General features: G+C 38.8%; 46 protein-coding genes and 8 pseudogenes. 50 read left to right on the top strand and 4 right to left on the bottom strand.

Annotation, left to right across the window (positions count from 1 at the left end; genetic code table 11):
- Window positions 1-101 precede the first annotated feature (101 nt).
- The 5 genes and pseudogenes from MAQA_RS07535 to MAQA_RS07515 all read left to right on the top strand — a co-directional run bounded on the left by MAQA_RS07535 (window position 102) and on the right by MAQA_RS07515 (window position 7,485).
- Window positions 102-377: an Fpa/YlaN family protein gene (locus MAQA_RS07535; RefSeq protein ID WP_036072738.1), complete on the top strand. Its 276-nt coding sequence runs from the start codon at window positions 102-104 to the stop codon at window positions 375-377.
- A gap of 147 nt (window positions 378-524) precedes the next feature.
- A pseudogene (locus tag MAQA_RS07530) lies at window positions 525-1,695 on the top strand (FtsW/RodA/SpoVE family cell cycle protein).
- Between the two features lie 302 nt (window positions 1,696-1,997).
- Window positions 1,998-5,438, top strand: coding sequence for a pyruvate carboxylase (pyc, locus tag MAQA_RS07525; RefSeq protein ID WP_036072736.1), 3,441 nt, complete (start codon window positions 1,998-2,000; stop codon window positions 5,436-5,438).
- Between the two features lie 283 nt (window positions 5,439-5,721).
- A complete protein-coding gene (locus MAQA_RS07520; protein ID WP_036072733.1) occupies window positions 5,722-6,531 on the top strand; it encodes an ABC transporter permease in 810 nt (269 codons plus the stop codon).
- Between the two features lie 15 nt (window positions 6,532-6,546).
- The gene (locus MAQA_RS07515; RefSeq protein WP_036072730.1) at window positions 6,547-7,485 is read left to right on the top strand and encodes an ABC transporter ATP-binding protein; all 939 of its coding nucleotides are present in this window, start codon (window positions 6,547-6,549) and stop codon (window positions 7,483-7,485) included.
- A gap of 33 nt (window positions 7,486-7,518) precedes the next feature.
- On the opposite strand, the gene MAQA_RS07510 is transcribed toward MAQA_RS07515, so the two are convergent.
- On the bottom strand, window positions 7,519-9,552 hold the full coding sequence (locus MAQA_RS07510) for a DUF6270 domain-containing protein (protein WP_036072728.1): 2,034 nt from the start codon (window positions 9,550-9,552) through the stop codon (window positions 7,519-7,521).
- Between the two features lie 287 nt (window positions 9,553-9,839).
- Here MAQA_RS07510 and MAQA_RS14455 point away from each other — a divergent pair, with 287 nt between their 5' ends.
- The 5 genes and pseudogenes from MAQA_RS14455 to MAQA_RS07495 all read left to right on the top strand — a co-directional run bounded on the left by MAQA_RS14455 (window position 9,840) and on the right by MAQA_RS07495 (window position 13,108).
- Window positions 9,840-10,085 carry a glucosaminidase domain-containing protein gene (locus MAQA_RS14455; protein WP_149023335.1) on the top strand — a complete coding sequence of 82 codons (246 nt, stop codon included), beginning with the start codon at window positions 9,840-9,842 and terminating at the stop codon, window positions 10,083-10,085.
- Between the two features lie 10 nt (window positions 10,086-10,095).
- Window positions 10,096-10,785, top strand: a complete 690-nt coding sequence (locus tag MAQA_RS14180) for a GW domain-containing glycosaminoglycan-binding protein (protein WP_149023334.1) — start codon at window positions 10,096-10,098, stop codon at window positions 10,783-10,785.
- Window positions 10,782-10,841: pseudogene (locus tag MAQA_RS16760) on the top strand (hypothetical protein); the annotation flags it as partial. The gene MAQA_RS14180 and the pseudogene MAQA_RS16760, both read left to right, overlap by 4 nt.
- A 90-nt stretch (window positions 10,842-10,931) precedes the next feature.
- Window positions 10,932-11,879, top strand: a complete 948-nt coding sequence (locus tag MAQA_RS14175; protein WP_036072726.1) for a GW domain-containing glycosaminoglycan-binding protein — start codon at window positions 10,932-10,934, stop codon at window positions 11,877-11,879.
- Window positions 11,880-12,142: 263 nt separating this feature from the next.
- On the top strand, window positions 12,143-13,108 hold the full coding sequence (locus MAQA_RS07495) for a glycosyltransferase family 2 protein (RefSeq protein WP_036072720.1): 966 nt from the start codon (window positions 12,143-12,145) through the stop codon (window positions 13,106-13,108).
- Between the two features lie 61 nt (window positions 13,109-13,169).
- On the opposite strand, the gene galU is transcribed toward MAQA_RS07495, so the two are convergent.
- On the bottom strand, window positions 13,170-14,063 hold the full coding sequence (galU, locus tag MAQA_RS07490; RefSeq protein ID WP_036072717.1) for a UTP--glucose-1-phosphate uridylyltransferase GalU: 894 nt from the start codon (window positions 14,061-14,063) through the stop codon (window positions 13,170-13,172).
- 205 nt (window positions 14,064-14,268) lie between these two features.
- Here galU and MAQA_RS14650 point away from each other — a divergent pair, with 205 nt between their 5' ends.
- The 20 genes and pseudogenes from MAQA_RS14650 to MAQA_RS07410 all read left to right on the top strand — a co-directional run bounded on the left by MAQA_RS14650 (window position 14,269) and on the right by MAQA_RS07410 (window position 31,199).
- A complete protein-coding gene (locus tag MAQA_RS14650; RefSeq protein WP_036072714.1) occupies window positions 14,269-15,147 on the top strand; it encodes a glycosyltransferase family 2 protein in 879 nt (292 codons plus the stop codon).
- Window position 15,148: 1 nt separating this feature from the next.
- Window positions 15,149-16,141, top strand: a complete 993-nt coding sequence (locus MAQA_RS16130) for a CDP-glycerol glycerophosphotransferase family protein (protein WP_173400312.1) — start codon at window positions 15,149-15,151, stop codon at window positions 16,139-16,141.
- The gene (locus MAQA_RS16125; protein ID WP_173400311.1) at window positions 16,119-16,568 is read left to right on the top strand and encodes a CDP-glycerol glycerophosphotransferase family protein; all 450 of its coding nucleotides are present in this window, start codon (window positions 16,119-16,121) and stop codon (window positions 16,566-16,568) included. Before MAQA_RS16130 ends, MAQA_RS16125 begins: the two co-directional genes overlap by 23 nt.
- A complete protein-coding gene (locus MAQA_RS07475; protein WP_036072711.1) occupies window positions 16,565-17,560 on the top strand; it encodes a hypothetical protein in 996 nt (331 codons plus the stop codon). Before MAQA_RS16125 ends, MAQA_RS07475 begins: the two co-directional genes overlap by 4 nt.
- A gap of 117 nt (window positions 17,561-17,677) precedes the next feature.
- Window positions 17,678-18,391: an IspD/TarI family cytidylyltransferase gene (locus MAQA_RS07470; protein ID WP_036072709.1), complete on the top strand. Its 714-nt coding sequence runs from the start codon at window positions 17,678-17,680 to the stop codon at window positions 18,389-18,391.
- Window positions 18,384-19,410: pseudogene (locus tag MAQA_RS07465) on the top strand (ribitol-5-phosphate dehydrogenase). Before MAQA_RS07470 ends, MAQA_RS07465 begins: the two are co-directional and overlap by 8 nt.
- Window positions 19,411-19,485: 75 nt before the next feature.
- Window positions 19,486-20,148, top strand: coding sequence for a CDP-glycerol glycerophosphotransferase family protein (locus MAQA_RS16120; protein WP_159099966.1), 663 nt, complete (start codon window positions 19,486-19,488; stop codon window positions 20,146-20,148).
- Complete coding sequence (locus tag MAQA_RS16115; protein WP_159099965.1) at window positions 20,126-20,626, top strand: CDP-glycerol glycerophosphotransferase family protein; 501 nt, start codon at window positions 20,126-20,128, stop codon at window positions 20,624-20,626. The genes MAQA_RS16120 and MAQA_RS16115 overlap by 23 nt, the downstream gene beginning before the upstream one ends.
- A 14-nt stretch (window positions 20,627-20,640) precedes the next feature.
- A complete protein-coding gene (tagD, locus tag MAQA_RS07455) occupies window positions 20,641-21,024 on the top strand; it encodes a glycerol-3-phosphate cytidylyltransferase (protein ID WP_036072707.1) in 384 nt (127 codons plus the stop codon).
- A gap of 111 nt (window positions 21,025-21,135) precedes the next feature.
- Complete coding sequence (pncB, locus tag MAQA_RS16405; protein WP_338151625.1) at window positions 21,136-21,849, top strand: nicotinate phosphoribosyltransferase; 714 nt, start codon at window positions 21,136-21,138, stop codon at window positions 21,847-21,849.
- Window positions 21,828-22,133 carry a beta/alpha barrel domain-containing protein gene (locus MAQA_RS16400; protein WP_338151624.1) on the top strand — a complete coding sequence of 102 codons (306 nt, stop codon included), beginning with the start codon at window positions 21,828-21,830 and terminating at the stop codon, window positions 22,131-22,133. The genes pncB and MAQA_RS16400 overlap by 22 nt, the downstream gene beginning before the upstream one ends.
- Before the next feature lies 1 nt (window position 22,134).
- The gene (locus tag MAQA_RS16395; protein WP_338151623.1) at window positions 22,135-22,626 is read left to right on the top strand and encodes a beta/alpha barrel domain-containing protein; all 492 of its coding nucleotides are present in this window, start codon (window positions 22,135-22,137) and stop codon (window positions 22,624-22,626) included.
- 41 nt (window positions 22,627-22,667) lie between these two features.
- Entirely contained in the window at window positions 22,668-23,489 is an 822-nt protein-coding gene (nadE, locus tag MAQA_RS07445; RefSeq protein ID WP_036072703.1) for an ammonia-dependent NAD(+) synthetase, read from the top strand.
- Between the two features lie 12 nt (window positions 23,490-23,501).
- The gene (locus tag MAQA_RS07440) at window positions 23,502-23,810 is read left to right on the top strand and encodes a putative quinol monooxygenase (protein WP_036072701.1); all 309 of its coding nucleotides are present in this window, start codon (window positions 23,502-23,504) and stop codon (window positions 23,808-23,810) included.
- Window positions 23,811-23,955: 145 nt separating this feature from the next.
- A pseudogene (guaA, locus tag MAQA_RS07435) lies at window positions 23,956-25,513 on the top strand (glutamine-hydrolyzing GMP synthase).
- Between the two features lie 611 nt (window positions 25,514-26,124).
- Window positions 26,125-26,742 carry an AIPR family protein gene (locus MAQA_RS16110; RefSeq protein WP_206537541.1) on the top strand — a complete coding sequence of 206 codons (618 nt, stop codon included), beginning with the start codon at window positions 26,125-26,127 and terminating at the stop codon, window positions 26,740-26,742.
- A complete protein-coding gene (locus tag MAQA_RS16105; RefSeq protein ID WP_277619950.1) occupies window positions 26,726-27,178 on the top strand; it encodes an AIPR family protein in 453 nt (150 codons plus the stop codon). Before MAQA_RS16110 ends, MAQA_RS16105 begins: the two co-directional genes overlap by 17 nt.
- A gap of 717 nt (window positions 27,179-27,895) precedes the next feature.
- The gene (locus MAQA_RS07420) at window positions 27,896-29,023 is read left to right on the top strand and encodes a phosphoenolpyruvate hydrolase family protein (protein ID WP_241463155.1); all 1,128 of its coding nucleotides are present in this window, start codon (window positions 27,896-27,898) and stop codon (window positions 29,021-29,023) included.
- A 120-nt stretch (window positions 29,024-29,143) separates the two neighbouring features.
- The gene (locus tag MAQA_RS07415; protein WP_036072697.1) at window positions 29,144-30,373 is read left to right on the top strand and encodes a Tm-1-like ATP-binding domain-containing protein; all 1,230 of its coding nucleotides are present in this window, start codon (window positions 29,144-29,146) and stop codon (window positions 30,371-30,373) included.
- On the top strand, window positions 30,366-31,199 hold the full coding sequence (locus MAQA_RS07410) for a phosphoenolpyruvate hydrolase family protein (RefSeq protein ID WP_036072693.1): 834 nt from the start codon (window positions 30,366-30,368) through the stop codon (window positions 31,197-31,199). Before MAQA_RS07415 ends, MAQA_RS07410 begins: the two co-directional genes overlap by 8 nt.
- An 803-nt stretch (window positions 31,200-32,002) precedes the next feature.
- Here MAQA_RS07410 and MAQA_RS07405 read toward each other — a convergent pair.
- A complete protein-coding gene (locus tag MAQA_RS07405) occupies window positions 32,003-32,644 on the bottom strand; it encodes an MFS transporter (RefSeq protein WP_277619951.1) in 642 nt (213 codons plus the stop codon).
- A 387-nt stretch (window positions 32,645-33,031) separates the two neighbouring features.
- Here MAQA_RS07405 and MAQA_RS16100 point away from each other — a divergent pair, with 387 nt between their 5' ends.
- The 6 genes and pseudogenes from MAQA_RS16100 (at window position 33,032) to MAQA_RS16095 (ending at window position 39,541) form a co-directional block, all read left to right on the top strand.
- The gene (locus MAQA_RS16100; protein WP_277619948.1) at window positions 33,032-33,160 is read left to right on the top strand and encodes a hypothetical protein; all 129 of its coding nucleotides are present in this window, start codon (window positions 33,032-33,034) and stop codon (window positions 33,158-33,160) included.
- A 106-nt stretch (window positions 33,161-33,266) separates the two neighbouring features.
- Complete coding sequence (locus MAQA_RS07400; protein WP_036072688.1) at window positions 33,267-33,683, top strand: DUF6157 family protein; 417 nt, start codon at window positions 33,267-33,269, stop codon at window positions 33,681-33,683.
- A 195-nt stretch (window positions 33,684-33,878) separates the two neighbouring features.
- Window positions 33,879-35,467, top strand: a pseudogene (locus MAQA_RS07395) (PucR family transcriptional regulator ligand-binding domain-containing protein).
- A 130-nt stretch (window positions 35,468-35,597) separates the two neighbouring features.
- Complete coding sequence (locus MAQA_RS07390; protein ID WP_420911939.1) at window positions 35,598-36,863, top strand: cytosine permease; 1,266 nt, start codon at window positions 35,598-35,600, stop codon at window positions 36,861-36,863.
- A gap of 33 nt (window positions 36,864-36,896) precedes the next feature.
- Window positions 36,897-37,997: a DUF917 domain-containing protein gene (locus tag MAQA_RS07385; protein ID WP_036072686.1), complete on the top strand. Its 1,101-nt coding sequence runs from the start codon at window positions 36,897-36,899 to the stop codon at window positions 37,995-37,997.
- Window positions 37,990-39,541: pseudogene (locus MAQA_RS16095) on the top strand (hydantoinase/oxoprolinase N-terminal domain-containing protein). The gene MAQA_RS07385 and the pseudogene MAQA_RS16095 overlap by 8 nt, the downstream one beginning before the upstream one ends.
- Window positions 39,542-39,586: 45 nt before the next feature.
- Here the strand turns inward: MAQA_RS16095 and MAQA_RS07375 are convergent.
- Window positions 39,587-40,190: pseudogene (locus MAQA_RS07375) on the bottom strand (YdeI/OmpD-associated family protein).
- A gap of 157 nt (window positions 40,191-40,347) precedes the next feature.
- Here MAQA_RS07375 and MAQA_RS07370 point away from each other — a divergent pair.
- The 14 genes and pseudogenes from MAQA_RS07370 (at window position 40,348) to MAQA_RS16385 (ending at window position 47,983) form a co-directional block, all read left to right on the top strand.
- A complete protein-coding gene (locus MAQA_RS07370) occupies window positions 40,348-41,109 on the top strand; it encodes a threonine/serine exporter family protein (RefSeq protein WP_036072683.1) in 762 nt (253 codons plus the stop codon).
- Window positions 41,110-41,126: 17 nt separating this feature from the next.
- Window positions 41,127-41,552 (top strand): threonine/serine exporter family protein, encoded by a 426-nt coding sequence (locus tag MAQA_RS07365; protein WP_036072680.1) that lies wholly within the window; start codon window positions 41,127-41,129, stop codon window positions 41,550-41,552.
- 198 nt (window positions 41,553-41,750) lie between these two features.
- A complete protein-coding gene (locus MAQA_RS13725; protein ID WP_052008531.1) occupies window positions 41,751-41,999 on the top strand; it encodes a MerR family transcriptional regulator in 249 nt (82 codons plus the stop codon).
- Window positions 41,989-42,168, top strand: a complete 180-nt coding sequence (locus MAQA_RS14445) for a hypothetical protein (RefSeq protein WP_159099964.1) — start codon at window positions 41,989-41,991, stop codon at window positions 42,166-42,168. The genes MAQA_RS13725 and MAQA_RS14445 overlap by 11 nt, the downstream gene beginning before the upstream one ends.
- A 107-nt stretch (window positions 42,169-42,275) precedes the next feature.
- A complete protein-coding gene (locus MAQA_RS13715) occupies window positions 42,276-42,560 on the top strand; it encodes a GyrI-like domain-containing protein (RefSeq protein WP_159099963.1) in 285 nt (94 codons plus the stop codon).
- Window positions 42,561-43,181 (top strand): GyrI-like domain-containing protein, encoded by a 621-nt coding sequence (locus MAQA_RS07355; RefSeq protein ID WP_036072677.1) that lies wholly within the window; start codon window positions 42,561-42,563, stop codon window positions 43,179-43,181. It abuts the gene before it with no gap.
- Window positions 43,182-43,251: 70 nt separating this feature from the next.
- A complete protein-coding gene (locus tag MAQA_RS07350; protein ID WP_036072674.1) occupies window positions 43,252-43,662 on the top strand; it encodes an Hsp20/alpha crystallin family protein in 411 nt (136 codons plus the stop codon).
- A 120-nt stretch (window positions 43,663-43,782) separates the two neighbouring features.
- The gene (locus MAQA_RS07345; protein ID WP_036072672.1) at window positions 43,783-44,769 is read left to right on the top strand and encodes a glycosyltransferase family 2 protein; all 987 of its coding nucleotides are present in this window, start codon (window positions 43,783-43,785) and stop codon (window positions 44,767-44,769) included.
- A gap of 11 nt (window positions 44,770-44,780) precedes the next feature.
- Window positions 44,781-45,539, top strand: coding sequence for a glycosyltransferase family 2 protein (locus tag MAQA_RS07340; protein WP_241463154.1), 759 nt, complete (start codon window positions 44,781-44,783; stop codon window positions 45,537-45,539).
- 25 nt (window positions 45,540-45,564) lie between these two features.
- Window positions 45,565-45,801 (top strand): hypothetical protein, encoded by a 237-nt coding sequence (locus tag MAQA_RS15560; RefSeq protein WP_241463153.1) that lies wholly within the window; start codon window positions 45,565-45,567, stop codon window positions 45,799-45,801.
- Between the two features lie 50 nt (window positions 45,802-45,851).
- A pseudogene (locus MAQA_RS07335) lies at window positions 45,852-46,275 on the top strand (Rrf2 family transcriptional regulator).
- 64 nt (window positions 46,276-46,339) lie between these two features.
- Window positions 46,340-46,975, top strand: coding sequence for an NAD(P)-dependent oxidoreductase (locus tag MAQA_RS07330; protein ID WP_036072670.1), 636 nt, complete (start codon window positions 46,340-46,342; stop codon window positions 46,973-46,975).
- A gap of 152 nt (window positions 46,976-47,127) precedes the next feature.
- Window positions 47,128-47,841, top strand: coding sequence for a glycoside hydrolase family 73 protein (locus MAQA_RS07325; RefSeq protein ID WP_338151621.1), 714 nt, complete (start codon window positions 47,128-47,130; stop codon window positions 47,839-47,841).
- On the top strand, window positions 47,813-47,983 hold the full coding sequence (locus MAQA_RS16385; protein ID WP_338151620.1) for a GW domain-containing glycosaminoglycan-binding protein: 171 nt from the start codon (window positions 47,813-47,815) through the stop codon (window positions 47,981-47,983). Before MAQA_RS07325 ends, MAQA_RS16385 begins: the two co-directional genes overlap by 29 nt.
- Window positions 47,984-48,118: the final 135 nt, after the last annotated feature.

Here is a 48,118-nt window from a genome sequence, read left to right as displayed (position 1 = left end):
TGAATAGAAAGCATTTGCAGACTGTTTTTTTTATGCTTATACTTTTAGGTATAGAAAGAGTAGATTAAGCGTTTATCGCGTACGACAGGGGGTCATCTGTGATGGATCAAACGGATCATCGGAATCAGGCGGTGGAGTTACTAAAAGAAGATGCGAAGCGAATACTACAGCTCATTAAAGTTCAGATGGATAACTTAACATTGCCGCAGTGCCCAGCGTATGAAGAAGTATTGGATACGCAAATGTACGGTTTGTCACGGGAAATTAATTTTGCTATTCGTTTAGGACTTCTTGAAGCTGAAGAAGGCAAGAAACTTTTAGCAACGCTTGAAAAAGAGTTATCAACTTTGCATGAGCTCTCGATGAATAAACAATAACCAAAAAAAGGGTCTGCGTTTTTTGCGGACGCTTTTTTATTATTAAAATTCTTTGCTTTTGAGAGGCGATTACTTTTCACGAGGCATTTTTTTCATTATAATAGAAAAAATGGGCTTTCGAGGAACAACTAGGATTGGAAGAGGGATATGTTAAAAAGAATTTTAAAGTCATATGACTATTCACTAATTGTTGTCTATATTTTACTTTGTTTGTTCGGTCTAGTTATGGTCTATAGTGCAAGCTGGTCGCTTGCCTATCGTCATGAATTACCGGCTGATTTTTATTATGTTCGTCAGGTGAAAAACTTGTGCATTAGCCTCGTCTTTTTTTATTGGATTTGCTCTTTTTCCGTATCATGTTTTTTCAAAAAAAATAAGTTTTTGATTCCAATGATGTTTGGTTCGGTATTACTGTTACTGATGATCTTTTTTGTTGGACATGCCGCAAATAATGCGCAAAGCTGGTTTCGTCTAGGAGCTGCTTCTCTTCAACCAGGGGAGTTTGTAAAAATTTCCGTCATCATTTATTTGGCTGCTATCTATGCGAAAAAGCAAAGTTACATAGATGATTTTAACAGAGGGGTATTACCTCCTGTGTTTTTCCTAGCTTTTTGTTTGCTTTTTAATTGCTATACAGCCTGATCTTGGTACAGCAATGATTATTTTTCTTACGGGTTGTTGTATTATTTTGTGTTCAGGCATGCGTCTTAAAAGCATGCTAAAACTTATCGGGCTTGGTATTGGAATTTTAGTTGTGCTCACGCTTATTGTTTTGCTTTTACCGGATCATATCCAGTCCCAAATCATTTCACCGACGCGTCTCGGACGATTTACTGGCTTTATGAATCCGTTTCGTGACCAAGGAACGACCGGGCATCAATTAGTTAACTCTTATTATGCGATCGGTTCTGGTGGCTTTTTCGGCCAAGGACTTGGGCAAAGCGTACAAAAGTTAGGCTATTTGCCTGAAGCTCATACAGATTTCATTATTGCTGTAATCTCAGAAGAATTAGGCGTTTTCGGAGTGCTTTTTGTGCTCTTTGGACTGTTTTTTATCATCTTTAAAACGATTGTGACAGGACTTCGTACAGACAATCCATTCGGCTCTTTGATTTGTTATGGGACCGCTGGATTGATTGGTATTCAAGCGTTTATCAACTTGGGCGGAGCATCTGGAACGATTCCGATTACAGGGGTGACACTTCCTTTTATTAGTTACGGAGGTTCGTCTCTCATGGTGCTTTCGATTTTGATGGGCATTGTGCTTAATATTGGGATGTTTTCCAACTATAAACGAAAATATGGCAAACAAGAATAGCGAAAGAAAACACTTTGCTTGGAAAAAGTGTTTTCTTTTTTTACGAATGTTTAGTGGGTGGATAAACGAAAATGTATGTGTTTTTTTGAATAGTTTTTCAATGTCAGGAGAAAACAATTTACTTTTGGTACCTTTTAATACTATAATTAGGGGTATATCTTGCATCCTATTGCTGACGTTTTTCCAGAGAACGAAATAAGCAGAAGATACACAAAATTAAAAAAAGCAAAGCCGTTTAAACCTCTTTCGAGTGTTTTGGCTGATACGCTTAAAAAGGCGGAGTGTTGGTTAGGAGGAAAATTATGAATCAAATTAAAAAAGTGCTTGTTGCAAACCGCGGTGAGATTGCGATTCGGGTATTGCGTGCCTGCACTGAACTCAAAATCAAGACAGTAGCGATTTACTCACAAGAAGATACCGCAGCTTTCCACAGATATAAAGCGGATGAAGCTTATTTAGTTGGGGAAGGGAAAAAACCGATTGATGCTTATTTGGATATTGAAAATATAATTGAGATTGCCAAAGAAGCTTCCGTTGACGCTATTCATCCTGGATATGGATTCCTTTCGGAGAATATTGAATTTGCAAAGCGATGTGAAGAAGAGGGCATCATTTTTGTTGGTCCAAAATCGAAACACTTAGATATGTTCGGCGATAAAATTAAAGCTAAAGAACAAGCGCTTTTAGCGGGGATTCCAGTTATTCCAGGTAGTGATGGACCAGTTTCTGGAATTGAAGAGGTTATTCAATTTGGGAAAGAGAATGGCTATCCTCTTATGATTAAGGCTTCTCTTGGCGGTGGCGGACGTGGAATGCGTGTTGTTGAAGCTGAAGAAAATGTGGAAGAAGCTTTTAACCGAGCTGCCTCAGAAGCAAAAGCTGCTTTTGGGAACGATGAAGTTTATGTGGAAAAATGTGTGATGAATCCGAAGCATATTGAAGTGCAAATCTTAGGAGATTCACATGGCAACATTGTCCACTTGTTTGAACGGGATTGTTCTGTTCAGCGTCGCCATCAAAAAGTAGTGGAAGTGGCACCATGTAATGCTATTACAACGGAACTTCGCAGCAGAATTTGTGATGCTGCTGTTAAATTAATGAAAAATGTTTCTTACTTAAATGCCGGTACGGTTGAATTTCTTGTTGAAGGAGAAGATTTCTATTTCATTGAAGTGAATCCACGTGTTCAAGTTGAACACACGATTACAGAAATGATCACAGGAATCGATATTGTACAAAGTCAGCTTTATATTGCTGATGGCTACTCGATGCACGACCAACTTGTTGCAATTCCAAAACAAGAAGAAATCCGAATCAATGGTTCGGCGATTCAGTGCCGGATCACAACGGAAGATCCACTTAATAATTTTATGCCAGATACAGGGAGAATCAATACTTACCGTTCAACAGGTGGATTCGGTGTGCGTCTAGATGCTGGAAATGGTTTCCAAGGAACAGTTGTTACGCCATTTTATGATTCGCTTCTTGTTAAGCTTTCTACTTGGGGAATGACTTTTGAACAATCTGTTCGTAAAATGGTGCGGAATCTTATTGAGTTTCGAATTCGTGGCGTGAAAACGAATGTGCCGTTCTTATTAAACGTAGTTCGCCATCCTGACTTTATCAGTGGAAACTACAATACATCATTTATTGACTCAACGCCTGAACTTTTTAAATTCCCGCATGTACGGGACCGAGGAACGAAAACGTTGCGCTACATAAGTAACGTAACTGTAAATGGGTTTCCAGGGATTAAGCAAGAAGAAAAGCCGGTTTCTGATGAACCTCGCGTGCCGAAAATTCCATATGATGAGCCGATTCCAAATGGGACGAAACAAATTCTGGATGAAAAGGGACCACTTGGTGTGGCAGATTGGGTTAAACAGCAAAATGAAGTGTTACTGACAGATACAACACTCCGGGATGCTCACCAGTCCTTACTTGCAACGCGGGTGCGTTCAAAGGATATTTTCCGAATTGCCGATGCGATGGCACACTTGCTTCCAAATATGTTTTCATTTGAAATGTGGGGCGGGGCGACATTTGATGTTGCTTATCGTTTCTTAAATGAAGATCCATGGGTTCGACTTGAAACCCTTCGGAAACAAATTCCAAATGTTATGTTCCAGATGCTTCTTCGCGGGGCCAATGCAGTGGGTTACAAAAACTACCCAGATAATGTGATTCGCGAATTCGTGAAGCTTTCAGCAGATTCTGGTATCGATGTTTTCCGTGTGTTTGATAGTTTGAACTGGATTAAAGGCATGGAAGTGTCCATTGAAGCAGTTCGTGACTCAGGCAAAATGGTGGAAGCAGCGATTTGCTATACAGGTGATATTGATGACGAAACGCGGACGAAATACACCATTGATTATTATAAAAACATGGCGAAAGAATTAGTGGCGCAAGGAACACATATTCTTGGGATTAAGGATATGGCCGGATTACTCAAGCCTCAGGCAGCTTATCGCTTAATTAATGAACTGAAAGATACTGTTGATGTGCCTATCCATTTGCATACCCATGATACAAGCGGAAATGGTATTTACACATATGCAGCTGCTGTTAGTGCGGGTGTGGATATCGTTGATGTGGCGTCCAGTGCAATGAGTGGGGCAACGAGTCAACCAAGCATGACCGGACTTTACTACGGGCTTCAAAACGGAAAACGTCAGACGAATTTAGATGCACATAACTCGCAGATCATTAACCACTACTGGGAAGATGTTCGGAAATATTACAAGGATTTTGATAATGCTCTTAATTCACCGCAAACAGAAGTTTATATTCATGAAATGCCAGGCGGACAATATACCAACTTGCAGCAACAAGCAAAAGCAGTGGGTCTTGGTGATCGTTGGGATGAAGTGAAACAAATGTATACGACTGTTAACCAAATGTTCGGAGACATCGTCAAAGTGACACCTTCTTCCAAAGTAGTAGGAGATATGGCGCTCTTTATGGTTCAAAATGATTTGACTGAAGAATTGGTTTACGAAAAAGGTGAGTCGCTTGACTTCCCTGATTCTGTCATCGAATTTTTCAAAGGTGAAATTGGACAGCCGTATGGTGGTTTCCCTGAAAAACTCCAAAAAATTATTTTAAAAGGACAAAAACCGCTAAGTGATCGCCCAGGAGCTAATATGGACCCTGTTGACTTTGTGGCAGTGAAGAAAGAATTACAGGAGAAGATTGGCTACGAACCTTCTGAGAAAGACGTTCTTGCATATATTCTTTATCCAAAAGTATTCCTTGACTATCAAGAAATGATCAACAAGTACGGGGATGTTACGGTGCTTGACACACCTACTTTCTACAAAGGAATGCGACTTGGAGAAACAACGCAAGTAGAGCTTGAAAAAGGAAAAATTTTACTAATCAAGCTGAATTCCATCGGAGAACCGATTGCGGACGGAACACGTGTGATCTACTTTGAATTAAATGGACAACCACGTGAAATTAATATCCAAGATTTCAACGTTCAATCAACTGTGATCGCAAGACGTAAGATTGATTCAACGAACCCAGAACACGTTGGGGCAACTCTTACTGGATCTGTTATCCAAGTAGTGGCGAAGAAAGGTCAACGTGTGAAAAAAGGCGATTCTCTTCTGATTACAGAAGCAATGAAGATGGAAACAACGATTCAAGCGCCGTTCGACGGAGAAGTTAATACGATTTATGTTTCTGACGGAGATACGATTGAATCAGGTGATCTATTGATGGAAGTAAGCCGAATTTAAATGAGTGACACAGGCAGGTGCGAGGGGTTCCTCGCACCTGTTTTTTTAGTTGAAAGTTTGGAATAACGCTTTACAAAATCGTGTTTTTAGGGTAACTTTACATAGGGTAGTGTTTCAAATGAAAAAGCACTACCCAAAATCTTGTAACTTGCACGAAATGGAAGAATTGACATACGTCATAGTAAGCAAAAGCATCGGAAACGGGTAAGTTCGGTTAGGAGAGATGCTTATAGCAATGAAATAAAAATCTTTGTTTTGACTAATCTGAGAAAGAAGTGTTTTTGTGAAACAAGTGTTTGAAGTTTTAAAAGAACAAGTGAAACATACGCCTATGATGTTCCGAATTGCTCGTTATGAAGATCGAGCAAGCTACCAAAGTCACTATCTCGGGATTTTGTGGGAAGTTTTAAATCCACTGATACAAGTTGCTATTTACTTTCTTGTGTTCGGCTACGGATTCCGTGGTTCACAAATGATTGCAGGAAATGTCAGCTTCCTCGAATGGATGCTTGCCGGAATCGTACCATGGTTTTTTATTAACAGTGTCGTACTCCAAGGAACAAATAGTATTTTTAATAAAATTAATATGGTTTCAAAAATGAATTTCCCAATGAGCATTTTGCCAAGTATTACAATTGTGTCTAACTTAATGAGCTTTGTCGTTATGCTTGTTATCATGCTCGGCATTTTCTTATTAAAAGGGACTCCAATTACCATCTACTGGTTCCAGTTTATCTATTATTTTATAGCGATGATTTTCTTTTTATTCGCGTTTTCACTTTTTAATGCGACTGTTATGATTTTAATTCGCGACTATAATTTAGCTTTACAAAGTGTTATGCGTGTACTCTTTTACTTAACGGGGATCGTTTGGAATATTCCATCGCTTCTTCCTCACTGGGCAGCAAATCTCTTACAGCTAAACCCATTCATGTATCTTGTAAATGGCTTTAGAGACTCATTTCTTATGAATAAATGGTTTTTTGAAATGCCATCCTATACGCTTTATTTTTGGTGTCTGACAGCATTTTTCTTAGTTGTCGGCTCCACATTATACATGAAATTCCGTGAAAGATTTGTAGACTTTATTTAAAAGGAGACGTATCTGATGAGTAAAAAAGTAAAAATCGCTTTCAATCATGTTTCCAAGCAATTTGATTTATTCCAAAATAAATCGGATCATATCAAAGCTCTGTTTCAGCCGAAGAAGTCTTTTGATTCGTTTTGGGCACTGAAAGATGTTAACTTTAAAATTTATGAAGGGGAATCTGTCGGACTGATTGGGATTAATGGTTCGGGAAAGTCGACCATTTCTAATTTGATTTCTGGCGTCATTCCAGCGACTGATGGTGAAGTAGAAGTGAACGGAGAAGCTTCTCTCATTGCCATCAATGTAGGTTTTAAAGCTCCGCTAACAGGGATTGAAAATATTCGTTTGAAATGCTTGATGCATGGACTTAAAAATAGTGAAATTGAACGGTTGATTCCAGATATTATTGATTTTGCGGATATTGGTGATTTTATCAATCAACCTGTGAAAAATTATTCGAGTGGGATGCGTTCTCGACTTGGTTTTGCTGTTTCAGCACATATTGACCCTGATATTCTTGTGATTGATGAAGCTCTATCAGTAGGGGACCAAACTTTTTATCAAAAATGTGTGGATAAAATTGAAGAATTTAAAGCGCGAGGAAAAACGATTGTTTTCGTTAGTCACTCACTTGGACAAGTGAAAAGCTTGTGTGATCGAATTGTTTGGATGCACTACGGAGAAGTTCGAGAAGTAGGGCCATCTGCTGACGTGGCTGTTTTATATGATGAATTTGTTAAATGGTTTAACAATCAGCCAAGGTCTTTTAAGAAGGAATATCAATTGGAAAAAAAGGCGAAACAGAAGAATCCGCCTAAAACGCGCTACCCGAATCCTAATCTAGGCAAGTACAAATTGAGCGGGCTAGATAAGATCATTCTTACAGGGATTGTCATTGGAACAGGGCTATTCGGAACGTTGATTTCGCTTGGAAAATCATTCCTCGGCCTATTTTAAAAAAGAATGACCGCAATTTGCGGTCATTCTTTTTTATTGTTTTGGAGTTTCAGATAGATAAATCATTTCTTTTAGAAAATCTTTATAGTAGGCTTCTTCAAAAGTGACAAAGGAGTGACCTAGAGGATTGTTACTACTCCCTGTGTATTTTTTAGATTCAAAATCAATGACACGTGCATTTGGGATGACAGAAAGAATAAAATTATTGAGGCGATCCCAGAAATATTGTTTCAATTCAATGGCCATTTTATTCTTGTATGGTACGCTTTTCTCATTTGCATCTAGATAGTTTAGCGTAGTTCCACCTTTGTTTAAAATGATTCGATCTTCTGGAACGAATTCTTTTAGTTGCTCAAGAAATTCCTTCGCATATTTTCGCCATTCTTCGAAATATGCTTCGGTATTATCATGCGTTAACAGACGCTCAAAAGGCATTTTGTCAGCCAATTGGCTTGTTTCAATTGTTTTTGAATAGGTTAAGGCGGCATGTTGGTTAAACCAAAGCACCGGACGAGTTACATCTGTAAAAGCATCTAGCAAAACATAATCTGGCTCAGATAAACGCAGTTTCAAAAAGAAGTTTTTTTCTGCATCTCGTTCAGCATTTTCACGATCAGAATCAGCAATTTCACTAAAATCAGCTGAAGAGAATAAAGTCATTCTTGCTGGGTATTTTTCGGTCATAGTAGAGATAAACGAAGTATCTTTTTGAACAAAATCGACTTCGAAAAAGGAGTTTGCATCTGGATTGAAATAGGGCTCTGTACGAAAAGCTGCATCGCTTACGGAGCCAAAAATAACAAGTTTTTTCACTTCTCGCCCTGACGCACTCGGTCCACTACGAAACTGGAAGCTGAAGTTGCTTAGCGCTGCTTTTTGCGGGCGCACTAAATACGTACCTCCATGAATTGCGTGATAATCAGATTCTAATGACACTTGATTAGGAACGAACAACGGGAAATCTGGCTTACCATCTGACCGGATAAAAGCATCCCAATCTTCATTCGGTTGATAGGTTTGAAGTGGGTAAAGCTGTTCTTTAGAAAGGTCTAAACTATAACTTTGAAATTTTTTCTTAATCATAAATTCCGTTTTTAAAGTATATTCTGAAGTACGAAACTTTTTGTTCCGTTGTTTAAAAACTAGCCGAGGGGCTTCCAATTGATCTTTGAAAAAGAAGCGAAAATGGAAGCCCTCCGATGTTTCACGATACTCAGCAAGTTGCGCCTCTTTTTGTAATTCTTTCCGAAAATAAAAAGAAAGTCGGCTAGAACCAGTAACATAGGACTCAAGCGAAGTAAAAGGTTTTTCTTTTAAGAATACTTTCTTATCAATTTGTTTTTTCTTAGCTTGATTCGCTTGAATAAATTCTTTTTTTGAAACATGCCAGTCATTTTTGAAACGAAGTAAAGCATCTAGATTATTGGAATTATCCACAAGGAAATTCGTATCGAGCTCGGCAAGTTGAAGCGTATATTCGATTTTTTCTTCGCTTGAAATAGTGATTGGAAAAGCTTGTTCTTGTTCGAAATAAAGGTAAAGATATGGATTAACTCGGCGGGCAAAAACTAACTCCGCATCGAGCTCGTTCAGTTCGAAATCAGCTTTTACTTCAAAATTTAATTTTGCTGTTGTTTCATCTAGCACAAGATCATTTAGTTGTACACTAAATTTTTTAGGTTCAGAGACAAGTGTAAGGACTGCTTCAGGGAATTCAAAATGATAGTCATACAAATCCTTAGGAAGTTGAAAGGTATTAAATTGTAGTGGACCATCTGTATGGATAGAGACAAACTGGTCTTTTGTTTTTCCGCTAAAGCGCCAAGAAGTTGTCGTGCCACTGATAGAATTTTGTGCAACGAGTTCATGGGGTACAGTGATGAGGTAGTTATTGTCTTTTTCTTCGAATAAGAGTTTATGTTGCACTGCTGGATAAGTGATTTCTTCGGTTTCATTTTCTACTTTGAAGAAGGCGAAAAATTCATCTATTATCATTTCTTTAGGAATGGAAATGATCCATTCTTTTTTAGCAGAATCGGTTATAATTTTGTTTGCTAAAATTTTCATAAAAATTCTCCTTGCTTTTAATGATAGTTTATGTATTAAAACTCTGCCATTATTGTAGCATAAACCGCTTAATTATGCAGTATATTCCTAGCTAGATTAAAAATCACTAGCACTTTTGGGGAATAAAGTATTTTTTTAGGTAGGAAATTTAGCACGGTTCTAATCTGAAAGTTCGATTTTTACGATGTCACTGAATTGTAACAAAATCACTTCTTACAATTTGATACAATGGTAACAGAACACAAGAATTAGGGAGTGGTTTAAAGAAATGACGAAAAAAAAAGGCAATGAAAATTGCCATGACTGGCTTAGTTTTAGCGAGCAGTCTGACGATGATTCCTACTGTTGCACCTTTTGGAGAAGAAAATGTTGCTATAGCGGCAACAAATGCCAATCAAACATTCATCAATACGCTTGCACCTCTTGCGCAAGCTAGCCAAGAAAAATACGGAGTCCTATCAAGTATTACACTAGCACAAGGGATTTTAGAATCTGGCTGGGGGAAATCTGAACTGACTAAAAAAGGGAAATAATCTTTTTGGTATGAAGGGCAGATACAACGGAAACTATGTACTAATGCCAACGCTTGAGTATGTAAATGGAAAATGGATTACAATTAATGCTGAATTCCGTAAATATGCGAACTGGCAACAATCTGTGCATGATCATAGTTTACTATTTGTAAACGGAGTATCTTGGGATAAAAACAGATATAAAAAAGTGCTTGATGCACCCAATTATAAAGTCGCTGCTCAAGAACTTCAAAATGCTGGGTACGCAACCGATCCAGGATATGCAAATAAGTTGATTAACTTAGTAGAAACCTATAACCTTGATCAATATGACGTATTGTATGATTCCATTCTATCTGAATCCGCGTATTCTGCTTATGCAAAAGTTACAAATGTAAGTGGGAATGCTGTTTGGACAAAACCATATAAAGTAAAAGGTACGACACTTGTTGGTGCGGCTGGTAATTATCAAAATAAAGATATTCAAATTGTGAGAAAAGCGGCTACCAAACGAGGTACCTATTATCAATTCAAAATAAACGGAAACGTTGTTGGTTGGATTGATGGGAAAGCACTTACTTTCTATGATACAGAAACATCCAATAAAGCATTTGTGTCAAGAGCAAAGATCACAACAACCTCAGGACACACTATCTGGACGAAACCTTATAATGTGTATGGACGTACACAAGTGGCAAGAGCAGATGGCTATGCTAAATAAAGAAAGTAAAAATTGAGCGTGAAGCAAAAACGGCTCACGGAACGTACTATCAATTTAGCATCAATGATAAAGTAGTAGGTTGGCTTGATAAACGAGCTTTTACTGTTTACGAATTTGACAGCATTATTAGTGATCAAAAAGTAAACTTGACGGCTCAAGTTAATCAAACCTCAGGTCACACGGTTTGGTCAGAAGCTTATAAAATTCAAGGGCTAACAAAAATCGGAGCAGCATCGAATTATCAAAACAAGGATGTAACTCTTGATCAAAAACGGAAAACACAACACGGTACGTACTATCGTTTTGCAGTTAATGGCAAAACGACGGGTTGGCTAGACACACGCGCATTTAAGCTATATGATGCTGTTGAATATAATAAAGCCGTCAACTTAGATGCAAAAATTGTCAATACGACTGGAAATGCATTTTGGACAGCTCCATATTTCTCTACTGGATCTAAGCTTGTAACAAGTGCATCCACTTATGCTGGAAAAGATGTCAAACTACTTCGTGAAGCGAAGACTGTTCGTGGCACCTATTATCAAGTTCAAATTGACGGAAAAATGATTGGTTGGTTAGATAAAAAAGCATTTAAGTTTTATAGTACGATTAAAAGTGAAGAAGTTGTAAATCGACCAGCGGTAATTTCGACTGTAGCTGGACACGCCGTTTGGAGTAAACCATATGAAGTGGTTGGAACAACACGTGTCAATGCAGCGTCTGTTTATCAAAACAATCAAGTGCAATTGCTTAAAAAAGCAGTGACTGATCGCGGCACCTATTATCAATTTAGCGTTGGCGGAAAAACGATTGGTTGGTTAGACCAACGTGCATTTGATATTTATGACAACGTTGAGTACAATAAATCCGTTCAACTGACAGGAACTGTTACAAACGTAGTTGGAAATGCTGCTTGGACGGAGCCTTATAAATCACTTGGCACAAAACTTATTAATCAAGCAACGGCATACCAAAATAAGCAAGTTTCCATTATTCGTGAAGCGAAAACAACACGTTCTACTTACTATCAATTCCAAATCGATGGAAAAACAATTGGCTGGCTTGATAAGCGGGTTTTCACAAACATTAAATAAAAGAAACGTCTAACATCGTTGGTGTTAGACGTTTTTCTTTTGTCCAACACTAGCGAAATACATTTTTATACTCAAAATTAAAAATGTATTTCGACTGAAAAGTTTCTTATTTATAATCAAAAAAGTTAAAAAAAAATTTTTGTAAATAGTTATTTTGTTGCTAGGAAAGAAAAATCTCAGAATTCATGTTTGAAATTTGAACACTCACTCAAAATAGGCTATGCTAGTAATAGTATTGTCTAGAATGAGGAGTGCTTTTTAAGATGAAAAAACCGTTTTTATCAATCGTAGTACCTTGCTATAACGAAGAAGAAGTTTTAAATGAAACAACGAAACAATTAACCGAGGTATTGATGACTTTAACAGAGAGGGAGTTAATTGATCCAGAAAGCAAGGTGATTTATGTGGATGACGGGAGTAAGGATGCAACATGGCAGCTGATTAGTGAGAAAACAGCAGAAAATCCATATATTTCAGGTGTGAAACTAAGTCGTAACTTTGGTCATCAGGGGGCGCTTTTAGCAGGATTGAATGCGGCTTATGAAAAATCGGATTGTGTCGTTTCGATCGATGCGGATTTACAAGATGACGTCAATGCCATCATCCCGTTTGTTGAAAAATTTCATGAAGGCTTTGATGTTGTTTATGGCGTCAGAGGGAAGCGAGATACGGATACTTTCTTTAAACGAAATACAGCGCTGGGTTTTTATCGATTTATGGATAAAATTGGGGTGAAGCTTGTTCCTAATCATGCTGATTTTCGTTTATTAAGTAAGCGGGCATTAAAAGAGTTTTTGAATTATAAAGAAGAAAATATGTTTATTCGCGGTATCGTGCCACTACTTGGTTTTCCTTCAACAAAAGTTTATTATGATCGTAACGAACGCTTTGCCGGTGAGTCTAAATATCCACTTAAAAAAATGATTTCGTTTGCGATTGATGGTATTACCTCTTTCAGCATTGTTCCCATCCGAATGTTATTTTCGCTTGGCGTCATTATGTTTTGTATTGGAATTGGAATAGGTGTCTATGCGCTCATTCAAAAGTTTATTGGACATGTAGAATCTGGATGGACGTCACTAATGATCTCACTATGGATTGTTGGAGGCATTCAGTTGTTAGCAATTGGCGTGCTTGGTGAATACGTGGGTAAAATTTTCAAGGAAGTAAAAGGACGTCCAAGATATACCATTGAAGAAAATTTGTTTGAAGAAAAAATGGCTGAGTAAAAGTGAACGATTTAAAAACTATACATAAAAAAACAAGAGGGAAAGAGTCCCTCTTGTTTTTTTATTTTGTCTTTTTGTCATTTTGATGGATTTCTTGATAAAGCTCATCAATTAAGTGACGGACATCATTTTTAATTTCTGGGTGTTCAAGAGCAAATTTCATGGTTGTTTCAATAAATCCATACTTATCGCCGACGTCATAGCGTGTCCCTTCAAAGTCGTAAGCGAAAACACGTTGGATTTCATTCAAGCGATTGATCGCATCTGTCAATTGAATTTCGCCACCAGCACCAGGCTCTTGCGTGGACAGATAATCAAAAATTTGTGGTGTTAACAAGTAACGTCCAAGAATAGCAAGGTCGGATGGAGCGTTTTCTGGATCGGGTTTTTCAACAAAACCTTTCACATTGTAAAGTCGGTCACTCATTTTATCTGCTGGATCGATGATTCCATATCGGTATGTTTCTTCATGTGGAACAGATTGCACACCGATAACCGAGCTGTGTGTGCGCTCATATTGATTAATTAATTGCTTAGCGCAAGGAACCTTTGAACGCACAATATCGTCACCAAGCATGACAACAAAGGGTTCATTGCCGACGAATCCCTTTGCTTGCAGAATAGCATCTCCAAGACCTTTTGGTTTAGACTGACGAATGAAATGAAGATTGATATTCGTAGTTTCTTCTACAAGATGAAGAAGCTCTAATTTGTTTTTAGACTTCAAGTTAGCTTCTAATTCAGGAACAGAGTCAAAATGGTCTTCAATGGCTCGTTTTCCTTTTCCTGTTACGATTAATATATCTTCAATGCCAGAAGCCATTGCTTCTTCAACAATAAATTGAATGGTTGGTTTATCAACAATAGGAAGGATCTCTTTTGGCATTGCTTTTGTAGCGGGAAGAAAGCGTGTTCCCAGTCCCGCTGCTGGGATGACTGCTTTTTTGACTTTCATAATTTTAACCTCCGATAAAAAACATTTAAGTATCAGCTTTAATTATACGTGAATGAACGCTAGATTAGCAAGTAAAGCAACCAAGATAAAAGCAACATGGAGATGAGTTCTATAGACTTTTGTCCCACAACTTCATTGACAGCGCTTATGTTTATCGCTAAAATGAAGTTTGATATGGAATCGCGTAAGGAGAATAAAAAAAAATATGAACAATTCTTTAGAAGAGAAAAAGGCGTATAAAGTAAGTGTGATTGTGCCATTATACAATGTTGCCGAAATTATCGATGAAACCCTGAAAAGTCTTGACGAACAAGATTTTTCTGATTATGAAGTGTTACTGATTGATGACGGGTCAAGTGATGATACTGTCAAAATAGTAAATGCTTTTATAAAGAATAAACCGAAATTTAAACTCATTGAGCAAGAAAACGCGGGTCCTGCTGCGGCGCGAAATCACGGCTTGCGTCTCGCAAATGGCGAATATATTTTATTTGTCGATAGTGACGATTTAATCCCCGAATTTGCACTTTCACTTATGCATCAAGCGGCAGTTTCGCACCAAGCGGAACTTGTAACAGGTGCAACGAAGCGTTTTAATTCTGAAAAAGAGTGGTTCATCCCTTCACATTTACGATACAACATTGCTAAACCAGGTGAAAAAACAATTACTGAGAATCCTGAGCTGTTTTATTCGATCGGGCCTTGTGCTAAGTTGTACCATCATAAACTTGTCGAAGGGGAGTTTTTCCCTGAAAGCATTCGTTACGGGGAAGATCAACCTTTTGTGTTACACACATTGTTAAACGCTGAAAAAATCTTTACAGTGGAAAAAGTGGTTTATTATTACCGGTTACGAGACGGAGAAGAGCAGTCTCTTACTCAATCGGTCAATAAAGACCCGATGCGGATACTTCAATCTGTTTTTGATGTGTTTGACTTTGGTGAGCGAGAAATTGAACGGAGCAAGACAGAGCAAGAAGTGGCGCTTGCGTATTATAAGCGAGTTTCTGATATTGAATTTTGGGCTTCACTAAAAGCCATTGTCGAAAGTAAAGACAGTACAATTCAAAAAAAATGGATTTGAAATGATTTTAAATTGGTTTAAGTCTAAACCCGACGATTTCCTGAACGTTATTCCTTCGTTCCGCTATTACTTGTGGTACAGCGTCATTGAACGAGCTAATTATATTCAAAAACCTGCAAGGGCTGTGTACCGGAACTTAATCACATACCTTTACGAACGCCAAACGAATGAATCAAAACAGGCTTTCATGAAATCCTATCCAATTCATAGCAGAGCTTCGCTTGCGATTATTGAAGAAAATAACTGGAAAAAGGCAAAGAAAATTTCACGTGTCTTTATTATTCGAACTAAATTGAAGACACCGCGCCTTGTGAACGGATTTGCACGTAGGATTCTCTTTAAATTAGCTAACCTTCTCCCTAAAAAGGACATCTTAGTTCTTGCAACAGAGCGCAGTACAGTTCTTGAGGGGAATTTACTTTCCATCTATGATTATATGTTTTTGAATGACCGAAAAGAGCGCATCTATGTGTTTTTACGAAAGCAAAGAAGTTGGCTTGAAATATTGCAACTATATTATGTGCTTGGTCGAGCGAAAACGATTTGTCTAGATGACTACTATAATAAAATTTATGGGCTTAAGTTTAGTAAACGAGCGCACGTGATTCAATCTTGGCATGCAACAGGCGCTTTCAAGAAGTTTGGCTTTAGTGCACTTGAATCTGGGGATTCCAATACGGAAGAATTTGAATCAAAAGCGCATTCCCCTTATTCTGATGTGCTAGTAAGTTCTAAAGCGATTATTCCTCAATATGCGGAAGCGTTCCACAAAAAAGCAGAACAAATTAAACCGATTGGTGTGCCACGAACAGATAAGTTCTTTGATCAAGATTATAAAAACTATGTGAATGAAGTTTACCGAAAGAACTATCCGATCTTGCGAAAGAAAAAAGCGATTTTATATGCGCCTACTTTCCGCGGCGGTCCAGATGAACGGAAGAATTACAGTGTAGTGCTTGATTTGAAAAAAAATGAAAGAAGCGCTGCAAGATGAGTATGTGCTAATTTTAAAATTCCATCCGATGATTAAAAATATTTCAATGGATATCAGTGAAGAGGACCCATTCATTTTAATGATGGGTGGGGGCAGTGACGTGAATGATTTAATGTTCCTAAGCGACATTTTGATTACAGACTATTCTTCAGTGATTTTCGAATACAGCATCATGAATCGACCGATGCTTTTCTTTGCTTATGACGTCGAGAGTTATTTTGATGAGCGGGGCTTTTATTTTAGCTATGAAGAGATGATTCCTGGAAAGATTTATAAAACGACAGATACGCTTATTGAGGCAATTAAAACGGGTGAGTATGATTACGAGAAGCTTGCCGATTTCCGGACGAAATTTATGGATAGTATTGATGGGCATTCAACGGAGCGGTTTATTGAAACGTACTTGGGTAAGGAGGCGAGAAAATGAAATTTTTACCCACCGAAGCGGTTCAAGATTTAACAGTAAAAGATATTGCTGAACGTCTTTTACCAATCGAGGAAACTTTTGTTGTTTTTCAAACGGTGAAAGATGAAAAAGCAGAAAAGCAAATGCTGAAGTTTTTTGAAAACTACCAATCGGAATTTACATCGCAAGATATTTTTTACTTCCTTGCTAACCCTGTGTACACGCAGTTTTTGAAAAAACAAGAAGACAAAGAACCTTTTCTTGAAAAAGATGATTTTCAGTTTATCGATGAAATTGAAATCAGTATTCCAACCTATGTTGAAAAAGATCCTTTTCTTGTTTTGCCAGAAAACTATAGTTATTTAATGTTTAGAAGAACGGCCATCCTTAGAAAAGTAGCGGAGCTAGAAGAAAATCTCCCGTTTGAAGTCCTCGTGTATCAACTACTTCAATCGACTGATTCTATTGTAAAAGAGCGCATCCTTGAAATTGAAAAAGAACCCAAAGTGAACAGTTCGGCTGAGCTTCAGTTAAACCAAACCATGGCGCTTTTTGTGAATTGGGTGAGTCGACAACGAGAATATTGTCAAATTCCACTATTAAATCAAGAATTTGAAATTAACTTATTAAATTACTTGATTAATACGCGGATTGGCCCAGCTTTTCAAACGGAAGTCGAACAAGGAAATTATTCTGCTGCACGTGAAATTTTAGCGGGGCTACTTCAAGAAATCCAAAAACTTCGCAAAACGGTTGTTTCGGGTCTTGTTTCACTTGGCTATTATTTTGTCCAAATTCCTGTTGAACAGTATGACAAATTACACAAAGATCCTGAATTTATGAAGCTCTACTTGGAATTTGGGACATTCTTGTTTAGTCAAATGCACTTTAATTCTAGAAGCTATTACTTGAGATTTTACCGACAAGCGACGAACGCGCTTTATAAAGCGGTTCGCGCAAATTCCGAAAAACCGCTACGCAAATGTAATGAGCTTTACTTTTCACATCAATAACAAGAGCTAGTTTACCCGAGAAAAAGAAGAGTTTTTTCCCTTCTTTTTCTTTTCTTATGTTATAATACATGTGTTATGTTAGCTTTCAATCTTTAGAGATAAAGGAGACTATAAAAAATGATCTATGCTGAAATTCTTGCTGGGGGTAAAGGTACGCGAATGGGAAACGTAAGTATGCCCAAGCAGTATCTGCCACTAAACGGCAAACCTGTTATCGTTCACACGGTTGAGAAATTTATTTTGAATGCTCGTTTTGATAAAATTCTTGTGGCCTCACCTAAAGAATGGATCAATCATACTGAGGATATTTTGAAAAAACATATTCAAGATGATCGTGTGATTGTTATTGAAGGTGGAGCTGACCGCAATGAAACGATTATGAGCGGGATCCGTCATGTTGAACAAAACTACGGGTTGAATGAAGAGGATGTTTTGATTACGCATGATGCTGTTCGTCCGTTTTTAACGCATCGCATTATCGAAGAGAATATAAATGCAGCCCTTGAATACGGAGCCGTAGATACGGTGATTACAGCTACAGATACAATTGTCGAATCAACGAACCACGAATTTATTACAGACATTCCTGTGCGCGATGTGATGTATCAAGGACAAACACCGCAAAGTTTTAACATGAAGCGTCTTAGTGATCATTATCATGCGCTTTCCGATGAGCAAAAACAAATTTTGACAGACGCATGTAAAATTTGTTTGCTTGCTGGAGAAAAAGTAAGTCTCGTGAAAGGTGAAATTTTCAACATTAAGATCACAACACCTTATGATATGCAAGTAGCCAATGCGATTATACAGGAGCGGATTAGCCATGATTAATCAAGTATATAGGCTTGTTTCAGAGAGACAATTTGAAGTTGCCAATATCGATGAAACGCTAACTGAAGATGCTGTTGTAGTTCGTCCAACTTATCTTTCAATTTGTGCAGCTGACCAGCGCTACTATACAGGTTCGCGTGGGAAAGAAATACTGGCAAAGAAACTTCCCATGGCTTTAATTCACGAGGGTGTTGGAGAAGTTGTTTACGATGCAAAGAAAGAATTTCCAATTGGAACGAAAGTCGTGATGATTCCAAATACACCGTTTGAAAAAGATCCTGTGATCGCAGAAAACTATTTACGAAGCAGCAAGTTTCGCTCAAGCGGATTTGATGGTCTAATGCAGGATAACGTATTTATGCGTCGTGACCGGTTAATTGCGCTACCAGAAGATTTAGACATGACGGTTGCTGCTTTTTCAGAACTGATTTCAGTTGCTGTGCATGCGGTTCGCCGTTTTGATTCTCGCGCAGATGCCAACCGTTCATCATTTGGAGTTTGGGGCGATGGAAACCTTGGCTTTATCACGTGTTTACTGTTAAAAGACAAGTTTCCAGATGCGAAAGTGTATATTTTCGGAAAAACTCCTTATAAACTGGATTTCTTTTCATTTGTGGATGCAGCATATAGCATTGATGCCATTCCAGAAGATTTAGAAATTGACCAAGCTTTTGAATGTGCTGGCGGGAAGGGAAGCCAATATGCGGTGGATCAAATTATTGATTTGATAAAACCGGAAGGAACCATTTCCTTACTTGGTGTTTCTGAGTATCCAATTGAAGTAAATACACGTATGGTACTTGAAAAAGGATTAACGCTATATGGAAGCAGCCGAAGCGGACGAGTTGATTTCCAAGCGACTGTTGATTTCCTTAATAAGAATCGACGCGCTGTGGAATACCTTTCAAACCTTATAGGTGAAGTGCATGATGTTCGAAGTATTCAAGATGTCATCGAAGCCTTCGAAGCTGATTTACGAAGCCCTTGGGGGGAAAACCGTTATGGCGTGGAATATTTGACTTTTGAAGAGAAAAAGGAGAGGTGCCGCAAATCTGCGGCACCTCTTGCTACATATAATGAGGAGTGGACCTGAAATGAGACGAATACTGGCACAGCTTTACATGATTATCTTGCGGGGCGTAGCGATCTTTTTTCGACCGTTTAATTTACAAACTAAAGTGGTCATGCTTGTTACCTTTCAAGATAATCCCGAACAAATTTTAAAGAAAATGGCTGATTTGCGTGTTTCACCAGAAACGATTGTCTTTTATGATCCGCGTGTTGATGAAACACAACTTTCCTATAATTTTGTCCGAACGATTCCATTGACATTTTCTTCTATATTTAAACGACTTTACCATATGAGTCGTGCCAAAGTGGTGATTGTCGATAATTATTTTCCTGAGCTGGCCGCATTAAAATTTAAAGAAGAAGCTTGTTGTATTCAAATTTGGCACGCGAATGGGGCACTCAAAAAGTTTGCATGGGAAGATAAAGCTACGCCTTTACGCGCGAAAAGTGAGCAAAAGCGGTTCAAAGCCGTTTATGCACGTTTTCATAAGGTGGTTGTAGGTTCCGACATGATGGGAGAAATTTTCAAACGATCATTTTTATTGGAAAGCGAAGACCGGTTACTAAAAACAGGAGTGCCAAGTACCGATTACTTTTTTGAACAAGAAACATTAAAACAAATTCGAGCAAGTTACCGTGAAAAATACCAGAAAAAAAACAATTTTGTACGCACCCACTTTTCGTGATAGCGAGCTAAATCAGGCGAAGATCTTGCTTGACCTTGAAAAAATGCGGGAGCTTCTTTCAGATGAGTATGTATTGTTACTTAAGTTACATCCCTCGATCCAAGCAAATGCAACGATTCCAGAAGACGATTTCGTCAAGCTTTTTCCAAAGAATCAGTCGATGCAGGAAGCCTTAGCAGGTGCTGATGTGCTCGTTACGGATTATTCTTCCTCCCCATTTGAATTTGCTTTGCTGAGTCGTCCGATTTATTTTTTTACGCCGGATATTGAGCAGTATGACCGAGAGCGCGGTCTTGTAACGGGTTTTTCTGAGTTAATCCCAGGTGAGCCCTATCTCACGACAGAATCCCTTGCTCGTGGTATTCTAAATGATGAGGCTGATCTTGATGAAATTGCGCGCTTCAGCGCGACATGGAACAAATATTCAGAAGGGCGTTCCGCAGCGAATTTAGTCGATTTTATCCAGAAAAAACTTTGAAAGAGAGTGGAGACATGAAAAAGGTGATTACTTATGGCACGTTTGATTTGCTACATTGGGGCCATATCGAGCTTTTGCGGCGTGCAAAAGAAATGGGCGATTATCTAATCGTGGCGTTGTCGACCGATTCATTTAACCGAATTAAACATAAAGAAGCTTACCACAGCTACTTGCATCGCAAATTGATTTTAGAAGCGATTCGTTACGTGGATGAAGTGATTCCTGAAGAAAATTGGGATCAAAAAATAGCGGACATTAAAACGCATGACGTAGACGTGTTTGTGATGGGCGATGACTGGAAAGGCGAGTTTGATTTTTTGAAACCTTATTGTGAAGTCGTTTATTTGCCAAGAACAGACGGGATTTCCACTACGCAAATTAAAGAGGATTTGCGCTGATTTTGATTTTAGCAAAACGCAGGAAAATTTTCAGATATGAAAAATTATGCTATGATGTTTGTAAATGTAATTTCAGCCAAGCGAGGCTAGAACAAGGATTGGAGAAAACCCATGACAAACTTATATCAAGATGATAGTTTAACTTTACATACTGATCTCTATCAGTTAAATATGATGAAGGCTTATTTTGATGACGGAATTCATGAGCGAAGAAGTATTTTTGAAGTTTTCTTCCGCGAAATGCCGTTTAATTCAGGCTACGTGGTTTTTGCTGGGCTTGAACGAATTGTATCGTATATTGAAAATTTACGTTTTACTGAGAGTGATATAACATATTTGCATGACGAACTAGGCTTTGATGGAGCCTTTTTAGAGTACTTAAAAGACTTCAAGTTTAAGGGAGCGATTCGCTCTGTTCGTGAAGGGGAATTTGTTTTTAAAACAGAACCGATTTTACAAGTGGAAGCAAGTCTTGCAGAAGCTCAACTCATCGAAACTGCGTTACTAAACATTGTGAACTTCCAAACGCTGATTGCAACAAAGGCGGCTCGGATTCGTTCTGTTGTTGATAATGATAGTCTGGCAGAGTTTGGTACACGGCGGGCGCAGGAAATGGATGCCGCGATTTGGGGCACGCGCGCCGCTTATATTGGTGGCTGTGATTCAACGAGTAATGTGCGCGCGGGTAAGATTTTTGGGATTCCTGTTTCTGGAACGATGGCGCATGCATGGTTCAGGCATATCGGGATGAATATGAGGCGTTTAAAAGCTATGCGAAGACGCACAAAAATTCGATTTTCCTTGTGGATACGTACGATACGTTAAAATCAGGTGTTCCAAATGCGATTCGTGTAGCGAAAGAACTTGGCGATGAAATCAATTTTATTGGGATTCGGCTAGATAGTGGGGATATGGCGTTTCTTTCGAAGAAGGCAAGGCAAATGCTTGATGAAGCTGGTTTTACAGATGCGAAAATTTTTGCTTCGAGTGATTTAGATGAACATACGATTTTGTCGCTTAAAGCACAGAAGGCCAAGATCGATTCTTGGGGAGTTGGGACAAAACTGATCACAGCTTATGACCAGCCGGCGCTTGGGGGCTGTCTATAAGATGGCTGCAATTGCAGATGAGCATGGCGTGCTGCAAGACTCAATCAAACTTTCGAGCAATACAGAAAAAGTTTCAACGCCAGGCGAAAAACGAGTTTATCGGATTATTTCAGAAAGCGAGCGTCCAAAAGCAGAAGGTGATTATATTGCGATGGCAGATGAATCGCTTGAAGGGGTAAAAGAACTAACGATGTTCCACCCTGTGCATACCTATATTACAAAGACGGTGAAAAATTTTAAAGCGAAAGAACTACTTATACCGATTTTTGAAGGCGGGAAGCGCGTGTATGACTTGCCGACACTTGAAGAGATTAAAGCTTATAAAGAAGAGAACCTCGCGCTTCTTTGGGGCGAGTACAAACGAACTGTTCGTCCAGAGCAGTACCCAGTAGATTTAAGCGTGAAATGTTGGAAAAATAAAATGAAAAATATTGAAAAGGTGCGAAAAAGCGTCCAGCTTCATTCACCTGTTGATCTGGATTTTCCTTTGTAGAAGCAGGAAAGAATGTTTGTTAGAATAGGAGGACTCTTAAAGTGGATATTAGAGAACAAATTTTAGCGGAAATGAAGGTAAAACCAGAAATCGATCCGAAAGAAGAAATTCGAAAAAGTGTGAACTTGCTAAAAGACTATTTGAAGACAAACTCCTTTTTGAAAAGTCTTGTTTTGGGGATTTCAGGTGGGCAAGACTCAACTTTAGTGGGTAAGCTTGCTCAAATCGCCATTTCTGAGCTACGCGAAGAGACGGGAGGAGACTATGAGTTTCTTGCAGTGAGTCTTCCTTACGGTGAACAATTGGACGAAGCAGACCGCCAAGACGCCTTGAAATTTATCGCTCCTGATGAGTCCATTGTCATCAATATCAAGCGTGCGGTAGATGCCAGTGCAAAAACACTCGAAGAAGCTGGAGTCGTGCTGACGGACTTTGCGAAAGGTAACGAAAAAGCACGCGAACGGATGAAAGCTCAATATTCTGTTGCGGCGATGCACCAGGGTGTGGTTGTTGGAACGGATCATTCGGCGGAAGCAGTGACGGGCTTTTATACGAAATATGGTGACGGTGGAACGGACATCAATCCGATTTTTCGTTTAAATAAACGGCAAGGAAAACTGTTGCTAAAAGAATTAGGTTGCCCAGAGCATTTATATCTGAAAAAGCCAACTGCTGATCTAGAAGAGGATAAACCGGCGCTTCCGGATGAAGTTGCGCTTGGTGTCACGTATGATGAAATTGATGATTACTTAGAGGGCAAGCCAGTTTCAGGCGAGGCAGCGGCTAAAATTGAAAGTTGGTATTTGAAATCACGGCATAAACGAAACATGCCGATTACGATTTTTGATGATTTTTGGAAATAGGAGGGAAAAGAGATGAGGGTAGGTTATGGATTAATAACAACATTCCATGCGCATGCAGGGCAACAAAAAGAGCTAGCAGAAATTTTGTTAGAAGGGGCTGCCGTTATGGAAGAGATTCCGGCTTGTCTTGAATACGTCGTTGGAACTTCTGAACAAGATGAAGATACCGTTTTTGTAGTGGAATTCTGGACAGATGAAGGACGTCACCGGGCTTCACTTGATAATCCAGCTGTAAAAGCAGTGATTGAACGAGGGGCTCCTTTAATTCGTGAAGTAGAGCGCAACAAAGAACTAGATCTTTTAGGCGGAAAAGGACTTTAGAGACTTAGAAAATTCACAAACAGGGTTGCAAGATCGAACTGTTGACGTTAAAATGAAAGAAGAATGAAAAGGGCAAGCAATTGTCCTTTTCTTTGTTAGTGAGCGAGCCGATTTTATTCGGCTTAATTTTATAGATAAGGTGGTTTTGGAAAAAACGATGAAAGAATTTGCCGAACAAGAAAAAATTATCGTTCTGGATTTTGGAAGCCAGTACAACCAATTGATAACACGACGCATTCGTGAATTTGGCGTTTACAGTGAACTTCATCCTCACACGATTACGGTGGAAGAAATGAAGGCACTAAATCCGAAGGGAATCATCTTCTCTGGCGGACCAAACAGTGTGTATGATGAAGGGGCTTTCCGCTGTGATGAAGGACTTTTCGAGATGGGGATCCCGATTCTTGGAATTTGCTACGGTATGCAACTGATGACGCTTCACTTTGATGGAAAAGTAGAACCTGCGAAAGATCGTGAATACGGTAAAGCAAACGTTCATCTAGAAATTCCAAACCATTTATTTGCGGGCATTCCAACTGATCAAACCGTTTGGATGAGCCACGGAGATCTTGTTGTTGATGCACCGAAAGATTTTGAAGTCGTTGGAACAAGTAAGTCTTGTCCGATTGCGGCGATTGCAGATGAAAACCGGAAGATGTATGGTGTGCAGTTCCACCCAGAAGTTCGCCATTCAGAATATGGCAATGACCTATTGAAAAACTTTGCGCTGAACATTTGTGGTTGTAAAGGTGACTGGTCGATGGAAAACTTTATTGAAGTAGAAATTGACAAAATCCGTGAAACCGTTGGCGACAAAAAAAGTGCTACTTGCGCTTTCTGGCGGCGTTGATTCTTCTGTTGTTGGCGTGTTAATTCATAAAGCCATTGGCGATCAACTAACGTGTATCTTCGTTGACCACGGTTTGCTCCGTAAAGGAGAAGCGGATCAAGTCATGGAAACTCTTCAAGGCGAATTCAATATGAATATCATCAAAGTGGATGCGAAGGAACGCTTCCTATCGAAACTAGAAGGCGTTTCTGATCCTGAGCAAAAACGTAAAATTATCGGAAACGAATTTATTTATGTCTTTGACGATGAAGCAGGGAAACTTGATGGTGTTGAGTTCCTAGCACAAGGAACACTTTATACAGACATTATCGAAAGTGGAACAGCGACAGCACAAACGATTAAGTCACACCATAATGTTGGTGGACTTCCAGAAGACATGAGTTTTAAACTAATTGAACCACTCAATACGCTATTTAAAGACGAAGTACGTGCACTTGGAACTGAACTTGGCATGCCGGATGCAATCGTTTGGCGGCAACCGTTCCCAGGTCCTGGACTTGGAATACGTGTGCTAGGCGAAGTGACAGAGGAAAAACTAGAAATTGTGCGGGACTCGGACTATATTTTACGCGAAGAAATCAAAGAAGCTGGGCTTGACCGCGAGATTTGGCAATACTTTACGGCGCTTCCAAACATTCGTAGTGTAGGTGTTATGGGCGACGGTCGGACTTACGATCACACAATTGTGATTCGTGCGGTGACGAGTATCGATGGCATGACAGCTGACTGGGCGCGGATTCCGTGGGATGTGCTGGAGAAGATTTCTGTGCGGATTGTGAATGAAGTGCAGCACGTGAACCGCGTTGTTTATGACGTGACGAGTAAGCCACCTGCTACTGTGGAATGGGAATAAACTTGTCAGAAACAATAAACCAGAAATGCTGATTCTACTGGGATTTGTTTATTCTTAAAATATATTATGATCATAATAGAAATGGAGTATCTTCAAAAAATCCTGTTTAGAGATTTCTCTAAGCAGGATTTTTTGATCTTAAATTAGAAGGAAAAGCGAATATGCTTATTTTTCAAGTTTAGCAACAATATCTCTTTAAAAAAAGGTTTAACTTATAGTAAGTCTATTATTTCAGAAAACAACTCTTGAACATCGACTTCAAATGCGATTGCTAATTTTTTTTAGATTTTGTATTGTGGGAACATTCTTACCTGTTTCGTAGTTCATTAATGTCTTTTCACTGATCCAATCTTCATAGTCAAAATATTTTTCGCTCCTATCATCAATAAATTTTCGTCGAGATGGAGAAATGTCAGTTAATCTCATTCTATATTTTTTCAATACATATCCAACTTGTTTGTTTTGATTTTCATCTTTTCTTTTCGTCATATCAACATTATATCACAAATGGAACCTTGGGTACTTTTTTTTATTTTTTTGAAATCATGATATATTTACTTTACAGCTTACGAAAAATCGTTAAGCTAAATAAAAATTAGGAGGTATGTTAAATGACATCCACAATCACATTCAAAACAAATTCTGTCCGCACCATTAGTTCACCATCACAAGAAGGAGTGACAACCTACTTCGTCTTTGCCAACTTTCGTGATGTACCCGAGAAATTGCCCTTAGATGTTAATCCTCGAAAACCCAAAATGAATACTGCTGTCGCAAAAGCTCTTATCAATGCTGTGCGTTCTCCAGAAACAGATTTTGATATCAATAATCGTGGAATTGTGATTGTTGCGAAAAAATTCAAGTTTAACACGACAGATGGCACAGTCACTTTAGATCTAGGGAACGATCCGCAAAATTATGGGATTCTAGATGGTGGTCATACATATACTGCTATTATAGAAGGACGCAAAGATTTATCCGAAGATATCGATAAATTCGTTAAACTTGAAATTATCGTCGGAGATGATTTAACAGTTTCGAGAATTGCCGATGCTCGGAACACATCTGCTTCTGTTTCAGATATTGCTCTATATGAATTAGATGACAAATTTAATTTTATTAAAGAAACAATACAGGGCGAACCCTACGCTAATGACATTGCAGTTAAAGATAATTCGAAAAAAACGTCTACAAATCATCGAGTTGTTAAAATTGTTATTCAGTTATAATATATTTAAGTTTAAAGATGCAAATGATACTCCTATTCAAGCATATTCAGGAAAAGCTGCTGTATTTAAAGATATTAAAAAAGATCTTGATGATAATACTGGATATTATCATCGACTTTCAGCATTATTACCTGATTTAATACGCTTATATGATCGTATTGAATTTGAATTCAATGATAAATATCGTGAATATAATCCAAGCGGAAGATTTGGTGCTTTACGTGGGATTGAACCTGTAAAGAGCGGACGTTCCTCTTTTAAAACTCTTTTTCTAGAAAACGATACTGACTATAAAGTTTCTGCTGGATATATTTTACCCGTTTTTGGGGCTTTTCGAGTTCTTGTTCAAGATGATGGATTGTCTTTGACATGGCGAATTGATCCTTTTAAAATGTGGGATGAAGTAGGGGCAGATCTATTAAAAAAATACTTTTGAAAGTTCTCGGAATAACCCTCAGGATGCTGGAAAGAATGCATCAATTTGGTCAAATAATTATTCTAAAGTTGAAAATGCTATGTTCCGACAAATGCTTAAAAACAGCTAAAATTCACATATATTAGGATATTTATCTCTACGTTGGAATATGAGATAAATATTCTTTTTTTATGTTTAAATCAAAAGATATTCAACTTTCGATTTGAAAAAATAAATTAAATAATTTTCGTTTCTTAAAACGCCAACAGAAAAATTTTATCTTTGTAAATAATCTTTGGTGAACTTAATATAATTCGTTAACATCTCCACTTTAACTTCTCTCAGTCCTCCAATATCACTGTAATTGAAAAAAATTACATTGCTTATCTATCCACAACTTTTGGTTTTATATTTTTCGATAGACACATACGAAAAACTTGTCTGCTTATTGACTAAATTCCTCTCTACTATTCTCACAATATCTAGTACTAACTTGTAAATATTTACATAAAATAATATTTATTGGAGTCCTGCTATTTTTAACAGAGTTAAAAATAGCATTTTGTTCATTTCAAATCAGAAGAAGTTTGGGCATTTAGTTGTATTCTTTAGCCTCCTCATGTAAGCTTTTCATAAAGCCCTTTTTATTAACAAGAAAGTAGGGACTGCTTTATGGAACGAAATGAAATCTTAAAAAAAATTACGTCGTGAACTCCGATCAGGCATCGTCTGCTTGGTGTGGCAACTGGAACAGGGATGACTGCTAGCTATGCCGAACAAGGGGGCGCTGACTTCACCTTGATTTTAAATTCTGGTCGCTTCAGACAAATGGGGCGGAGTTCACTTGCCGGCTTTTTACCATTTGCTAATAGTAACCAGCTTGTATTTGATTTTGCGATGCGCGAAATTATTCCCCTCATTCATAAAATTCCCGTAATTTTCGGATTAAATGGAACAGATCCAACGATAGATATCCCGCAATTTATTCAAACTATCAAACAAAGTGGATTCTCAGGCATTAATAATTACCCATCAGTCGGTCTTATTGATGGTGCTTTTCGTGAAGCCTTGGAAGCAGACGGGAATCTCTATGACCTAGAAGTAGAGGCCATTCGTGCTGCTCATCAAGCCGATTTATTTACAATTGCTTTTGTCTTTAACGCTGACCAAGTTCGCAAGATGACACAAGCGGGGGCTGACGTGATTTGTATTCATCTGGGGCTTACAAGTGGCGGCTTACTTGGGGCACAAAAAGTACTTTCACTTGAAGCCGCTATAGAAGAAACCAAAACCATGATCGAGCGGATCCCTAAAAATCGCAAAAATGTTTTCAAGATGGTTTATGGAGGTCCAGTCAAAACGCTTGTCGATATTCGCTATCTGTATAACCATATTCCAGAACTCGACGGTTACATTGGCGGATCTACTTTCGAACGTCTTCCTTCTGAAGAGGTCATTGTCCACCAAACACGTGATTTCAAAAAATCAGAAATCACCTCGGATGGGAGTTTACTCGCACAAATGCTCGATGGTATTGAAAAGCATTATGATTATGTCGAATTTGTCAAAAAATATGTCGAAGCCAACTACAGCGAACCGATCCAATTAGCAGAACTTGCGCAAGTAGCTCATTTATCGCCCAGTTATTTAAGTACGCTTTTTAAAGAAAAAGTGGGGTATAGCTTTACTGAATATTTGATTCGATTCCGCCTCAATAAGGCGGTCGAATGGATGCGACAAGATCCTAAACGCTCCCTAAAAGAAATTGCCTTAGGGATCCATTATCAAGACTACGCCCAATTTAATAAAGTTTTCAAGAAATACATGGGGATGTCTCCGAAAGAATACCGACGACAAATCACCTAACATAAAGACTATTTATCATAACATAAAAACGTTTACATAAATATTGAAAGCGCTATAATAAAAGTGTAGTAAGTTAACGGACGCGCCCGTAAAAAACTTCTGATGAAGGAGGACTTTGCTTTGAAAACAGTTGCATTAATCGGGACCTTTGACACTAAAGGCGCTGAATACAGTTATATAAAAAAGCAAATTGAAAAATTAGGATTAAACGTTTTAACGATTCACGTTGGCGTATTTGAACCAGCATTCAAACCAGATGTTTCCAATCAACAAGTTGCTAAAGCTGCTGGAAGTGATATTCATTCCTTAGCTGAACGAAAAGATCGTGCATATGCAACAGAAGTTTTATCATTAGGTGTGAAAAAAATAGTGCCTAAATTATATGAAGAAGGACGATTTGATGGAGTTTTATCATTTGGAGGGACAGGGGGAACTTCACTAGTTGCCCCAGGCATGCGAGAACTTCCAATTGGTGTTCCCAAAATAATTGTTTCCACTGTGGCTTCTGGAGATACATCGCCTTATATTGGCACGAGCGATCTCATCTTAATCCCATCCATTGTTGATGTAGCAGGATTAAACAAAATTTCTGTTCAAATTTTTAACAATGCTGTTTTGGCCATGGCAGGTTTGCTTAAATTTGAAGCCGAACCATTCTCGAGCGACAAGCCGTTAATCGCTGCTTCTATGTTTGGGGTAACGACGCCAGCAGTTAACTTTGCACGGAACTATCTAGAAGAGCGAGGCTATGAAGTGCTCGTCTTTCATGCAACAGGGATTGGCGGAAAAACGATGGAATCACTTATTCAGTCCGGCTTTTTCCACGGAGTATTAGATTTAACGACGACGGAATGGGCGGATGAGTTAGTTGGAGGTGTGTTAAATGCTGGCCCAAATCGTTTGGAAGCCGCCTCAAAGACGCAAACGCCTCAAGTTGTTTCTGTCGGAGCACTGGATATGGTGAATTTTGGACCGTATGATACAGTTCCAGAGAAGTTTAAAACACGTCAACTTTACAAACATAATCCTACAGTTACATTGATGCGCACGACAGTGGAAGAAAATCGACAATTTGGCGAGAAAATTGCTGAAAAGTTGAACCTTGCAGAAGCTTATACGACACTTATTATTCCAGAAAAAGGGGTGTCTGGCATAGATGTAGTGGGAGAACCTTTCTACGGAGAAAAAGAAGATAAAGTTTTGTTCCAAACCTTAATAGAACAAATCACAAATCCAGTTGTTGAAATTATTCAGCGACCAGAAGCTATTAATGATAAGACTTTTGCAGAATTTGCAGCACAAAAATTGATCACGTTAATCGAAGAGAAGGAAGGTAAAAACAATGAATAAACAAACAAGAAAAGAAATTTTAGAGGCTTTTAGAAAACGGATAAAACAAGGAGAAATTTTAGTTGGAGTTGGAGCAGGTACAGGTATTACCGCTAAAAGCAGTGAAGCTGGCGGTGCAGATATGTTGATTATTTATAATTCAGGACGCTACCGAATGGCCGGACGAGGTTCTCTTGCAGGCCTACTCTCGTATGGAGATGCGAACCAAATCGTTGTGGACATGGGGAGTGAAGTGCTTCCTGTCGTTGAACATACGCCTGTTTTAGCTGGTGTTTGCGGCACAGATCCGTTCCGTGTAATGGATGTTTATTTAAAACAATTAAAAGATCAAGGATTTAATGGCGTTCAAAATTTCCCAACAGTTGGCTTGATTGATGGGACATTCCGTCAAAACTTAGAAGAAACCAATATGGGTTATGATCTCGAAGTTGATATGATTCGAAAAGCACACGAATTAGATCTTCTCACAACACCTTATGTATTTGATCCAGAACAAGCTCGTAAAATGGCGGAAGCGGGCGCTGACATTTTAGTAGCTCATATGGGACTCACAACAAAAGGAACTATTGGCGCCAAAACAGCTCTTACGCTGGACGATTGTGTTACAAAAATTGAAGAAATTATTCAAGCAGGTCGCAAAGTAAACCCTGATATCTTAGTTATTTGTCACGGGGGACCGATCGCTGAACCAGAAGATGCGAAATACGTTATTGAACACACATCGGGCATTGATGGATTCTTCGGCGCTTCAAGCATCGAACGCTTCGCAGCTGAAAAGGGAATTAAGAGCCAAACAGAAAACTTTAAAGCAATTAAACAGAATTGATTTTTTCACTCTAATTCGTACCTGATAGCTATTTGAAATTCAATCCATGCTGTATATTTGGTCATCAGATCTCTCATTACTATAAACTGTTGAAAACTCGCCATGCATTCAATGTGTGGCGAGTTTTTATGCTGCTACAAGAAGAGCATATTGAATGAACTTCTAAGAGAAGTCTCTAATTAAGAATAAATTTGCAAAGTAGGAGGTATTTAGAGTTGTTTTCCAAAAGCTTCCTATAGCAGACAAACTTAATTACTTAGATTTTGAATTTGATTATGCATTCCTAAGTTAACTTTTTATTTGTTACTTGTTCAAGCTCTGTTCTAAGTTTTTCACAGAAAAAAAAAGAACTGAAAAGTAAGGTGCTGATCATGATAAGGATAAATGTGAAGAGATAAAAACTATTTGCCGTTAGTAAAAAGTTACCTACAGGTGGACCTAAGAAATAAGCGAGATTTCCTCCCATGGTAACGAAAGAAAAATAAGTAGTTTGTAAATATGGCGGTGCAATTTTTGCAGTTATGCCTGGAGTTTTGGTGCGATGAAAATTTCTCCAAGAGCAAAAAGAACGGCAGATACAAAAATCAAGAATGTGATCTTAGAGAAAAAGAACAGACAAGTAGCACCTATGTAGAAAAAGACACCGATGCATAGCAAGAGAGGGGTTTTCACTTTTTTTACTAATCAGTGTTATAAAAGGCTGAACAATAATGATTGTAAAAGTCATGATACTTAGCATTGCGGCAACTAATTTGACTCCTGTTGATCCAAACAGATTTTTTAAATAGAGCGAAAAGCTTGTTTCATATTGAACCTCGATAAAGAAAATACAAAAAAAAGGCTAGAAATAGCAAAACTGCTCGTCTATCCTTAACAATCGTAAGAAAATCATGAAACGGTGATGTTTTTTTTGAATCAATTTTTGGTTTTAAATCATGGGGAACAATAATGTAGGCTACAATGGAAATAAGGAGTAAGATAACGCTAAAAATGATGAAAGGTGTAGGTGTATTTCCAGCACCAATAAACACCCCAACTATTGGTCCTAACACACCGCCAAGGTTTGTTGCCCAGTAATTAATATTCATAACGCTATCGATATATTCAGTTTTCGTTGTATTACTAAGTGCAGTCATGATAATCGGATTATAAATCGACCAGCCTATGCCACTTATAGTTGCAGATAGTATAAGCATATAAAAATTTGTAAAAATAATATAACCAAGAATTCCTAACATTGGAAATAAAAGTGAAAAAATAGTTCCCCATTTAAAAGAAATCCGGTCAATTACATTTGCAGCGAAAAGTCCGATCAAAAGTTGTATAGCAGATGGGATGCCGATAATAAAACCAATGGATGCCACAGAGATCGTCAACCTGTTGGATAGATAGATCATGAGAAAAGGTATAGACATAAAACGCAAGAAATTAATTGCAAAACTAATAATTAAGTAAAAAAAATGTAATTTTATTTATCTTTTCTGAAAATTTAATCCGCATGTTGTCATCTCCTAATGTTGTTTAGATCACTATAGCATAAATAGTTAGATTAGTGAATTCTTTTTTTGGTTGACAGAGATATTAATCAACTGTACCATGACAATGATAACGTTGTCATTAATTACAATCTAGAAGGAGACGAATAGAATCTAAAAAATGTGGTAACTAAGCTAGAAAAAGAAGATATCGAATTTGATAGTCTGTAACTAATAAAGTAAATATTTGAGAACAAAAGATATTGAGATAAACATGACTAAGACAAAATAATCATTTATAATGGTTAAACAAACTGATATTAATAAATTATTTTAAACCAAGATTGGTGGCCCAAAATGTCTATATTTATTGAACTTACAAATCCGATTCATGGGGGAGAAGGTTGGAAAATCGGTGAGGTTTTATGGAGTCCAGTTGCTTCAACTTGGAATAAAGTGTTGAAATATATATCCAAAAAAAGATAAAGCACAAAAAGAAATGATGATTTTTTGGTGAAGAATTTATAAGCCATCGTATAGTGAACTAAAACCTAATTTTTTTTAAAATTTGAGAGCTGGAGGAGAAAAAGCAATGAGTTATCAAAATACATTTATTCGAGTTTCAGAGGATACAAAGGCAAGCGCCGGTGTAAAGCCACCTATGAAAGAAAAACCAACTATTGCAAGCCTTGAATATCAAATTATCATGACGCATCCGTATGAAAAAACAGAAGCAGATGTGCAGTTTGAATGTGAGGTTATTCGAAAAGGAATGAGCTTTTCAACTAGTAAAGAAGAAATAGAAGCTCGTGAGACTTTTTTTGCTAAACCGCATGCTTGCTTTCGCTCCTCGCCACTAGTTAAAACATATGGATTCGGAATCCATTATGATGAAAATGGACATATCATGATTTATGGCATGGAGACCCCAGCTTATCAAAAACTAGCACAAGATGAAAAGCTAATAATCAAGAAGGGAATGCGAAGTAATCGCAAGAAAAAAGAATAACACAGCAAAGTGTTTCTTGACAGAACTTCTTTTAGTTAGTTTTCATTTCAAAAGAAAATGAATGGTCGTGAATGAGGCAAAACTTAGCTACTCGTTTATTTTATAGCTGGGTTTTGTTTTTTTTGTCTTTAAAACCTATCAAAAAAAATGGTGCTATCTGGTATACTAAAAACTATTAAGGAGGAGGTGCTTAGAATGAGTCTGAAACTTCGTGAATTGCTGTGCTTGCCTTCTTTAAAAAATGCTAAGGTTGTAGCAGGGCGATCGGGTCTAGAAAGATTTGTTTCTTCCATTTCTGTTTTGGAACATACGGATACGGAAGCTTTTGAGGCAGAATTGTTTAATAATAATGAATTTTATGGCGACGAAATTGTGATTTCTGGTCTCATTAGTATTAAAGACAATGAAGAAGCACAGTGCAATATGATTCGTAAGCTACGACGCGCTGGTGAGATCGGATTGATTTTATATTATGTAGGAATTTATCTCCCCAAAGTTAGCCAAAAAATGATTGAACTCGCTGATGAACTAGGTTTCACATTGATTGTGATGCCGGAAAACGAACGTGCCCTTCGCTACAGTGAGGTCATTTATGAAGTCGTTGAGGCGATTGTGAAGCAAGAAATGAATGAAACGCAATTTTCAGGAAAACTCTTAGAACAAATTTCAATGCTACCAGAAAATCAGCGAAGCGTCGACACAATGCTTAAAATTCTTGCAGATCGAACTAAAACCTCTGTTGCTCTCGCCGATAATAGTGGACAACTTGTCAATGCAGTATCGTGGCCGCGGAGTAGTACCTTGGATTTAGGCGAGAACATTCAAACGATTAAAAACGAAGAAATTATGCAAGAACAGCAGATTTGGAAGACGAAACGCCCTATTCTGCAAAATGGGAACCAAACGATGTCGCTGTACCTAATGAAAGAGCAAACGGCGCTCACTGAAAATTTGGCTAGTCAGATTCATGAAGTCGTTCAAGTCTTCATGAATCTTTGGGGCGAGAATTATCAAGAAGCGAGTCCGCGTGAACTGATGAAAGCCATCATGAATAACGAAAGTGTCAAAATGCGCCGCCTCGGGAAGTTGTTTGATATCGACGTTTCTGCGATTCAAAATATGTGGTTGATCGCTGTTAAAGACTTGCAAAAAAAATAACGAAGTCTTGCATTTTTTTAAAACAAACCGTGGCACCTTGTTTCAACGTTTCTTTCATTGATTTTTATGATGATTTTATCGTTGTTCTTATGGACAAAAGTAGGAAACAAGATGAGTTTGAATCACTTGCTACTGAGTGCTCTTTTGAAATGGAGAAGCAGGGAATCAGCATGTCACTCATCAAATGCTTTGGCACGACAAGTACGGTTGAAGTCCAAGAAGCCTATATGACCGTAAAAAATTATTTATCAGCGGCTCGAAAAGTTTATCCATCAAAAACGATTTTTTTCTCTATCAAGAAATTGAATTTGTAGCAGACTGTTTAGAGATTGTATATAGCGGGGGAAGTAGCGGTGGCAGAAACTCTTAAACAATTAAAACCACTGATGCTTACGGGAAATAATGAGGATGAATTACTCGTAACTCTAGCGGCATTTTTGCTAGATGCTGAACTTAGCTACCGAAAAGCGGCAGAAAAACTTTATTTGCACCGGAATACGATCAAGTATCGGATCAACAAAGTGAATGAGCTCCTTGCGTTTCCAGTCACTAAGATTCCTGAGAGCTACAAAGTATATCAGGCCATAGCAGTTTGGCGAATTTTAGGTGAGAATTATAAAAACTAATGCAAAACGGATAATTTTTGTCACTTTTGACAAGAATTGTCCGTTTTATTTTGCTTTTTTGCTAATTACTTCAATTTTGAGTTTTTGTATAATGGAGGCATTACTAAAAAGGAGGCAGAAAATTATGGTAATACAAAACACAAACAATCAAGAACAAGCACAATCTTGGACGGGTCTTGCTTTTGTCTGGACTGGCGCAATGATTTGCATTCCGAGCTTGATGATCGGCGGGACCCTGATTGCAGGCATGTCATTTTGGGAAGCGATCCTAACCGCTCTAATCGGCCATGGCATCATCGTTGTTTTGATGATCTTTCAGGGAATCCAAGGAAGCGACTTAAAAATGCCAGCTGTTAAAGCTGCTGGCCAAGTATTCGGCAAGCAAGGCTCAAAAAAACTGATTTCCATCATCCTTGCGATTAGTTGCCTCGGCTGGTTTGGCATCCAAGCGAATGTTTGCGGAATGGCTTTCTCTCAGTTTTTAGGTCTCTATCAGATTGATTTCCCCGTCTGGCTTTCTTCCATCGTCTGGGGTATTATCATGCTTGTTTCCGCTCTTTATGGCATCAAAATTTTGAATTTGTTAAATTATATTGCCGTTCCCGTTTTGCTCGTTGTCTGTCTCTACGCGCTTGTTGTTTCATTAAAGGAAGGCATTTCACCAGTCTTTCAACATCAGCCAACGACACACTTGCCGTTTTTCAGCGGACTTTCGATCACAGTTGGTTCATTTGCACTTGGTGCGGTCATCGCTGGTGACTATTCACAGTATACGAAAAAACGTGGTGACATTGTCAAAGCATCTATCCTTGGCATCTTACCTTCTGGGATTTTTATGATTTTAGTCGGAGCTGTTTTAGCAATCACAGCAGGAACAGCAGATATCACGGCTGTCTTTACGGAACTTGGACTACCTGTTATCGGTGTGGTTGCCCTTGTTCTTGCCACGTGGACAACGAATGCTGTCAATGCTTTTTCAGGAGGTATCGCCATTTGTAATATCTTCAATTTTTCAAAAAGCAAGGAAAAAATCGCAGTCGCTTGTGCTGGCATTCTCGGAACCATTTTAGCAGCGTTTGGGATTTTAAATTATTTTGTACCGATTATGAATGTGTTATCCGCGATGGTTCCTCCGGTTGCAGGTGTTATGATTGCCTCTTATTGGGTCATTCAAAAAGGTGATAAAACGAAATGGCAAGAAGTAAAAGGGGTAAACTGGATGGGAGTTACAGCTTGGTCTGTTGGCGCAATCATCGCCTGCATCCCAGTTATTTTCAGTTTCTTCAAAGAACTTCCCCAGTTTCCGAACCAGCCCCTAATTGGCTGTATTATTTCCTTTGTGATTTATCTAGTCGCAAAAAAAAGTGGTGGACAGTCGAAAAAAAACATGTATTAGAAGAAGATTTTTGAGTGAATAGGAGGAAGTTAGATGCGTTATTTAGATGAACAAGCCATTGAAGACATTGCTTTAGGTGCTGCATTTTTAGGTACTGGTGGTGGGGGTGATCCATATATTGGAAAAATGATGGCTCTTTCTGCTTTAAAAGAATATGGTCCGGCGAAACTGCTTTCGGTAGATGAAATCGCAGATGACGACTTTTTCATCCCAGCAGCGAGCATGGGTGCGCCCTCTGTTTTGATTGAAAAATTTCCAAAAGGAGATGAATACCTGCGAATTTTCGATAAGCTCGGGCGCTATATTGGAAAAGAGTTAACAGGGACCTTTCCGATGGAAGCAGGGGGTGTGAATTCCATGATTCCGATCGTTGTAGCTGCGCAACTAGGGATTCCACTTGTCGACTGTGATGGCATGGGTCGAGCTTTCCCTGAGCTTCAAATGGTAACATTCCATTTGCACGGGGTTTCCGCAACCCCGATGGCAGTTGCTGATGAAAAAGGCAATATTGAAATCCTTGAAACGCAAGATAATAACTGGACGGAACGCTTAGCGCGCGCTGCAACAGTTGAGATGGGGGCAAGCAGTTCTGTTGGGCTTTATCCTTGTAGTGGAAAAGATATTAAACAAGCTGGGATTCGAGGCATCGTTAGCTTATCAGAAAAAATTGGCCAAATCATTCAATCGAAACAGCAAGATCAAGCAGAAAAATTGAATCAACTACTTAAAGCAACGGATGGCTACCATTTATTTAGTGGAAAAATTGTCGATGTCGAGCGTGACATGGTAGGTGGATTTAACCGGGGCTGCGTCACTATTAAAGGGTTAACAGAAAATTCCCAAGATGAAATAAAAGTTTACTTCCAAAATGAGAACTTAATCGCTCAAAAAAATGGGGAAGTGATTGCGATGACTCCCGATTTAATTTGCTTAACAGATCTTGAAACTCTTCATCCGGTGACGACTGAATCATTAAAATACGGGAAGCGTGTCCATGTGTTAGGTCTTCCTTCAAATCCGCAGTGGCGAACTGAAAAAGGACTGGAAACTGTAGGACCTCGTTATTTCGGCTATGACCTTGACTTCATTCCGATTGAGAAAACGCAGGTAAAAGGAGGGACTGTCCATGTATAAAGTAGGGATAGATGTTGGTGGAACCAATACAGATGCGGTAGTATTAAATGAAAAATTTGAACTCGTTACAAGTACCAAAGTTCCAACTAGCGAAGATATTGAAACGGGTATTCGCGAGGCATTAAAACAAGTCTTTGAAAAGGCAGGAATTGAGCGAGAAAAGGTTTCTCATGCCATGCTTGGCACAACGCAGTGCACCAATGCGATTGTAGAACGAAAAAAAACTAGCACGAGTGGGTGTTATTCGACTTGGCTATCCAGCAACGGCCTCTGTTTTACCCTATACGGCTTGGCCAAAAGATCTGATTGACAAGCTTTCTGGAATATATCAACTGGCCTCAGGTGGATTTGAGTTTGATGGTGGCGAGCTTTCTGCTTTTTCAGAACCAGAAATTCGAGAAATTCTTCAAAGCTGGAAAGACAAGGTGGAAGCCATTGCCGTTGTAGGTGTGTTTTCATCTTTGAAAAATGAAGAGGAATTTCGTGTTGCAGAAATCGCTAGAGAAGAACTGGGTGAAAAAATTCCAGTTTCGCTTTCATCTACCATAGGGTCTATTGGATTGCTTGAACGTGAAAATGCCAGCATTTTAAACGCTGGACTATTTAAAGTAATGGAAGCAACCAGTCGAGGATTTGAAAAAGCGCTACAAAGTGAGGGCATTCATCAGGCAGAAGTTTTTCTTTGTCAAAATGATGGCACGCTTATGTCTATTGAATATGCAAGGAAATTTCCAATTCTTACAATTGCTTGTGGCCCAACAAATAGCATCCGAGGCGCAGCTTACCTAGCTGGATTAAAAGACGTTTTAGTACTTGATGTCGGTGGAACTACATCCGATATTGGTGTGCTCGCTGGCGGTTTCCCGCGTGAATCTTCTCTTGCGGTGGAAGTCGGAGGGGTTCGTACGAATTTCCGTATGCCGGATATCGTCTCTATTGGGCTTGGCGGGGGAAGTATTGTTCGGCGTGATGGCGACGAAGTGACGGTTGGACCAGATAGTGTGGGATACCGGATTACAGAAGAAGCACTCGTTTTTGGCGGAGAGACGATTACGGCTACAGATATCGCAGTTCGTTTAGGACATGCGAACGTTGGAGACCGGAAGAAAGCCGAACAAATTCCACTTGAATTTGCTGAAAAAGCCTATCAAAAAATTGCAGAGATGACAGAAGTCGCTATTGATAAAATGAAAACTAGTTCAGGAGATGTAGAGGTTGTTTTAGTTGGCGGTGGTAGCTTGATTATCCCCGATCAGTTGAAAGGAGTCCGTAAAATTATCCGAGATGAACATGGTGCTGTTGCAAACGCGATTGGAGCTTCCATTTCACAAATAAGCGGTGAATACGAACAAATTTATATTTACTCACAAAAACCGCGTGAAGAAGCTTTGCAAGATGCAGAGGAAAAAGCTTATGAAAAGGCAAGGCTTGCTGGCGCAGTTGTAGAAACGATCGAAGTTGTGGAAGTAGAAGAAATTCCGCTTGCTTACCATCCAGATAATGCAACTCGTCTTCGAATTAAAGCCGTTGGCGATTTAGTCTAAAAAAAAACCGTTGCTAGAAATAGCAACGGGTTTTTTTTAGCTTCTTCAATCTCGTAATCCTTTTCCAGCTAAAATCTGTGGAATGAATTTTTCGATGCGCGCTTCACGTGTTTTGCTTTGCTTTGCACCAGCAAAATAAAATAAATAAGCTTTTCTGCGTCCAGGCGTAAGTGACTCAAAAGCAGTTTTTTAAACGGGGATTCTCTTTTAGTTTTATCGCAAATTCTTCTGGCATATTAACGGTACTAGCTGTTTCTTTCTTTTCCACTTGTAAGCCTGATTTTTCGATTTGAATAGCTTCTAACACGTAAGCTTGAATAACTTTTCGAAGCTCTTCCACTTCTTCTTTTGACGTAAACCGCAACTGTTTGCCAACACGTGAATTTTCACCCACATCTAAAAGAACTTTTTCGGGATCTTTTAGCAAAGACCCTTTGAAAAATAACAGCGCGCAGTAAGCTTTAAATCCTTGAATCAAAACAATATTTTTATGATTGACGCTGTAACAAGGTTTATGCCATTTAAATTCCTCCGTTATTTCGTCATCGATATCCAGTAAAATCGTTCGAAGCTTTTCTGTTACTTCTTGCCAAATTGGTATTTCACGAACATAATCTTCCACTTGCGGATTAGCTTTGGTTTTCGCCATCATTATCGCTCCATTTCGTTCTTGTATAATTTTTCATAATTATAGCACGTCACTCTCAAAAATTTAACAAATAATAACTAAACTATTTTATAAAATTACTTTGACACCAGTCATTCTTCCCACCTATAATAAGTAAAGAGAGAAGGGAGCGGACGGTTTGAAAAGGGAAGACGATAAATTTATTATTCAAACTGCACTTTTAACGGGTAAGTTGTTGCTTGAAAATGGAGCAGAAACAGCCCGAGTTGAAGATACGATGGAACGAATTATTCGAAAAAGCCTTGGGAGCACGGCTTCTAAAAGCTATTATACTTATGTGACACTTTCGGGCGTTTTCGTAAGAACCGATCTAGCAGAAAATAGTTTTCTCCGAATCGACAGTCGTGGATATAACTTAGAAAAGGTTGTCCAAGTCAATCAAATTTCACGTGACTTCACAGAAGGAAAAACAACTCTTCCAGAAATGAAACAACGCCTTGAAAAAGTTGATGCGGATACAAGCCGTGACGCCATGTGGAAGCAGCTTTTTTTTACTGCGCTGTTAAGTGGTGCCATTGTTTTGATTTTTGGTGGCAGGTGGTCAGATCTTCCAAGTGCCATTACGGGCGGTGTTTTAGCGTACTTTGTATTTCAAAAATTAACGAACATGGCCGATTATCCATTCATTTTTGAATTTCTTTCCACTTTTATAGGTGGCCTATTCGGCTATCTCGTGCATCAGCTCATGGGCTCTGATATTAACCTAACGATGATCGGCACAGTCGTTCCACTTGTTCCTGGGATTGGGATTACAAATGCGATTCGTGACTTACTTGCGCGACACTATATTTCGGGAATTATTCGGCTGTTCGAGAGTTTATTTGTGGCAGCAGCTCTTGGATGTGGTGTAGCTCTTGTTATTTTGTTGTTTAATTCGTAGGAAAAGGGGAAGTTTTCATGTTTTTCGAACTGATCTACCATTTTATTTTCAGTTTCATCGCTTCATGCGCTTTCGGTTTTTTGTGTCGCATTCCGAATAAGACAATTATTGCTGGAGGAATTGTTGGCGGAGCGGGCTGGCTAGGGTATTATATGATGAGCACAAACGGTTTCGGTGTTTTCATCACAAGTTTTTGCTGTTCCCTCATTTTAAGCACATTGAGCTATGCCTACAGCTACATTCGCAAGTACCCCTCCACAGTTTACTTTATACCAGGACTTGTCCCAGTTGTTCCGGGGATCACCTTTTATGAGGTCTTCAAGGAACTATTTACGAACCATGCGGATGTTGCTTTAACCACCTTTTTTAATGTTATTGCTTCAGCTGTAGTCCTAGCATGCGGGATTATCATTGGGAATATTTTATTTTTGTTGCTTTTTTAAACCGATTATCAATCAAGTTAAAACTGCTTTCAGATGAGAGCAGTTTTATTTTGTCTAGCTTTCAATCTACAAGCGATGGATTCTACGATATACTTAAAGAAATTGGACCCACTACAATTTTTCCTAGGAAGTTAGTTCTAAGTTGACTCTACCACAGTGTCAGTCTTTAAAATGATAACAAAGGAGAGAAAAGCAGGTATGTTTCGCATTGGTGATTTTTCTAAACTCGCACAAATAAGCGTTAGAATGTTACGACACTATGATAAGCTCGCTCTCATTAAACCAGTTAAAATTGACGCAACAACAGGATATCGTTATTATGAGGCTCGTCAGCTAGAAGATGTCGAACGTATTCGAGAATTACAAAGCATGGGTTTTTCCTTAAAGGAGATAAAGTGGATTTTTGAGCAGTCGGATGAAAAACAAGCGCTTTTTTTTGCTTTATGAAAATCGCTATCAAGCATTAAAAAAAGAAGCAGAAAAACTAAAAGAACAAATGAAGCGCTTAAAAGAAGCGAAGCCTTATTTTAAGCACAATCAGCACTACTTAGTGAAAGTGAAAACTTTGCCAGAACGAAGAGTCCTCAGTTTGCGCAAAAAAAATCCCCAACTATAATGCTGAGGGAGTCCTTTGGAAAAAACTTTATCAAAAAGCAGCAAGAGAAAAAAATTTCTTTTTCAAAAGAGCGGCTCGACTGTGCGATTTTCCATGATGCTAGTTATTTGGAGAACTGGCCGGATGTTGAAGTGCAATCGGTTATTCTTGATGCAGAAGAAAACCTTGATTTTAAGAAAGTACCTGAACAATTAGTGGCAAGTATTACTTTTAGCGGTTCCTATGAAAAGATGGCAGTTGTGACAGAAACTTTTGCCAAATGGATCGAGTCTAATCCTTACGAAATTGCGGGCCCGATGTTAAATATCTATCACGTATCGAAAGCAACTGAAGAAGACACCGAAAAATGGCTTACAGAAGCGTGCTTTCAAGTGAAAAGGAGAGATGAATAAGTGAAATATGAATGGCGTAAAGAAGAAAAGGAACTTTATTTGCCCAAGAAACAGCCAGTTTTTCTGGATGTTCCGAAAATGTGTTACCTGACAATCGATGGCGAAGGAGACCCTAATGAAAAGGATTTTCAAGAGCACGTAGCAGCGCTTTATGCGGCTGCTTATACGATTCGAATGCTACCGAAAAAAGGGCTAACTCCTGAAGGTTATTTTGAGTATACCGTCTATCCACTTGAAGGAGAGTGGACAACGAAACAACGAGATGCTGGTCCACTTGATAAATCTTTATTTGCTTATAAGATCATGATCCGACAGCCGGAATTTGTTAACCAAAAATTATTCGAAGAAATCAGTCCCCTTCTTGAAAAGAAGCTTTCAAACGAACAAATTCAGAAGTTGAGGTTAGAAGAATCCACTGAGGGACCTTCAATTCAAATGCTACATCTTGGCTCGTATGATACAGAACCCGCGAGCTTTGCTCAAATGGAACAGTTCGCATCGGATAAAGGATTTGAACGGGTATCAAAGGATCATAAGGAGATTTATTTGTCTGATCCCAGAAGAACGGCACCTGAAAATTTAAAAACAGTTCTTCGATTTGCTGTGAAGCAAAAACTTTGACCTTTTCTGACTATAGAGCTACAATAGAATTGTAAGGTAAGAATAAGAAGGTTATGAGGAGTGATGAATGATGATGAACTTACCACAAATGCATCACAGCGACTTCTTTGACTTATTCCCATCTGTCTTTGATGGAAACGTTAACCTATTAAATGGAAGCCAAATGAATGTCGACATTTCAGAAACTGAGGAAAACTATCAAGTGAAAGCGGATTTACCAGGTTTTAACAAAGAAGACATTCGCGTTGATTTTGAAAATGGTATTTTGACAATTAAAGGACAACGTGAAAAGAAAGCGGACGTGAAAGATGACGCGGGAAACTTTATTCGTCGTGAACGTTCAAGCGGCTCTATCAGCAGAAGCTTTGCACTTCAAAATGTAGATGCGAGTGGAGTGAAAGCAGACTTTGTGGATGGCGTTTTAAGCATTGTTCTTCCAAAATTAGAAAATAGTGACCATACAAAAATTGAAATTAAATAACGAATGCTTAAAAGCTGCTGGAATTTTCTTCCAGTGGCTTTTTTGTTTGCAATAGACAAAAGTTTTCAGAACGGGTATCCTTAAGGGGAAGCGTATTTCTTTGCGTAAAGGAGCTCGAAAATGAAAGAAAAATTAGTCAGTGTGATTGTGCCTGTATATAATGTAGAAAAAGATTTGATGCGCTGTGTTAATTCGATTTTGAATCAAACATATCCGCATCTTGAAATTTTATTAATCGACGATGGTTCTACGGATTCTTCTGGGGAAATGATAGACCAGCTGACAGATACTCGTGTGAAAAAAATTCATCAACTGAATAGTGGTCAAGCAGGAGCACGGAATACGGGTTTAAATCTTGCAACTGGGGATTATATTGTGATGGTAGATAGCGATGATTGGATTCAGGAAAATTTAGTTGAAGTTTGTCTGAAAACAGCTGAGGAGTCACATGCTGATCTCGTTTTATTTACTTCTTATAATGTAAACCAAGAAGGGAAAAAACAATATGTGCCTCGAAATTCTGGATACTTGCTGACAGATGCGGGAAGCGTTCCTTGGAACAAATTTTATGACTCTCAGCTGTTACGGGATATTCGTTTTCCACTTGGGACTTGGTACGAGGATTTGGGAATGATTCCGGCTGTCGTTTTACGGGCAAAAAATCCTGTGAAGCTTGACGAAGCTCTCTATTTTTATCAGACGGATCGCATGGATTCCCAGTCGAACCTTAAACAGGATCTTAAATTTCTTGAAGTCATTCCGATGCTTCAGCATGTGGAAGCTGAGATGAAGCGGTTGAAGATTTATAATGGAAATGAACAGGAACTCGAATGGCTTTATATGGAACACCTCGTTTATCGCACGGTTCTTCGAAAAATCATTGATCTCAAGTCCATTAAATTGCGTAAGGAAGCACTGAGAGAGGTGAAGCAAGTTCTGGAAGAGAGGTTCCCGCGCTGGAGAAAAAACGGGTACAGTTCTGGCCACGGGCTAACGGCAAAACTGAAGAAAATCGCGGTACGTCTTTATCTCGCTGGCTTTGTTCGACTCGGGGATTGGGTTTGGAAAGTGCCGTTTGAAAAAAGACGCCAAAAAACTGGCTTTTAAAGGAGAAAAACATGAAAGTAAGTGTGATTATCCCCGCTTATAATGTGAGCGAATATATTGATGCTTGTATCGATTCTGTGATGAATCAATCTTATCCAGATCTTGAAGTGATTGTTGTGGAGGACGGATCAACGGACGATACGGGTGAAAAGTTAAAACAGTTGCAGCAAAAGTATCCTTCTCTTCAAGTAATTCGGAAGGAAAACGGTGGGTTGTCAGCTGCGAGAAATGATGGCGTGAAGCTTTCAACAGGAACTTATCTTGCTTTTGTTGATAGTGACGATGTTATTGACAGAACGATGTATGAACGAATGGTGAAAAGCCTTGAGCAAGCAGATGCAGAAATCGTAACGATCGGGGTGAGCCGACTTCGCGGCGAAGATGTTTATCCTTCTGTTCTTCATGAACGTTTTATGCAAGAAACAAAAATTGGAACGAATTTGCATGAAACAAACGAGTTGCTTTATGATACGACGAGCTGGAATAAATTGTTTAAACGCAGCTTTTGGGATGAGAATCAGTTTGCTTTCCCAGTGGGAAAAACCTTTGAAGATATTCCTGTTGTTATTCCTGCCTATTTAAAAGCTGAGCGCGTCAATTTACTCGCCTCGATAGGCTACTACTGGCGTTCAAGGGAATCTTCGGGATCTATTACGCAACAACGGAACAATGTTCGCATGGTAAAGGATCGACTGGATGCTTTAAGGGTTTGTGATCAAGCCTTTAAAGGGGTGACGGATACAAAACTCATCCAAGCAAAAAAAAGATAAATTCCTAGCGATTGACTTATTTTCAATGATCGAATGGCTTTTTCTCGCGCCTAAAGAAGATTATGAGGAAATTCGCGGACTCGTTTCAAGCTATATTGAGCAGACTGATTTGAAAACTGATTTAGTAAAGCTACCGAAAAGGAAACGCAAAATGTTTGAGGCGCTACTTTCGGACCGGCAAAGTGCTTTTAAATGGCAAGGGCGACTCTACTTCTTGCAAAAGGCTTATGGAAAAATTTCTTTTCCTTCTAAAAACAAGTAATTTGACAAAGAAACAGGTTGTAACTATAATGGTTACAAAGAGGTGAGGGAATGGCCATTTCAACACGTTTTAGTGTCGCGGTGCATATTTTGACGTTAGTTGATCGAAATCGCGGCGAACAAATAACCTCTGAGGAGATCGCGGGGAGCGTTGGAACGAACCCGGTTGTAATCCGGCGCATCATGAGCCTTTTTAAAGAAAGCTGGGTTGCTTCATTCAAGTCCTGGTGCTAGCGTGACTTATTTGACGCGTGATCCGGAAGAGATTTCGCTCTATGAAGTGTACCGAGCTGTGGAAGGGGAAAAGCAGTTATTTGATATGCATCAAAATCCCAATCCAAATTGTTTCGTTGGTGCTCACATTCAAGATGCGCTTGATGATGCCTTTTTAAATGCGCAGCGAAAGATGGAAGCTGAATTAAAAAAGGTGAGTTTACAAGATATTCGTGCAAGTATGGAAAGCAAGGCGAATTAGATTTGCCTTGCTATCAAAAACATTTGATTGTAACTGTTTTAGTTACATATAAGGAGGAAGAATCATGAAAGTAGCCATTATTGCAGCTGCAGGAAAAGCTGGTCATTTGATTTTAGAGGAGGCTGTTAAACGGGGAATGGATGTGACGGCGATTGTTCGTCATAAAGAAAAAATTACGAATCCAAATGTAGAGGTGTTAGAAAAGGACTTATTTGATTTAACGTTTGCAGACTTAGAGGGGCAAGATGTAGTTGTCGATGCGTTTAATGCGCCACTTGGAAAAGAAGACCTGCATCAAAGTTCACTTGCGCATTTGATTGAGCTTTTAAAAGGACATGAAGAGATTCGATTAATGGTTGTTGGTGGGGCAGGTAGTTTATATGTCGACCCTGAGAAGACAACTCGTCTCATGGACACAAAAGACTTTCCAGAAGCTTTTCTTCCAACGGCTTCTAATATGGGAAAAGCTTTTGATGAACTGAAGGCGACAACGAATTTGAACTGGACGTATGTTAGTCCTTCTGCTTTCTTTAACCCTGATGGAGCAGCAACGGGAAGCTATCAAATGGGCGCTGACAACTTGCTTACAAATGCTAGCGGAGAAAGTGAAATCAGTTTTCTAGATTATGCACGTGGCTTTGTTGATGAAATCGAAAAGGGCGAACATCAGCGTGAACGTATCACGCTTGCTTCGAAATAGTGGAAAAACTCCTTGCATTTGCGAGGAGTTTTTTTGTAGGAAAGAAAGTCTTAAGTTTTCTAAAAGAATCTTAAAATCAGTCTTAAGATGGCTTGATTTCTCCCCTTTTTTCACGTATTGTTTAGCTAAAAGAAACAGGAGGAGATGCTTTTTTGAGAAAGTGGACGAAAAAGAAGAAGCGGCGAATTTACTTTTTGACGGGCATTTTTACATCGGTTGTTCTTCTGTTTGTTTTGGCTGGGATGCTCCGGAATGCGTATTTAGAATTTACGGCACCATCTCCTGCTTACGACAACGAAAAACAGCATTTCATCAGCAAACTCGTCCCACGCGCGCAGCAAATTCAAAAGGAACATAATATTTTGACGAGCGTTACGCTTGCTCAGGCGATTCTTGAGTCAAACTGGGGAAAAAGCGAGCTGGCGATTAAAGCGAATAATTTATTTGGAGTGAAAGGGTCAGCAGGCGTTCCGTTAATTAATATGACGACAAAGGAATTTCAAGATGGAAAATGGATCGAGATCAAAGCGAATTTTCGAAAATATACAAGTTTTGATGAATCACTTGATGATCATGCGAATCTCTTTTTAAATGGGACTTCTTGGGCGAAAGATAAATACCGGGCTGTAATTGATGCCAGAGATTATAAAACGGCTGCAAAAGCAATCATGGATGCGGGATATGCGACTGATCCAACTTATGCTTCGAAACTTACAACGCTGATTGATGACTATGACTTAACGAGCTACGATGAAGTAGGGGCGAAAGTCATTCGAAATCAGCTTGCGGGGTACAAAGCAAAGGTTAAAAAAAGACGCAGAAGGAACGGTTTATGGTATGCCTTATGGACTCCCTGGAGCAACTAAAAATGAAAACTTAACTTTTTACGCGAGGGATACTTTGAATGTTCTCCGTGTTGCGGAAACAACCAACGGAAAATGGGTTCAATTTGCTGTTGATGGGAAGACAGCAGGTTGGGTTAAAGCGGATTTAATTCAACGAAAATAACCGAAAATGGATTGAAATTAACACTTTTTAGTTGTCTTATTGGTAGTTCATTAGACCTAACAAAGTGCGTTTCAATCCTTTTTTTTTGTTTTTTTTTCGTTTTGCGCAACCTAAGCAAGTGAATGGTTTTTATTG

The organism is Listeria aquatica FSL S10-1188 (assembly GCF_000525795.1).
GTDB classification, from domain to species: Bacteria; Bacillota; Bacilli; order Lactobacillales; family Listeriaceae; genus Listeria; species Listeria aquatica.
Note: the sequence above shows the minus strand (reverse complement) of the source record. Positions and strands in the feature narration are given on the sequence as shown.

Bases quoted from the DNA above. Each gene is read 5' to 3' on its own strand.
- MAQA_RS15560 (WP_241463153.1), top strand. From the start codon at position 45,565: ATGATCGAATGGCTTTTTCTCGCGCCTAAAGAAGATTATGAGGAAATT.
- MAQA_RS07470 (WP_036072709.1), top strand. From the start codon at position 17,678: ATGATCTATGCTGAAATTCTTGCTGGGGGTAAAGGTACGCGAATGGGA.
- MAQA_RS16125 (WP_173400311.1), top strand. From the start codon at position 16,119: ATGAAAGAAGCGCTGCAAGATGAGTATGTGCTAATTTTAAAATTCCAT.
- MAQA_RS07400 (WP_036072688.1), top strand. From the start codon at position 33,267: ATGAGTTATCAAAATACATTTATTCGAGTTTCAGAGGATACAAAGGCA.
- MAQA_RS16130 (WP_173400312.1), top strand. From the start codon at position 15,149: ATGATTTTAAATTGGTTTAAGTCTAAACCCGACGATTTCCTGAACGTT.
- MAQA_RS07340 (WP_241463154.1), top strand. From the start codon at position 44,781: ATGAAAGTAAGTGTGATTATCCCCGCTTATAATGTGAGCGAATATATT.
- MAQA_RS14180 (WP_149023334.1), top strand. From the start codon at position 10,096: ATGAAGGGCAGATACAACGGAAACTATGTACTAATGCCAACGCTTGAG.
- MAQA_RS07535 (WP_036072738.1), top strand. From the start codon at position 102: ATGGATCAAACGGATCATCGGAATCAGGCGGTGGAGTTACTAAAAGAA.
- galU (WP_036072717.1), bottom strand. From the start codon at position 14,063: ATGAAAGTCAAAAAAGCAGTCATCCCAGCAGCGGGACTGGGAACACGC.
- MAQA_RS07495 (WP_036072720.1), top strand. From the start codon at position 12,143: ATGAAAAAACCGTTTTTATCAATCGTAGTACCTTGCTATAACGAAGAA.
- MAQA_RS16110 (WP_206537541.1), top strand. From the start codon at position 26,125: ATGACATCCACAATCACATTCAAAACAAATTCTGTCCGCACCATTAGT.
- tagD (WP_036072707.1), top strand. From the start codon at position 20,641: ATGAAAAAGGTGATTACTTATGGCACGTTTGATTTGCTACATTGGGGC.
- MAQA_RS16385 (WP_338151620.1), top strand. From the start codon at position 47,813: ATGCCTTATGGACTCCCTGGAGCAACTAAAAATGAAAACTTAACTTTT.
- MAQA_RS07510 (WP_036072728.1), bottom strand. From the start codon at position 9,552: ATGAAAATTTTAGCAAACAAAATTATAACCGATTCTGCTAAAAAAGAA.
- MAQA_RS07385 (WP_036072686.1), top strand. From the start codon at position 36,897: ATGCGTTATTTAGATGAACAAGCCATTGAAGACATTGCTTTAGGTGCT.
- MAQA_RS07365 (WP_036072680.1), top strand. From the start codon at position 41,127: ATGTTTTTCGAACTGATCTACCATTTTATTTTCAGTTTCATCGCTTCA.
- MAQA_RS07350 (WP_036072674.1), top strand. From the start codon at position 43,252: ATGATGAACTTACCACAAATGCATCACAGCGACTTCTTTGACTTATTC.
- MAQA_RS07330 (WP_036072670.1), top strand. From the start codon at position 46,340: ATGAAAGTAGCCATTATTGCAGCTGCAGGAAAAGCTGGTCATTTGATT.
- MAQA_RS13725 (WP_052008531.1), top strand. From the start codon at position 41,751: ATGTTTCGCATTGGTGATTTTTCTAAACTCGCACAAATAAGCGTTAGA.
- MAQA_RS07475 (WP_036072711.1), top strand. From the start codon at position 16,565: ATGAAATTTTTACCCACCGAAGCGGTTCAAGATTTAACAGTAAAAGAT.
- MAQA_RS14650 (WP_036072714.1), top strand. From the start codon at position 14,269: ATGAACAATTCTTTAGAAGAGAAAAAGGCGTATAAAGTAAGTGTGATT.
- MAQA_RS07345 (WP_036072672.1), top strand. From the start codon at position 43,783: ATGAAAGAAAAATTAGTCAGTGTGATTGTGCCTGTATATAATGTAGAA.
- MAQA_RS16395 (WP_338151623.1), top strand. From the start codon at position 22,135: ATGGCTGCAATTGCAGATGAGCATGGCGTGCTGCAAGACTCAATCAAA.
- MAQA_RS07440 (WP_036072701.1), top strand. From the start codon at position 23,502: ATGAGGGTAGGTTATGGATTAATAACAACATTCCATGCGCATGCAGGG.
- MAQA_RS14455 (WP_149023335.1), top strand. From the start codon at position 9,840: ATGAAAATTGCCATGACTGGCTTAGTTTTAGCGAGCAGTCTGACGATG.
- MAQA_RS07515 (WP_036072730.1), top strand. From the start codon at position 6,547: ATGAGTAAAAAAGTAAAAATCGCTTTCAATCATGTTTCCAAGCAATTT.
- pyc (WP_036072736.1), top strand. From the start codon at position 1,998: ATGAATCAAATTAAAAAAGTGCTTGTTGCAAACCGCGGTGAGATTGCG.
- MAQA_RS16100 (WP_277619948.1), top strand. From the start codon at position 33,032: ATGTCTATATTTATTGAACTTACAAATCCGATTCATGGGGGAGAAGGT.
- MAQA_RS16120 (WP_159099966.1), top strand. From the start codon at position 19,486: ATGAGACGAATACTGGCACAGCTTTACATGATTATCTTGCGGGGCGTA.
- MAQA_RS07410 (WP_036072693.1), top strand. From the start codon at position 30,366: ATGAATAAACAAACAAGAAAAGAAATTTTAGAGGCTTTTAGAAAACGG.
- pncB (WP_338151625.1), top strand. From the start codon at position 21,136: ATGACAAACTTATATCAAGATGATAGTTTAACTTTACATACTGATCTC.